General features: G+C 68.8%; 36 protein-coding genes. 25 read left to right on the top strand and 11 right to left on the bottom strand.

Features of this window, described 5'->3' with window-relative positions; genetic code table 11:
- Positions 1-373: 373 nt before the first annotated feature.
- Positions 374-1626, bottom strand: a protein-coding gene (locus ACIRVK_RS35250; protein WP_404254443.1) for an IS3 family transposase whose coding sequence is annotated in 2 segments (ribosomal slippage) — positions 374-1284 and positions 1284-1626 — 1254 coding nt in all. Because the reading frame shifts where the segments join, the coding sequence is not laid out codon by codon here.
- Between the two features lie 1876 nt (positions 1627-3502).
- On the opposite strand from ACIRVK_RS35250, the gene ACIRVK_RS35245 reads away from it, so the two are divergent.
- The 9 genes from ACIRVK_RS35245 (at position 3503) to ACIRVK_RS35205 (ending at position 14210) form a co-directional block, all read left to right on the top strand.
- The gene (locus tag ACIRVK_RS35245; protein ID WP_404254433.1) at positions 3503-3688 is read left to right on the top strand and encodes a hypothetical protein; all 186 of its coding nucleotides are present in this window, start codon (positions 3503-3505) and stop codon (positions 3686-3688) included.
- 28 nt (positions 3689-3716) lie between these two features.
- Positions 3717-6578 (top strand): HD domain-containing protein, encoded by a 2862-nt coding sequence (locus ACIRVK_RS35240; RefSeq protein WP_404254431.1) that lies wholly within the window; start codon positions 3717-3719, stop codon positions 6576-6578.
- Between the two features lie 407 nt (positions 6579-6985).
- Positions 6986-8578, top strand: a complete 1593-nt coding sequence (gene casA, locus ACIRVK_RS35235) for a type I-E CRISPR-associated protein Cse1/CasA (protein ID WP_404254429.1) — start codon at positions 6986-6988, stop codon at positions 8576-8578.
- Positions 8565-9152, top strand: coding sequence for a type I-E CRISPR-associated protein Cse2/CasB (casB, locus tag ACIRVK_RS35230; RefSeq protein ID WP_404254427.1), 588 nt, complete (start codon positions 8565-8567; stop codon positions 9150-9152). The genes casA and casB overlap by 14 nt, the downstream gene beginning before the upstream one ends.
- Complete coding sequence (cas7e, locus tag ACIRVK_RS35225) at positions 9149-10330, top strand: type I-E CRISPR-associated protein Cas7/Cse4/CasC (protein WP_404254425.1); 1182 nt, start codon at positions 9149-9151, stop codon at positions 10328-10330. Before casB ends, cas7e begins: the two co-directional genes overlap by 4 nt.
- A gap of 2 nt (positions 10331-10332) precedes the next feature.
- Complete coding sequence (gene cas5e, locus ACIRVK_RS35220; RefSeq protein ID WP_404254423.1) at positions 10333-11169, top strand: type I-E CRISPR-associated protein Cas5/CasD; 837 nt, start codon at positions 10333-10335, stop codon at positions 11167-11169.
- On the top strand, positions 11151-11798 hold the full coding sequence (locus ACIRVK_RS35215) for a type I-E CRISPR-associated protein Cas6/Cse3/CasE (RefSeq protein WP_404254421.1): 648 nt from the start codon (positions 11151-11153) through the stop codon (positions 11796-11798). Before cas5e ends, ACIRVK_RS35215 begins: the two co-directional genes overlap by 19 nt.
- A gap of 16 nt (positions 11799-11814) precedes the next feature.
- Positions 11815-13431 (top strand): hypothetical protein, encoded by a 1617-nt coding sequence (locus ACIRVK_RS35210; RefSeq protein WP_404254419.1) that lies wholly within the window; start codon positions 11815-11817, stop codon positions 13429-13431.
- Positions 13428-14210 (top strand): AAA family ATPase, encoded by a 783-nt coding sequence (locus ACIRVK_RS35205; RefSeq protein ID WP_404254417.1) that lies wholly within the window; start codon positions 13428-13430, stop codon positions 14208-14210. Before ACIRVK_RS35210 ends, ACIRVK_RS35205 begins: the two co-directional genes overlap by 4 nt.
- A 382-nt stretch (positions 14211-14592) precedes the next feature.
- Here ACIRVK_RS35205 and ACIRVK_RS35200 read toward each other — a convergent pair whose 3' ends face one another.
- The gene (locus ACIRVK_RS35200; RefSeq protein ID WP_404254415.1) at positions 14593-15030 is read right to left on the bottom strand and encodes a cold shock domain-containing protein; all 438 of its coding nucleotides are present in this window, start codon (positions 15028-15030) and stop codon (positions 14593-14595) included.
- Positions 15027-15569, bottom strand: coding sequence for an RNA polymerase sigma factor (locus ACIRVK_RS35195; protein WP_404254413.1), 543 nt, complete (start codon positions 15567-15569; stop codon positions 15027-15029). Before ACIRVK_RS35195 ends, ACIRVK_RS35200 begins: the two co-directional genes overlap by 4 nt.
- A gap of 975 nt (positions 15570-16544) precedes the next feature.
- On the opposite strand from ACIRVK_RS35195, the gene ACIRVK_RS35190 reads away from it, so the two are divergent.
- The 6 genes from ACIRVK_RS35190 to ACIRVK_RS35165 all read left to right on the top strand — a co-directional run bounded on the left by ACIRVK_RS35190 (position 16545) and on the right by ACIRVK_RS35165 (position 20955).
- On the top strand, positions 16545-16793 hold the full coding sequence (locus ACIRVK_RS35190; RefSeq protein WP_404254411.1) for a hypothetical protein: 249 nt from the start codon (positions 16545-16547) through the stop codon (positions 16791-16793).
- Positions 16794-16903: 110 nt separating this feature from the next.
- Complete coding sequence (locus ACIRVK_RS35185; RefSeq protein WP_404254409.1) at positions 16904-17392, top strand: RNA polymerase sigma factor; 489 nt, start codon at positions 16904-16906, stop codon at positions 17390-17392.
- Complete coding sequence (locus ACIRVK_RS35180; RefSeq protein WP_404254407.1) at positions 17392-18405, top strand: hypothetical protein; 1014 nt, start codon at positions 17392-17394, stop codon at positions 18403-18405. The genes ACIRVK_RS35185 and ACIRVK_RS35180 overlap by 1 nt, the downstream gene beginning before the upstream one ends.
- 451 nt (positions 18406-18856) lie before the next feature.
- Positions 18857-19135 carry a hypothetical protein gene (locus tag ACIRVK_RS35175; RefSeq protein WP_404254405.1) on the top strand — a complete coding sequence of 93 codons (279 nt, stop codon included), beginning with the start codon at positions 18857-18859 and terminating at the stop codon, positions 19133-19135.
- 183 nt (positions 19136-19318) lie between these two features.
- Positions 19319-20428, top strand: coding sequence for a helix-turn-helix domain-containing protein (locus ACIRVK_RS35170; RefSeq protein ID WP_404254403.1), 1110 nt, complete (start codon positions 19319-19321; stop codon positions 20426-20428).
- Complete coding sequence (locus ACIRVK_RS35165) at positions 20425-20955, top strand: hypothetical protein (protein ID WP_404254401.1); 531 nt, start codon at positions 20425-20427, stop codon at positions 20953-20955. The genes ACIRVK_RS35170 and ACIRVK_RS35165 overlap by 4 nt, the downstream gene beginning before the upstream one ends.
- Before the next feature lie 80 nt (positions 20956-21035).
- Here the strand turns inward: ACIRVK_RS35165 and ACIRVK_RS35160 are convergent, their stop codons facing one another.
- Both ACIRVK_RS35160 and ACIRVK_RS35155 read right to left on the bottom strand, forming a co-directional pair.
- On the bottom strand, positions 21036-21662 hold the full coding sequence (locus ACIRVK_RS35160; RefSeq protein WP_404254399.1) for a hypothetical protein: 627 nt from the start codon (positions 21660-21662) through the stop codon (positions 21036-21038).
- Positions 21663-21874: 212 nt separating this feature from the next.
- On the bottom strand, positions 21875-22909 hold the full coding sequence (locus tag ACIRVK_RS35155; RefSeq protein ID WP_404254397.1) for a hypothetical protein: 1035 nt from the start codon (positions 22907-22909) through the stop codon (positions 21875-21877).
- A 174-nt stretch (positions 22910-23083) separates the two neighbouring features.
- On the opposite strand from ACIRVK_RS35155, the gene ACIRVK_RS35150 reads away from it, so the two are divergent.
- From ACIRVK_RS35150 to ACIRVK_RS35135, 4 genes are all read left to right on the top strand, one after another.
- A complete protein-coding gene (locus tag ACIRVK_RS35150; protein WP_404254395.1) occupies positions 23084-23347 on the top strand; it encodes a helix-turn-helix transcriptional regulator in 264 nt (87 codons plus the stop codon).
- A 171-nt stretch (positions 23348-23518) separates the two neighbouring features.
- Entirely contained in the window at positions 23519-24382 is an 864-nt protein-coding gene (locus ACIRVK_RS35145; RefSeq protein WP_404254393.1) for a DUF6083 domain-containing protein, read from the top strand.
- Entirely contained in the window at positions 24379-24861 is a 483-nt protein-coding gene (locus ACIRVK_RS35140) for a hypothetical protein (protein ID WP_404254441.1), read from the top strand. The genes ACIRVK_RS35145 and ACIRVK_RS35140 overlap by 4 nt, the downstream gene beginning before the upstream one ends.
- On the top strand, positions 24858-26387 hold the full coding sequence (locus ACIRVK_RS35135; RefSeq protein ID WP_404254391.1) for a UvrD-helicase domain-containing protein: 1530 nt from the start codon (positions 24858-24860) through the stop codon (positions 26385-26387). The genes ACIRVK_RS35140 and ACIRVK_RS35135 overlap by 4 nt, the downstream gene beginning before the upstream one ends.
- A gap of 120 nt (positions 26388-26507) precedes the next feature.
- On the opposite strand, the gene ACIRVK_RS35130 is transcribed toward ACIRVK_RS35135, so the two are convergent.
- On the bottom strand, positions 26508-27053 hold the full coding sequence (locus ACIRVK_RS35130) for a hypothetical protein (protein ID WP_404254389.1): 546 nt from the start codon (positions 27051-27053) through the stop codon (positions 26508-26510).
- Positions 27054-28487: 1434 nt separating this feature from the next.
- Between ACIRVK_RS35130 and ACIRVK_RS35125 the strand changes: the two genes are divergently transcribed.
- Together ACIRVK_RS35125 and ACIRVK_RS35120 are read left to right on the top strand one after the other, a co-directional pair.
- Positions 28488-32555 (top strand): AAA domain-containing protein, encoded by a 4068-nt coding sequence (locus tag ACIRVK_RS35125; RefSeq protein ID WP_404254387.1) that lies wholly within the window; start codon positions 28488-28490, stop codon positions 32553-32555.
- Complete coding sequence (locus tag ACIRVK_RS35120; RefSeq protein WP_404254385.1) at positions 32552-33382, top strand: hypothetical protein; 831 nt, start codon at positions 32552-32554, stop codon at positions 33380-33382. Before ACIRVK_RS35125 ends, ACIRVK_RS35120 begins: the two co-directional genes overlap by 4 nt.
- A gap of 81 nt (positions 33383-33463) precedes the next feature.
- Here the strand turns inward: ACIRVK_RS35120 and ACIRVK_RS35115 are convergent, their stop codons facing one another.
- Positions 33464-34147: a hypothetical protein gene (locus ACIRVK_RS35115; RefSeq protein WP_404254383.1), complete on the bottom strand. Its 684-nt coding sequence runs from the start codon at positions 34145-34147 to the stop codon at positions 33464-33466.
- 265 nt (positions 34148-34412) lie between these two features.
- Between ACIRVK_RS35115 and ACIRVK_RS35110 the strand changes: the two genes are divergently transcribed.
- Positions 34413-34892 carry a hypothetical protein gene (locus ACIRVK_RS35110; RefSeq protein WP_404254381.1) on the top strand — a complete coding sequence of 160 codons (480 nt, stop codon included), beginning with the start codon at positions 34413-34415 and terminating at the stop codon, positions 34890-34892.
- A 523-nt stretch (positions 34893-35415) separates the two neighbouring features.
- Here the strand turns inward: ACIRVK_RS35110 and ACIRVK_RS35105 are convergent.
- Positions 35416-39810, bottom strand: coding sequence for an AAA family ATPase (locus ACIRVK_RS35105; protein WP_404254439.1), 4395 nt, complete (start codon positions 39808-39810; stop codon positions 35416-35418).
- Positions 39811-39966: 156 nt separating this feature from the next.
- Here ACIRVK_RS35105 and ACIRVK_RS35100 point away from each other — a divergent pair, with 156 nt between their 5' ends.
- Positions 39967-40824 carry a hypothetical protein gene (locus tag ACIRVK_RS35100; RefSeq protein WP_404254379.1) on the top strand — a complete coding sequence of 286 codons (858 nt, stop codon included), beginning with the start codon at positions 39967-39969 and terminating at the stop codon, positions 40822-40824.
- Between the two features lie 358 nt (positions 40825-41182).
- The gene (locus ACIRVK_RS35095; protein WP_384947781.1) at positions 41183-41335 is read left to right on the top strand and encodes a hypothetical protein; all 153 of its coding nucleotides are present in this window, start codon (positions 41183-41185) and stop codon (positions 41333-41335) included.
- 51 nt (positions 41336-41386) lie between these two features.
- Here the strand turns inward: ACIRVK_RS35095 and ACIRVK_RS35090 are convergent, their stop codons facing one another.
- The 3 genes from ACIRVK_RS35090 to ACIRVK_RS35080 all read right to left on the bottom strand — a co-directional run bounded on the left by ACIRVK_RS35090 (position 41387) and on the right by ACIRVK_RS35080 (position 44137).
- On the bottom strand, positions 41387-42583 hold the full coding sequence (locus tag ACIRVK_RS35090) for a sugar transferase (protein ID WP_404254377.1): 1197 nt from the start codon (positions 42581-42583) through the stop codon (positions 41387-41389).
- A gap of 2 nt (positions 42584-42585) precedes the next feature.
- Positions 42586-43074, bottom strand: a complete 489-nt coding sequence (locus tag ACIRVK_RS35085; RefSeq protein ID WP_404254375.1) for an RNA polymerase sigma factor — start codon at positions 43072-43074, stop codon at positions 42586-42588.
- An 850-nt stretch (positions 43075-43924) separates the two neighbouring features.
- Positions 43925-44137, bottom strand: coding sequence for a hypothetical protein (locus tag ACIRVK_RS35080; protein ID WP_404254373.1), 213 nt, complete (start codon positions 44135-44137; stop codon positions 43925-43927).
- A 680-nt stretch (positions 44138-44817) separates the two neighbouring features.
- On the opposite strand from ACIRVK_RS35080, the gene ACIRVK_RS35075 reads away from it, so the two are divergent.
- Complete coding sequence (locus ACIRVK_RS35075) at positions 44818-45195, top strand: hypothetical protein (protein WP_404254371.1); 378 nt, start codon at positions 44818-44820, stop codon at positions 45193-45195.
- Positions 45196-45298: the final 103 nt, after the last annotated feature.

Raw genomic sequence — 45298 nt, 5'->3', positions numbered from 1 at the left:
TGGTGACTTGCGTGAAAGTGTCCGAGGCATCTTGCGTGAAAGTGTCTGCTGAAAATGTACTTTGACCTGTGGTTATGGCGAACCAGATCTCTTTGCGAGCTGGACACTTTCGCGCAAAATCGCAGGACACTTTCCCGCAAGTCCCAATAGGCAGAAGTGCTGTTGAGCTGGGTTTTTGTTCTCTCGCGCGATGCGGCTGGGCGGGGTCAATGATGCGTGTGGGGATTGAAGCAGGCGGCGCGCCTCTGGTGCCGCCGCATCGAGCGGCTGCCCCCACGCGTAGGAACTTTGACGTCTTCCACCAGCAGCTGGGCCGACTACAGCCGGGTGACCCCGGGCCTTCCCCCGTGAAAGTGGACACGCGTTCGGGTGGTTATGCGGCCAGCGTGAGCTTATCGGACTCCTGCCGGTGCCGGTTTTCGTAGGCCATGGGGCTGAGGTGTCCGTTGGCGGAGTGCCTGCGGCGGGTGTTGTAGCGGGTGAGCCACCGGAAGACGGTGCGTCGGCAGAGTTCCGCTCCCGGGTAGCGGTGGGCGCCGCGCAGGGTCTCCCGCTTGAGGGTGGCGTGGAAGCTCTCGCAGGCGGCGTTGTCGGCGGAGGTGCCGACCGCGCCCATAGACTGGGTGACCCCCAACTCGCTGCACAAGTCGGCGAATTCACGCGATGTGTACTGGGCGCCGTGATCGGAGTGGAACACCGCGCCGTTCAGACCGCCGCGGGTTGCGGCTGCCATCCGCAGGGCGTCGGAGATGAGTTCGGTGCGCATGTGGGCGGCGATGGACCAGCCGACCACCCGGCGGCTGAAGCAGTCCAGGACAGTTGCCAGATAGAGGAACTGGCCGTCCCCGGTGGGGAGGTAGGTGATGTCGCCCATGTACTTGGCTCCGGGCGCGGGGGCGGTGAAGTCCCGCTGGAACAGGTCCGGGACCGGTGTCGCCGACGGCTCGGGGATCGTGGTGCGGACCCGTTTGCGCAGGCGTATGCCCTGGATGGAGAACTTGCGCATCACGCGGGCCACCCGTTTCTCGTTGATCTTCCGGCCGTCGGCGCGGAGTTCGGCGGTGATCCGCGGAGAGCCGTAGGCGCCGTCGGAGTCGGTATGGACGGCGCGGATCTGTTCGGCCAGGGCCTGGTCGGCGGCCTGCCGCGCGGTCCGTGCGTCGGCCCCGTCCCGCCACTTGTAGTAGCTGGAGCGGTTCACGCCCAGCACCTGGCACAACCGCTTCACGCCGAAGGCGTCCCGGTGGTCGTGGACGAACTGGAAGCGGTTCACCAGTTCGTCTCGCCGGCGAAATACTTGGCTGCCTTGCGCAGGATGTCCCGCTCGGTGGCCAGCTTTCGCTCGTTCGCCTCAAGCTCGGCCACCCGGGCCTCCAGCTGCCGGATCCGCTCGTCCGGGTCGGCGGACGGTGCCGGCTGTCCTGCCCGGGCCGGCGCAGCCCCACCTGACCGGGCGGCCGCGGGGGCGACGCCGCGACGCTCCCGGTCCCGCAGCACCCACTCACGCAGAGTCGCCCTGTTGATGCCCAGGTCAGCGGCGATGCTCTTGTAGGTCGCCCCGGGCGTGGACTCGTACAGGGCCACGGCATCGGCCTTGAACTCGTCCGAGTAGTCCTTCATCGCCATCGGCGGTGTTCTCGCTTCCTCCGGATCAAGCAGATCCAGTATCAGCGTGTCCACCACTCAGGGGGAGGCCCCCCCCACGCGTAGGGACTGAACGTGACCAGTTCCACCATGTGCTCGAAGTTGCCGGACTGACCCTCACACGTAGGGACTGATCAACCTCTCCCGCTGGCAGGGGGAGCAGCCGCTTGGGTGACCCCCAGGCGTAGGGACGGCACATCGTGCCGTCTGCGCGCTCGTCGAGGCCGTGGGGCTGACCCCTACGCGTAGGGACTGGACTTCGTCTCGGGCCCGAGCGGGTAGGTCGCCGCGGGGTGACCCTACGCGTAGGGACTGGGTCGGTTCGCGACCATCCAGACCGAGGACGAGCTGGGATGACCCCCACGCGTAGGGACTGGACGGGCTGTGGGCCGCACGGGGGCCGGTGTGGGTGGGATGACCCCCACGCGTAGGGACTGGACGGGCTGTGGGCCGCACGGGGGCCGGTGTGGGTGGGATGACCCCCACGCGTAGGGACTGGACTCTTGCTGACCTGCACGGCTGTTGCCGTGTGGAGGGGATTCACCAAGGCGTTGATCGTCGAGCCGTACATGGGTTGACCCCCACGCGGGTAGGAACTGGACCTCCTTGAGTAACTCCAGGCGGATGAGCGGTGGGGCGGACCCCAGGCGTAGGGCCTGGGCTCGGTGAGCTGGCCCGTTTGCAGAGCACGGTAGGGCGGACCCCCACGCGGAGGGACTGGACGCCCAGCCCGGCGAAGCCATGCTTAGCGAGGGCGGCTGACCCCCACACATAGGGACTGGATCAGGCCGAGGTGTCCATCGACCCCCTGCGGACGGGCTGACCCCCACGCGTAGAGACTGGACGTCGACCCCGCCGTCGGCCTCACGTTGGACGACGGCTGACCCCCACGCGTAGGGACGGGGCGATCGGCAGCATCCTGGTTCTGCTGCTCACCAGGGCGGACCCCACACGTACGGACGGCACCAGGTGCTGGTCTTCTTGACGTGGGCCCACTGAGGCTGACCCCCACGCGAAGGGACTGGACTTCCCGCATGGCGCTGATGAGGCTCGAGTTGCAGGCTGACCCCCACGCGTTGAGGACTGGACCCCCAACACAAAGGAGGCCACGATCCTCAGCCCGGCTGACCCCCACGCGTAGGGGCGGCACATGGCCTCCCCATGTCCCAGCGGAACTACAAGGAATGACCTCCACGCGTAGGGACGGGGCGACTCCATCACCAACGCCTTGATCGTCAAGCCGGGCTGACCCCCACGCGTAGAGATGGCACCCACATTGACCTGCATGGCTATTGCCATGTAGACGTGATTTTACTGGTATTAGTGCGGGTATGGGGAGTTTTTCTGCTGGAGCCCATATGCGCGGGCTGGCTGTCGGTGGCAGTGTCATGAGCGTCGGGGTTCGGGTCGGGACGGGGTGGATTTGGCTGTGACGGCAACTCCTGCCGGGCGGGGAGGGCAGGTGCCAGGGGCCGGTGTGCGCACAAAGAGACGGGAAGCGTGCCTCCCGTCTCCAGTACGGCTGGTGGGGAAAGGTAGTACCCGGACGACGGGTGCGGTGGAGAAGACCGCACGACCCCCACGAGCTGGAACTGGCCAACGGCTGGCGGTTCCCCGGTGCGAGAGACCGCAGGAGTGGCCTGGTTGCTTGGACTCTATCCCCTTCAGGGAATGTCTGCGGAGGTATCGGCGGATTCAGAGACAGCCTGCGTCTATACGGTCGAGGCTTGTGCGCGACCACCAGCCAGGGCACTGGCACGGCACGTTCGTAAGAAGCAGGGGCGGGCCTGCCACCGGAGCCCCAAGGAGCCCATGCCGCCAGCGGGGTGGAGGAATCGGTGGTCGTCCGGAAGGAGGGATGAGCCGATTGTCGCCGCCCCTGGCGTTCGAGCGCCGGCTCCAACTCTCGCAGGCCGGCCAGCTGTCGGCCAGCGGTGTGCCGACTGGGGATGACGGGATCTGTGGCCATGCGGTTGAGCACCGCCGGGGCCAACGGTTCACCGATGCGGGTGATGGCGAAAGCATTGCTGTGCTGATGTCCTGAGCCGGAACGTCGGGGGAGGGGCGGCTGTATGGGGGTTGCCGAAGACAGCAGGCCCGGCGGTCTGGATCTGACACCGTGGGGCAAGTACAGCCTGCTCTACAACCTGGTCTATCCGCTGCTGTTCCATCAGCTGGATACGGCCGCTGTGATGGGGGAGTTGTGGGACCGGTACCTGACGCCGGCGCAGCGCCGGGTGATCTGCCGAGGGCTGGGTCTAGGGCCGGCCGAGGCGCGCTGCGAGGTTATGTTCCTGGCGGGCGCCCACGACATTGGTAAGGCGAGCCGGTTTCAGATGTGCGAGCGGGGCGCCTGGGCGCAGGTGAGCGATGCCCTGCAGGCGGAGGCAGGGCCGTGGCGGCTGATCCGTCACGAACGCGCCTCCATGCACGCGGCCATCGAGCTGCTGGCCGATCTCGGCTACCGGCTTATGGGCAACGCCAGTCCGGCGGTTCGCGCGGCCCAGATCCTCGGCGCCCATCACGGCCGCTATCTGCAGTGCGATGTACACGGCGCGGCCAGCCCTCAGCGAGTGCGGCTGGATCTGGGCGGCCCGTTGTGGCAGGACTTGCGCCGCCGCTACCTCGCCCAGATCCGCTATCTCACGGGCGCCACGACACCGCCGGCGAGGATCTCCGCGGAGGCGGCGGTCCTGCTGTCGGGGCTGGTCATGGTCGCGGACCGGCTGGTGAGCCAGCCGCACGTGTGGATGCGCCGTGCCATGGCCCAGACCGAGGGAGCGCTGGTGCACTGGATCAGCACGCGCCACCCCGCGAGGGCGGACGCCGAGGAGGGGTGGGCGGCGGAGGTGGTGACCGAGTCCGGGCTTGAGCGGGTCTACCTGCCCCACGTGCCCTTCACCCAGGCCCATCCGCACACCGGCGGCCCGAACCGGCTGCAGGCCTCGGTCCTCAGCCAACTCGACCCGGTGGTCAAGGAGCAGGGGGCGGGCATCCTGGTGGTCACCGACTCCACCGGCACCGGCAAGACGATCACGGGTCAGGAGGCCGCCCGGATCTTCAACCGTCACTGCGGCACCTCGGGGATGGCGGTGCTGCAGCCCACTACGGCCATCGCGGATGCCGCCTACGAGAACCTCGTCGACTACGTGAGCGCGCACCGCCCGGAGCGGGCGCCGGTCTCGTTGGTGCACAGCCATTCCTGGAGCAGCGCCGCCTACCACGACAAACGCCTGCTGGAAGCGGCCGGCCAGCTGACGCTGGACGAGTACTTCGACGAGCACCACGACAGGTCCGGCCGCCCCGAACACCTGGTCACCGTTCCCGACCCCTTTCTGCGCGGCTGGGACCGGGCCTTGTTGGCCCAGTTCACCGTCGCCACCATCGACCAGGCACTGATGGCCGTTCTGCCCGTGCGCTACAGCGCGCTGCGCATGCTGGCCCTGTCGGGGCGCACCGTCATCCTGGACGAGATCCATGTCGCCACCCCCTACATGCGGCGCCTCACAGCCCGGCTCGTGCACTGGCTTGCAGCCCTGGGCACACCGGTCGTGCTGCTGTCCGCGACGCTGGAACCGGCCGCGGCCCGGGAGTTGGTGCACGCCTATCTGACGGGCGCGGGATTGCGGGCCGGCCGGCTCGACGGCCTGGATACGGGCGTGCCCTACCCGGGCTGGCTGTTCGCCGCCGCCCGCGACGGCGCTGTCACCCGCATCGATCCCGGCCATGCGGCCGCCCACGCTACTGCCACCCGCCGTACCCTGACCCTGTGTCACCAGCCCGTGATCGCGATGCGGCTCGGCACCATCGAACGCTCTGCCGCCGCCGACGAGCGGCTCCATCACATCGCCGAGGAGATCCGCCTCGTACCGGCGGACGGCGGCTGCGTGATCATCGTCTGCGCCACCGTCGCCGACGCCCAGGACACCTACCGCTACCTCGCCCGCCTGCCCTGGCCGCGCCCCCGCGAAGACTTGGTCCTGCTGCACGCCCGCTTTCCCGGCCACCAGCGCGAGGCCATCACCCGGCGCGTGCGCACCGAGCTCGGCCCGGCCGGAAGGCGCCCCGAACGGCTGGTCGTGGTCACCACCAGCCTCCTCGACATGAGCTTAGATCTCGACTGCGACCTCATGATCAGCGATCTGGCCTCGCTGGCCCGGACGCTGCAACGGGCCGGCCGGCTGTGGCGCTTCGAGCGACTGTGGCAGGAAGAAACCGGTACGGGCCGCTCCCGCAGGCCCGCCTGGATCCTGGAGCGTGGGCCACGGCTGACAGTCCTGGAACCGGTCGCCGACGGCCGTACTCACCTCCCGTCGTGGTGGGGCCAGGGCGAGCCGGCCTTCGAACTCCACGCTGCCGCACACTTGCTTAAGTCCTCGTCCGCGCTCATTCTCGACCTGCCCGCCCAGCTTCCCCATCTGCTGGAGACAGCCGCTACCCGCATCCCCGGCACGCTGACCGCCCTGCACGCCGCCTACCAGGCCGACCTGCGGGCCCACGAACACCTCGGCCACGAACAAGCCGTGCCGCCGCCCGCCCGCACAGGCTCCCTGGCCGACCTCTACCGCCGCCCCACCACCGCCGGCACGGCCCCGACCCGGGAAGGCGCCCGCCCACGCCGCCTGCTGGCCTGCTACCGCCAGCCGGACGGCTCGCTGCACCTGGACCGGGCCGGTGCCCACCCCCTGCCCGACAGTCCCCGGCTGCCGGCCCCCGCCATCCGCTCCATCCTCGACCGCACCGTGAACGTCCCAGAGGACTGGCTCGCCGAGGCCCCCGCCCACCTGCCCGAATCCTGGCGCCAGCACGCGCTGTTGGCGGACCTGACCCTCCTGATCCACGACGCCACTGCTGTCGGCCCCATCCGCTTCGCCAGCCACCTCCTGCACCTCGACCCCGTCCTCGGCCTCGTCCACGACGAAGCCCCGCACTGACGGACGGCCGTACCCCCCCCAAGCCACACCTGTGCGCGGCCCGGCCGACGCCAGGCCGCACCAGCCCGGACTCAGCGTTCCGTGGGACTGCGGACGCGGTACGAACCGGGAGGCGCGTACGCCGGAGCGTGCGCCCGGAGCGGGCTCCAGGACACGCAAGGAGCCGCCGCACCGCTGTGACCAGGCACCTCTTCGCGCACGGGCTTATACACCCAGCGACGGCACCACGTGCCGAAATGCTCCATAACGGGCCCGCTGTTCGGTGGGAGTGCTTCATTGAAAAGACACCTCAGGGCAGGCACGCCTCGCATCCACCGCACTGCACTCCGTCTGCTCTGTGCACTGCCTGAACGTCTTGTCCACACCCGATCCGCCCGGCCCGCGCCGCCACAGAAGGCCACCGCCCCATGCCCAGCGCACCCTCCTACCCCGTCGACCAACGCCCCTGCATCCCCGTCCTCCTGAACCAACGCCACCACACGCTCGGCATGCGCGAGGTACTTCTCGAGGCACACCGCATCGAGGACCTGGCACTGCCCCATCCGCCCGCCTTCTCCGGCCTGCTGCGGATGCTGACCGCCATCACCGCCGATCTCACCGGCCTCGACGACCCGGACCTGTCCCTGGACGAATGGCACGAGAAACGCACCACCCTGCTCACCAGCGGCCACGGACTGAACGCCACCGACGTCCACGACTACTTCGACCGCTACGTCTGGGACCTCTACGATCAACACCGCCCCCTGCTCCAGGACCCGCGCCTGGCCGAGCAGTGCACCAAGACCTCCGGCATCAACCGGCTCGTCTTCGGCCGGCCCTCCGGCAACAACCTCGCCTGGCTCAGCGTCCACACCGACACCGCCCCCCGACCGCTGCCCAGCGACGAAGCCTTCTGGCACCTGCTGATCCAGCACTACTACGGTGACGCAGGCCGCTGCACCACCCGCAGCGCCGGCCCCCACACCAGCGGCCAGGCCACCGCCGGACCCCTGCGCTCCACCCTCTCCTTCCACCCCCGCGGCGCCACCCTCCTCGAAACACTCCTGCTGCACCAGTTCCCCTACACCGGCAGCCCCCTGCACCACCCGGACGCCTGCCCCTGGGAGGAACCCGACCCGCCCGACCCGGTCAACCCACCGCCCCCGGTGACCTGGCTCAAACGCCTGCTGACCGGCCGCTCCCGCCACGCCGTATTGCTGGTTTCCAACCAGGACGGCAGCGCCGCCACCGACTGCTACCTCACCTGGGCCACCCAGCACCCCGCCTACCCCGCCACCGACCCCTACCTCATCATCGACACCCGAACCCGCGACCAGGCCAAGGACCGGGACCAGCCCCGCCGCGCCGATGCCGACCGCGGCGAGTGGTGGCGCGACATCGACGCCCTGCTGCTGTCCGGCGACGAAACCGCAACCCAGCGCCGCCCCACCGTCTTCGGCACCCTCAACGACCTGCCCCAGACGGTACGGGCCCGGCTGCGGGTACGGGTGTGCGGCTTCGACCAGGACGGCCGCTGCACCAGCCGCATCTGGTACACCGCCCTGACCCCACCCATCTGGAACCGCGCCGAGGAACACGACCCGCACGCCGCCCGCCGGATCGCCGCCTGCCGACAGGCCGCCGAACACCTCGCCGCCCTCCTGCGCACCCAGGCCAACACCGCCTGGAACCAGACCCGCACTCCCACCGCCGACGGCGCACCGCCCGCCGCCCGCCGCCGCTTGCCCACCAGCCGGTGGGCGCGCGAGGCCCTGGCCCTGTACTGGCCGCGCGCCGAAAAGACGTTCTGGACCCTCGTCAACGAGAACCCGGACACGCAGCGCGACCCCTATCCGGTCTTCGCGTACGCCGCCGTGGACGTCCTGCGCCAGGTGACCCTCCCGGACCTGGCCCGTCACCGGACGGCCGGCCCCGCACTGGCCCGCGCGGTGCGCGCCCTCCGCGCGGCCGCGGCTCCCGACTCCCGCCGCACGAAAGCAGCCCGCCGTGCCCAGCCGTGACGACTACCGCGCCCACTGCGACGCCTACGTCAGCACCGTCCGCACCCTGTGCACCACCCCGGAGATCCGCTCCGCACTCCAAAAGGGCCAGGGCAAACCCGTCGACCAATGCCAGCCGCTGCACCGCTTCCTCAGCAGCCCCACCCGCACTCACCCCGACCGGCGCGCCCACTACACCCTTGCCTGCCTCATCGCCCACGAACGCCCCGAGCGCCACCCCGTCATCGCCACCCCGGACCCCGAGCAGCCCATCGCCTGGCCAGCACGCCCCAACCTCGGCGCCACCCTGGCCCGCGCCGCACACGGCCGCACCGACGGCCCCCACGAAAAACAACTCCAGGTGCTCATCCGCCTGTCCGAGGACCTCCTCCACCGGCGCCTGCCCGGTCTGACCCGCCAACTCCTCGGCGTCGACTGCCCACCCGACTTCGCCGTCCTGCTCGCCGACCTCACCTACTGGAACAGTAACCGCCTCAGCGTCGCCACCCGCTGGCAGGACGCCTTCTACCTCACCGCCCCCACCCCGCCCACGGCTCCACACCCCAACCCACCGGAAGAGAGCAGCACACCGTGACCACCCCCCAACTCGCCCGCTACATCGACCTCCACATCCTCCAGGACCTGCCCGCGTCCTGCCTCAACCGAGGCGAATACAACGAACCCAAGACCCTCATGATCGGCAACGCCCAGCGCGCCGCCATCTCCAGCCAGTGCCTCAAACGCGCCGACCGGGACGACCTGGAGAGCCTTCTGGCCGAGCCCGCCGCCCGCACCCGCCAGCTGCCGCCCCGCCTGGCCCAGGCACTGCGCGAGGCCGGCTTTCCCGAAGACCTCGCCCGCTTCGCCGCCACCCAGATCCCCCGCAGCGCCACCAGCGAAGGCCTCGCCACCGACCCGGACGCCGACGACCGCACCCTGGCCATGCTCTACGTGCCCGCCGACACCATCATCGACGACCTCGCCGCCCTGTGCGCCCGCCACCGCACCGCCCTGGAAAAGGGCATGGCCAAGGAAGCCACGTCCACCGCGAAAACCCCCGCCGCCCACCTGCCCACCGACGAGGTCGTGAACCTGCTGTGCCAGCGCACCGCCAGCATCAGCCTCTTCGGCCGCTTCCTCGCCGGACTCGCCGACGCCCACGTCGACGGCGCCGTCCAGATGGCCTGGGCGTTCACCACCCACACCAGCGATCCGCAGCCCGACTTCTTCGTAGCCCGCGAGGACTGGGCCGAGCCCGGCGAAGCCGCCAGCGCCCACCTGGACACCGCCTACCTCAGCGCCGGCGTCTTCTACCGCTACGCCAGCGTCAACCTCACCGAGCTGACCCGCAACCTCGACGGAGACAACCGCCGCGCCCTCGGCCTGCTCGCCGCGTTCACCGACGTGTTCATCACCGCACTGCCGCAGGCCAAGAAGAACTCCACCGCCCCCCACACCCTGCCCGACACCGTCCACTACGTCGTCCGTGACCGCCGCCCCGTCTCCTACGCCTCCGCCTTCCATCAGCCCGTCAAAGCCGAACGCCACGGCGGCTACCTCGCCCCCTCCCGCAGCGCCCTGTCCCGGCACGCCGGAATCATCACCCAGATGATCGGCGCCCGGCACCGCATCGCCCACGGCCACGTCACCCACGCCCCCGACCCCCTCCAACACCTCGGCGACCACCACACCAGCTACGACACCCTCATCGACGCCCTCACCACCGCGGCCGCCGCCCCCGCCACCACACCCCGCACCTACACCGCGGCATGACCATGCCCGACACCCCTACCGACACCGCCCCCCGCACCCCAACGGCCGGGCTGCTCCTGCGCCTGGCCGGTGTCCTGAGCGCCTACGGCACCGACACCGCCTTCACCCGTCGCGGCACCCAGCCCCACCCCACCCGATCCGCCCTGATCGGCATGTTCGCCGCCGCAGCCGGCCGCCCCCGCGACCAGGCCCTCGACCCCCTCGACCTGCCCGGCCGCCCCTCCTACACCGACCTGGCCTTCACCATCCGCATCGACACACCCGGCACCCCCTACACCGACTTCCACACCACCGGCAGCGCCCGCCCCCGCCACGAACAACTGCGCACCAGCAAGGGTGGCCGCCGCGCGGAAGGCAAAAACACCCACGTCACCCGCCGCCACTACCTCACCGACGCCTGCTTCACCGTCGCCGTCCACGGAAGCCCCGCCCTCATCACCTACCTCGCCCACACCCTCGAACACCCCCACTTCGCCCCCTACCTCGGCCGCCGCGCCTGCGTCCCGGACGAACCCCTCGTCCTCACCCCGCCCCTGACCGACCCGCTCACCCACCTCCTTAAGCACGCCCCCCTCACCCTCCCCGCCCCTCCCGGCCCCGACGACGACCGCATACCGGTCACCGTCTGGTGGGACACCCCGCCCTCCCACCCCACCTCCCACCGCGAACTCGCCGACGAACCCGCCGACTTCACCCCCCACCGCCGCCGCCACACCGTCCGCCCGCACTGGAGCACCACCGAATACCTGCCCGCCACCCTCTACACCGGCACCGACCCCCTGCCCGCCCTGGCCGACTACCGCCACCGCCTGGAGCAGCCATGCCCACCGCCACCCTGACCTGCATCCACCTCAACCTCGCCCACCCCGCCGTCCGCCGCGACCTCGCCGACTACACCTGCCTGCACCGCACCGTCATGCAGCTGCTGCCCGACGACCTGGGCCCCCACCCCCGCCAGACGGCCGGAGCACTCTTCCGCCTCGAACGCGTCACCCCCCAGCCCCTCCTGTACATCCAAACTCTCATCCCACCCGACCTCACCCGCCTGCCCAAGCACTACGGAACGGCCCAGACCTGCGACCTCACCCCCATGTTCGAAGCCCTCACCGCCGGCCGCGCCGTCCGCTACCGCATCACCGCCAACCCCTCCACGCGCAGCCGCCGGACACCCGGCCCCGGCGCACCACCTCTGCCCAAACACGGCCGCATCCTCGCCCTCGACGACATCCCCGCCCACGCCTGGTGGCAGCACCGCGCCAGCCAGGCCGGCCTCCACCTCAACACCACCGTCAGCGAACGCCACCCCTTCCGCCGCCGCCGCGACCGACCCGGCCCCGTCCACCGCCTCCTCCAGTTCGACGGCACCGCCCTCATCACCAACCCGGCCGCCCTCACCAACGCCCTGCTGACCGGAATCGGCCGGGCCAAGTCCTACGGCGGCGGCCTGCTCACCCTCCGCCCCGCCTGACACCGACGGAACACCCATGCCCGCACACCGCACGAGTGACGAGGAACGCGCCGCCTCCGTCACCCACCTCCTCGCCCTCGAAGCCGCCGGCACCCCCCTCACCTCCCCCCGTCTGAAAACCGTCGCGGCCGCCCACGGCTGCAGTTCAAAGAGCGTGGAGCGCTGGCTCAAACGCGCCCGTGACAACGACGGCCACTACCAGCGCAAACAGCGTGAAGCCACCGAAGTGACCGAACGGATGGAAGACGAACTGATCCGCTGGTGCGGCAACATCTCCTCCGCCCACCAGGCCCTCACCGACGACGGCATCCTGACGCTGAGCTACTCCGCCTTCTACCGCGCCGTCATACGCACATATCCGCGCAGCTACCTCGATGGCCTGCGCGGCGGTGAAAAGGCCCGCCGACGCCACGACCTGCACGGCTCAAACCGTCACCGCGGCCGCCGCAACGACGCCTGGGAAGCAGACCACAAGGAAGCCGACGTCTGGGTCAACGTCAACGGGACCGCCCGCAAACCCTGGCTCACCCTCTTCGTCAACTGCTCCAACGACGGCATCTGCGGCTGGGCCGTCACCCCCCACACCCCCAACAGCCAGGCGATCATCGTCGCCCTCCACCATGCCGTGCAACGCGGCGGACCCCACGGGCCTTTCGGCGGCGTCCCCACACTCATCCGCGTTGACCGCGGTACCGACTTCCTCAGCGACGCCGTCCACCAGGCCATGGGCATTCTCGACATCGACCGCGTGGACCTCCCGCCGCGGCGCCCCGATCTCAAGCCCTACGTCGAATCCCTCAACAAGTCCTTCAAGAACATGCTCTTTCGCGGCATGCCCGGCTACACCGAATGCCCCAGCCCCGACACTACGGCCGAATCCAAGCCTGCACCCATTGAAGACCTGCTGACCTTCGAGCGATTCACCGCAGAGGTCCGCCAGTTCGTCCACCGCTGGAACCACAAGCACCGCGTCCGCAACCTCGGCAAACGCACACCTCTCGAAGTCTGGAAGGCCGACCAGACCGTCATCCACGACCCTCCGCCCGCAGCCCTCAGGCGCTTCCTCCCCTTCGTCCGCCGCACCTTCACCATCACCGGCACCGGAATCGAGTGGGCGGGCCGCCACTACCTCGAAACCTGGATGCGCAATCTGGGTGGCGTCCGCGTCCGCCTGCGCCACCTGCCCGGCTACTTCGACACCGTCGAGGTCTACGACGCCACCAGCGACAAGTACTACGGCACCGCCCGCTGGACCAACGCGGCCAGCACGCACCTGATGCGGCGAGTTCGGGAAACCAACGCAGCCGACGCCGCCCGCCTGAGGAAGGCCGCGAAGAGGCGCCCCAAGATCGTCGCCGAACGCTTCGCTGCCACCGCGGAATCCGCCCCGCCCCGGCTGCTCACCACCCTCACCACCGAACAAGCCCGCCAACACCTGCACGACACGCGTGACACCGACCCCCTCGCAACCCCAAGGCCCGCGGACGAGAACCTCCCCGAACCCACCGGTTCCTGGACCAACACCCGACCCCCGCAGCCCCCCGCAGACACCGACGACAACCTCCCCGCCCCAACCCCCTCCTGGATCACCCCCTCCACCCCACCGGCGAACGAACCGGAAGACACCCCATGAACCCCAGTAGCGCCGGCCACTACCTCGACCTGCCCAACGCCAACCTCGTGGTCACCCGCACCGTGCTGCGCACCCAGAAGCAACTCCAGTTCGCCATCGACCACAGCGCCATGCTCTGCATCCACGGCGGCGTCGGCCTGGGGAAAACCCTCACCGTCCGCACCTGCCTGCGCGACCTCGCCCCCGACACCACCCGGCTCTTCCAGTTCCACCGCAACTGCGCCCTCAGCGACGTCCAGAAGAAAGTGGCCAGCGCACTCGACGTCCCCACCAGCAGCCCGGGCCTGACCACCCGGATCGGCGAAGCGCTGGCCGAACGCCCCTACGTCCTCGTCTTCGACGAAGCCCAAGGACTGACCATCGACGCCCTCGAATGGATACGCATCAACCTGTGGGACACCGACCACAACCGCCCCACCATCGTCTTCGTCGGGGCCGAAGAAACACGCAGGAACCTCCGACGCCGCTCCGCCCTTGCCTCACGTATCACCCTGTGGCCCCGTTTCACCCCCCTGCACCCCACCGAAGTCACCGAACACCTGCCCCGCTACCACGTGACATGGAGCAAGGTCTCCGAGAAAGACCTGCTCTGGCTCGACGACGCGGCCTGCCGCGGCAACTTCCGCGACTGGGCCAAACTCACCCTCACCGTCCAAGAACTCCTCACCGAAAAGGGCCTGCCCCCCGACGGGTTCACCCGCGACATCGGCCGCGAAGCCCTGTACACGTTCGACCCGTCCGATCTTCACCTGCCGTCCGCCGACGCTGACGGGCTGTGAGGCGTACAGCGTTTGTCCGCCTTATCGCCTGCCGCCGCGGCACCTCGCCTCGTGGCTATCCCGTGGCGTAAAGCCGCCTACCAGAAACTGAACGGTTCACGCAGCTGCCCACCGCGCCAGATCCGTAGCACTGGACGGCCGAACGTGGGGGAGGGCCGACGGCTCTTGCGTGCCGATCGGCCGCCAACTTGTCGGCGATCCAGCCCGAGGGTAGGGACGAGGACGCCCTCGAGCGTTGGCAGGTCCCCATCCGCGCCTACCAAGAGCGCGCGTGATGAGCCATGTTGCTCGGTCGGTGATCAGGGCCGGATGGGTGATCACTCGGCGATAGCCAGCCCAGGAACCCGCCTCCGGGTTCCTGGACCGACTGATGGTCCTGCGGTCAGGCGTCCGACGTCGGCTTGAGCAGGCGCACATCGCCAGCCCTGCCGTTCTTGATCACGAACTCGACCTGCTCCCCGGGTTTCGGTGCACGCGAAAAGACCTTGAAATCCTGGCAATGAACCGGGACTTCGCGGCCTCGGGCCACGGCGATATAGCCCATGCCCTCGCGCGCGTCGAACCACTTGATGCGGCCCTTCAGCACTGCATCACCCGGTGGACGGGCCTGGGCCCGCTCGGGGACCAGTTGCTCATTGTCCCACTGCTGCTCGCGGCGGGGCATCACCCGTGCCCTCTGAATCACCTGGTTGAGGCCATCGCCCAGGCTGATCACGTTATGCAGGGAGTCCACTGCGGAGTCGGACACGGCCGCGACGTACTTGTCGAATGCCTGGTCCTGCAGCTCATCCTTGTCGAGGTCGTCCCATGGAGTGCTCATTCGTCACCCCCCATGAACCAGTCGCGATTGTCGTTGAGAGCTTCCTTGAGCCTTTTGCGTGCCAGATGAAGGTTCGAGCGGACACGGCGGGGATCGACGTGGAGCAGATCCGAGATCTCCGGAATGCTGAACCCGTCGTAGTTCCAGGCCATGACTTCACGCTGCCGTTCAGGCAACTTTGCGATGGCATCGATGACGTCCTTCTCCTCGTCGAGGAGCTTGAGCTGGTCGAATGACGGGAAGTAGAACCATTCCGCTTCAGTAGCCCGCCGGACGTCCTCGCTCGAACGCTGTTTCTGCGCCCGGTAATTGCGCAGTGCGGTGGCCCGCACGTACTTCGCCGGGTAGTCGATGCTGTCCCACCGCTGAAACGCCTCCGCGAATGCGTTCTGGGTCGCGTCCCATGCGTCATCCCACGTCGCACCGTTCTTGTACACGAACAGGACGATGAGCCTGACCTCTGAGGCGTAGAAGTCGGTGAAGCTCGACTGGCCGGCCCATTGGTCTGCGGAAGAGTCCGGGTCGTCGGGCTTTTTCATGTCCAAGGCGTGCTCCTTGCGGATTCCAGTCCTTGGGCTTGATGGTGCCACTGGGTAGCAGGCCAGGAGCACACCATGGAGTGTTCCTCTCCGGAACTGGACCAGGCGATCACGCCACCACCGGGAAGCAGGGGAATAACCGCCTCAAGGAGGTCCTGGCGTGATCGTGCTTCCTGCCTGCTGATCCAGGCCCTGAGGAGCACGCCTGGGTACGGGTAGAGATATCGCAGAGCCAAGAGCATTGCGCTCAGCCCCACCACGGCCGGTTCGGCCATCTGAACCTCCTCGCTACGAGACCGGGTTGTCAGGCGCAGTCACTAAGTAAGAGCGAGACGATCACCGATTTATCAAGTAGCTGTCGAGTGAAGCCATTTCATGGGGGCTGCGGCGCAGAGCGGTCGGCCAGCCCGGCCCCGCCGCCGATCAGCCGATCAGCTTGTGCAGCACGGGCACGCTGAGCCGAAGGGCCCCAAGGCCGCGACGACGGTGGCGGACTTCTCGGAGAGGAAACGGGCCCGAGTCCAGGGCGCGACTGACGTCGCTGGGTGCCGTTGGCGACCCGTCCCAGGAGGCCAACCCCCTGCGTCTGGTGCAGGCGTTGGGCGGGACCTCGGCTGTCAGCGCATGCTTGCGGGCTCGGGCCGCGTGCTGATTGGCGGGCACCCCGTGGAGTCGACACTCAGGTGCGGGGTCACCAGGGTCGTGTGGGACGTCGTCACCCATCGCCTCTGCGCGATCATCACGCTCCGGCCAAAGCTCGCAGATGCTTTCGGGCTCACCAGGTTCGCCTTGGACGTCCATGCCCACACCCTGCTGGCCTCGTTGAAGTCTCGCCGACAGCGGGTGAGGCGCTGCCCCGGACCACGCCCCCGATTTTTCCTCGCCAGTTCACATCCGGGCCTCGGCGCGCCTCTAAGCGAAGTAGAACCGTTGGCGATCGCGGTGGCCCGAAGCCGCCAGCAGGAAGGAGAACGCATGGACTCGGTGACGGCATCGGTGCTGATGGTCCTGGCTGGCTTGGGCGTGCGTGTCGTCGCCTTGGCGTTCGAGGAGACTCGGGCCCGCTGGCAGGACCGCCAGGAGCAGGTGCGGCGGCGGGAACTCGCCTTGCTAGCACGCTCGTTGCCGCGAGGCAGCCGACTGGACGAGGTGCGTGAGGATGGAAGTGAAGTCCATCTCGTGATCTCGCGGTACGGCGGATCGAAGGAAGGTGGATCGGCGTGAAGAGTCAGGAACACAGGCCCAGGAGCGAGCGCGACCCCCTGGCGGTCGCCATGACCGTAGAAGCCTCCAGCGCGGGACGGCGGGAATCGTCCCGGAGCATTGATGAGCCGATGACCGAGTACGAGCAGGCATTCAGCCGGTTCTACCGGGAGCTGGTTGTCCCGCTGACCGCCTACCTGGTATCCCAGGGCGCCTCGGCGCACCTCGCCGCCGAGATCGCCCAGGACACGATGCTCAAGGCGTACCGGAAGTGGCACGAGATCCACTGGCACAAGAGCTGGGTGTACAAGGTGGCGTACCAGGCCTACGTCCGGCACGTCACGCGCGTCGACGCGGAGCCTTTCGAGGAGGTACCCGAACCGACTCCGCTGCTACCCCGCCCCGACCAGGCGGAGGCTTGGGCACAGCAGCGAGAAATCATCCATCTACTGCGGGAACTGCCGCCACGCCAACAACAGGTGCTGGCCCTTCATCACGACGGCTGGACCACCGGGGAGATTGCCGAACTCCTCGGCATCGGCAACGCGACGGTGCGCCAGAACCTGCACAAGGCCCGGCTGGCCGCAGCCCGTTACATCACGGGTCGGAGGGAGGAGTGATGTCCAACAACACGGCGACCGGCGCGGCCCAAGCCGTCGACCGATGGCTCAAGGACCAGTACCTGCAGCTGCGTTCAGGACTGTCCCTTCAACTCGACGTCGACAGCGGCCTTGGTGAAGCACGCAGCCATGCGCGCCAGGCAGAGCTGGTACACGGGCTCGACCGCATCCTGGCTCCTGAGGCAGGGCTCGCGGCGATCTTGCGGCCCCGGCTCCGGCGGATGCCCGGACTACCTGCAGCCGTGCAGGACCAGTTGGCGGAGCACTCGCCGATGATCCGTTCCCTCCGTGCTGTCTGCCCTGCGACCCGGTTGTCCGTCCGTGCGAACCCGGACACGACTCCCACAATCCTCGGCATCCTGCTGGTGCGGGTCCTCGACCTTGCCGTCGCGCTCTCCCTCGATCACGACCGCAGCCACGCTCGCGCCCGCGACCTGGCGCACGCCCTCGCTCTTGATCTCGCCCGAGTCCGTGACCGTGCCGTTGACCCCGGCGTGGCCGGAGCCCATTCCCGCGCACTCGAACTCGCCCACGCCATCGACGTCGACATCAACTTCGACCTCGACCACCTCGCCCGCGACATTGCCGGCGACCAGGCCCTGACGCTCGCCCACAGCCTCGCGTCGGGCGTCGAAGCCACCCTGGCCGACGACCTCGACCAGCTTCGCACCCGTGATCGTGATCGGCTCCGCGACCTTCTGCGTGCACGCACCCGCAGCCGGGCTCTCGCCGCCACTCACACCCGCGCCATCGCGGCCCTGCTTGACCTCACTACCACCACCGGCCTTGCTGACGCACTCCTCTCCGGCGCGCTGGACGATTTCACCAATGATGACCTGAGCGAGATTGAGCTCACGGGAACTGACCTGGTCGGCATCCTCTGGTCGGCGGACGGCACCCGCTGGCCACGCGGCACAGACATGGACGAACTACGGGCAAGGTCCCTGGAGACGCCCCCCGACTCCGGTGTCTATGTCGTGACTGAGCCCCCAAGGGTTGGTGCCCGGCAGTGAAGGCGCGGCCCAGGCGGCCGATTCGCCCTGGAGGACAATCTCGTCCTCCAGACCCCCAGTCCGCAGCCCATCTCCTCGAAGAGCTCGTACCTGCCCGGGACATGAGCGGGAACAAGGACTTCCCTGATCTGTGAGGCGGTCGGATGGCTGCCGGTTACTACGCGTGAGACAGGCGGGATCACCGTGTCATTCGGTCGTTGTGTTGTACCGGATGTGAGGTTGAGTGTTCTGGGGATACTGGGGACCGATTCTGACCGTGTTGTGTCCGATGGTGGCCGTTATGCACGTGCAGAGCGGTCGGATACCGCAGCGATGTCATTTACGTACCGTAGTGGTAGGCATTCGTTTGAGTGAGCATGTAGCGTCCCCCCAAACACGCGAGTGAGCCCCGGCACGGCGGGATACCAGACCGGGGCCCAACTCAACTCTCTGCTTCGACCAAGGAGTTGGAATGCCCCCTGACCGAATCTCCGCCTTGGGCCAGTCACTGGATCTGAACTGGCCCAAGCGGTTCGACCGTAACATCCCGCAGTGGGCCGCGGTTGAAACCCGCGATCTGCGTGACAGGGAAGTCAACATGCAGGTAGGGGCATTCATCGCAGCCCCTGTCCTGGGCGTTGTGCTGGTCTTGCGGCCCGAGATGTACGAGCCCGCCGCGGCGGCGGTCTGCATGCTGCTGGCCGCCACACGCCGCTCGCACGTGCGCTACCGGCGCCTTCGCACCGCCTGACGAACAGGTGTCCGCGGCCTGGGCAGCCGCAGTTGCCCGGGCCGCGGACACCCGACCTGCGGCGCACACGCCCGCCCGGGTACGGATCGGGGAGAAACAGGACCTGACGGCTTCTGCTGAATCTCCCTATTTCCGCACCTCCGCCTGCTCCGGCAGCACGCCCGCGGAAGGGATGCCCCTGTCATGACGCCGAAAGACCCCGGCCCTGCCCACTGCCTCAACCCCGGCTGCGGCAACCTGATCGACCGCAGCGCCGGTTCGGGACGGCCACGCCACTACTGCAGCGACGCCTGCGGCCGCGCATACCGCAGGGCACGCGAGAAGTCACCGACTCCCGACGCCCTCGCTCACAACGACTTCGCCCACCAGGTCGCCGACGACCTGGCCCGTGTGATCACCCACATGCTGCACCTGACCCGCGCCCAGCAGCCGCTGGCCGCGCTGACCCTGCTGCGCACCGTGGAGGCAGACCTCGAGGACCTCAAGGCCGGCCTGGTACAACAGGCCCGCGATCAGCGGCAGAAGAACGCCGACATCGCCCAGTGCCTGGGCCTGCTGCCCGAGCAGCTCAGCCGCAAGCTCTCCGCCGACACCGTGCGCCGCCGCATGGACAGCCGCCCGCTCCGCACCCGGACACGGGTACGTCTGCCGCGCCAGGCCGCCCTACCGCCTGCGACCGCACCACGGGCCGTGTCGGCTCCCCGCATCCCGGGAGCGCGCCGTCTGGCGGCCGGCGGGGGAGAGGCGACCGTGTCCCGGGCCAGAGACCCCGACCGCCATCCGGCCGGCCCGGCATCCGTGCTCACACGGGCGCTGTCCCACCTGCAGCGCCTGAGCGGCAAGACACTGCGTGAGCTCGCCGATGACACCGAGGTGTCCGCCTCGTACGTCTCACGCGTCCTGTCCGGCGAACGGTGCCCGTCCTGGAAAGTCGCCCGACTGCTCACGCTCGCCTGCGGGGGAGACCCGGCCGAGATACAGCCGCTGTGGGCGGCGGCCCGCGGGCAGGCCCCCACCCAGCGTCAGAGCCTGCCGGCCGCCCTGCGCGGCCTGCACCTGGCCGCCGCCCGGCCCCGCGCCGACCAACTCGGCGAACACACCCGCCTGACACCGCATGCCATCACCGGCATGTTCAACGGCACCGCACTGCCCTCCTGGGAAGACGTGGAGGAACTGGCTCACGCCCTCAACGCCGAGGCGCAGCCGCTCCGCCCGCTCTGGAACGCCGCATGCGCCGCTCTGGCCGGCCCGTCAGCATCCACGGCCGGCCCCGTCACCGAGGTGATCGGATGACCACACGCGCCCCACACCCACCAACCCGGCCCCCTTCCGCGCAGGCCCGCATCCCGCAGTCCCGCACCAGTAGCAGCCTGCCACGCGAGCCGGTCAGCCTTGTTCCGGCACTGCCGCCCGCCTTCGAGGCGTTCTGCGCCCTCCACCGCGACAGCTACCTCGACTATGCCGGTGCCCACCTACCGCGGCCACAGGCCCGCCGCCTGGTCTGCAGCCTGCTCGGCGAACTCGCCGTCGGCTGGCTGGACATCGTCAGCAACCCCAACCCGCCGGCTCGGGCCTGGACGCTGCTCCACGCCCGCGTTCAATGCGCTGCCTCCCCTCCGGCCGTGCTGGAGAGCTGTCCCGCACAGCAGTACGACGCGCTGGTGCTGCACTGCCGGCTCGGCTACAGCAGCGCACGGGCCGCCGCCGTGATGGGCGTGGACCCCAGTAAGATCCGCTACTTGGTCTTGTCGGCGTCAGCGGACCGTCGCCAGGCCGTACGGCATCTGCATCCCGAGTCTCCAGCATCCCGTGCAGCCTGACGCCCGAGCACATCGGCATCAGGCAGTTGAGCACCTCGGACCTGCGTGTGTTCAACGCAGCTCTCGCTTGCGAGTGGTTGTCAGGCGGAGGGAAGTGGCTCCGACTCGTCCTGCGGGGCGGCCTCAGCGATCTCCGGGGTGGTGTAGAAGACGGAGCGGCCTTGCTTGGTGCGCTGCGCCTGGTTCTTGGCCACGAGTCCTTCGAGCGTGAGGCGCACGATCTTGGCCTTGATCTCCCGCTCGGGATGCTGCTGTTCCAGTGCGGTGCTGATTTCGGCGGCGGAGCGAGGCTCGTGCTGGCCGTTCAGATAGTCGCGGACGAGCTCGACGAGCTTGGGCGCGGCCGACTGCGCGTCCTGCGATGCTTCGGTGTTCTTCTTGCCAGTGCGCTTTGAGGTCGGGGTGGCGGACTTGCCGGCCCGCGCCCGGCGGCTCGTGCTCGGTGCGGCCGCGGTCTTCCGCTTGCGGGGAGCGGGCACTGGCGCGGCCTCAGGGGCAGGCTGGGCGGGCGCTGTGGGGACGCCGAGGGCCTGCTGGATGTTCACCAGGGTGGTCTGGTCCTGCTGCAGGGCAGCCAACTGAGCTTGCAGCGCTTCGATTTCACCGCCGATACGCTCCTGTTCCTTGAGGTTGCGTTCAAGGTCGCCGGCGACCTGCGCGCCGTACTGCGAGGTCAACTGGGTCGTACTGGCGGTGGTTTCGGACATGATGCTCACATTCCTTCGCGAGGGCTACCGGCCGGCAGACGCCGGACCATGCCGTGTACGGAATCGCATTGCGTGTGCTGTTCATCCTGGTGCCGTGCGAGCAGCAGTGGTTACAGCCGCACAGCTGTGTCGTAGCGATAGTACGGAAAGACATGTGCGTTGTTCTCTCCTGCAGGTGGCTGAAATCTGGCAGGTGCGGAGTTCGGCCGTGGTCAGCGAGCCGACCTGTGTGCAGCGGCAGGTGTGCGGCGTAGAGGGGAAGCCGGCTGCCAGTGCACCTCGTCGGTGTCCTGGTGATGGCTCCAGGCGGCGAGGGTGCGCCTGGCCACCAGCCGGTCGAGGAGCTCTCCGGTCTGCTGGGGCGAGTGCCCGCACAAGCGGGCAAGAGTAGCCATGTCCGGTGCGGGATGGGCCGGTGCGGTGTAGGCCGCCAACGCCAGGGCGGCCAGCCGTTGCGCTGGGGCTTCTGCAGCGGTGGCGGCAAAGGGGCTGGGCTGCAGCGCCCAGTGGGCGGCGCGCCTGCGCGCGCTGAGACTTGGGGCCTGGTCCAGTAGGGCGTCGTCGAGCAGCCGCACCTGCAGGCCGCCTGCCCGGGGATCGGGAATGCCGAGCCAGCCGCAGTGTGTGAGTTCCTGCCACACCTCCGGGCGCCGGTGCAGGCGCATGCCGCGCAGCAGGCCGGCCGACAGCCGGACGCGGCCGTGCCGGTCGGCGCGCAGGGCGCACTGCAGGGCGAGCAGCCGGGCGGCGGGGGAGGTAACACTGGGGAGGGCGGAGGCGAGGTAGGTGAGCATCTCCCGGACGCGTTGCCTGTGTTCGTCGTCTGTCTGCGGCCGGCGGGTGCGGGCGGGGGCGCTGTCCGGGTGGGGGCTGCACAGGGTGTCCGGCACGATGGCGGTGTGGCTGGTGGCCGCCGTGCAGGCGGCGCAGGTGTCGGCGAGCCGCCAGGTGCGGCCGCTGCGGTCGCGGGTGAGGGCGAGCAGGACGGGCCCTGCGCAGCCGCGGTGGCGTGGGTGCCAGCAGCAGCCGCGTTCCCGGCACTGGCAGGTACGCAGGTGCGGCGCCAGTGTGTTGGCGCGGGCGTGGTGGGCGAGATGGGCCAGGGCGGCCGAGCGCGCGGAGGAAGCCTGCAGGGCAGGCGTCTGGGCGGTGCAGTGGGGACACCGGAGGGACGGCCCGCCAGCCTGCGGCCGCAGTTCCACTGTCCAGATGCGCCGCACGTGGGTGTGCGTGCCGGCAAGCCTCATCGGCTGGTCGTCCTCCCGTCACTCCGTGCGGCGATGGCCAGTGCCCGGCAACCGGGCGCCAGAACCCCTGCAACCGTAGTGCGGCCCCCTGCACCGTGAACGTCACTCCCACTCCGACGGAAAGTGCAGGAACTCGCACTGACGGGGCAGGGTACTGCACCGTCGGATGGTGGGGTGACGATCTTGCCGCCCGACCCCGACCTCACCGGGCTGCGCGTCGTGCTCGCGCGCCTGCGGGCCGAACGCGGCTGGACCTTCGACGAACTCGCCGACCGCAGCGGCCTCGCCCGGCGCACCCTCATCGACCTCGAACACGGCCGCACCAGCGGCAGTGTCACCACCTGGCACGCCCTCGCCCACACCTTCGACGTGCCCATCGAGCACCTGCTGGGCGCCCTCTGCGACAACCACACCCCGCCCGGCACACCCGGCTCCTGACCCCCTTCGCACCCGAGGGGCGCGCCCGGTTCCAAATCACCCGAACCGACGAACACGCACCAAACACATGCGCGAAGCATGGCCTCCTTGTTCGAGACCATTGGGCCGACCGCGGGACAAGCTCCTCGACATGCAGCCCGCCCCGGCATGTCGTCTGGCACGGTCCCCGCCATGTACCCCACGCCCCTGCCGGGCCGCCACCGGGACGGCAGCCCACGCCTCGCCCACCACCCACGTCCCGTGCGCGTCGCCGCCACCAGCCCCAGCCGGCTCCTGCGCGCCGGCCACAGCACCCGCTGCCGGCACTGCGGCCACCGCATCGACCTCTACCAGCGCACCGACCGAGGGCCCATCGCCCTGCACCCCGCCGAACTCGCTGTCGCCCACGTCCCCGAAGCCTGCCGCTGGCACCTCAGCGGCGGCCTCGTTCACCCCCACAGCGACGGCAGCAACTGGTGCCGCATCCCGCATGCCCTCCTGTGTCCCGCCCGCACCCCCACCTGCCCAATGAGCCCTTTCCTCGAGAGCGCCCGCCGCGACCTCGCCGTACGCACCCGCCGCCTCATCGACACCGGTGCACTCACCCCCGCCCCGCCACCCGCCCACACCGCCTCACCCGACGATCCGGCTCACCCCGGCAGGCCCGTCGTACAGCTCCTGCTCGTGCGCTACCTCGCCCCCGCCCCGCTCGAAGCCGTCCGCTGCGTGGCCCAGACCCGCCACCGCCACCGCTGCACCCACGCCGTCCAGACCCAGGACCGGCCTGCCGGCCGCTGGAGACTGCTGCCCACCGGCCCTTCCTGCCGCAGCCAACGCGCCCTGTCCGACGCGCTGATGGCCGTCTACGACCTGGGCCACCTGCCCCACACCGAGCAACTGCGCTGGCGCGCCCAGCACTGCCCCACACACGCCGCCACCCCGGGCACCGCCGACATCGCCCTGGCCGCCTGGCAGGTCTTCGACCCCCTGCTGCACGCCGCCCACATCCGCAGCAACCTTCCGCACCCCGAGCCCTCCCCGAGGAGCGAGAGCTGACCGTGCCGCACCACGCCCTGGAAATCACCCTGACCCGCCCCCTCTCGGCCAACACCCTGCGCCGCGCCGCACGCGAACTGCCGCTCGCCGCCAACCACAACGCCACTCGGCTCATGACCCTCGTACCGGCCAAAACCCCACACCTTGCGGCCCGCCGACTGCGCCACCGGCTCGACGCGCGGCTGCCCATCGCCGTCCTCACCACGCACTACCCGGACACGGACGACCAGATCCTGCTCAACATCGCCTTCCCACCCGCCCTCCACGCCGCCATCCGGCACTCCGCCCGCCAGGCAAGGCAGTCTCCGGAACTCTTCCTGAAGCTGGCCCTGGACGATGCCCTGGCCCGACACTCCAGCGACGAGGCCGACCGCCTCGACCGGGCCGTGGGCAAACTCCTGGCCCACACCACCTCCGCTCACCTGCTCGCGGCCGTCGGGCGTGCCCTCAGCCGCCACCCCGGAGTGCCACGACCGTGAAAGCGACCGACGAACAGACCGCCGCAGCTGACGCCTTCCACGCCGGCGACCATGTGTCCCTGCAGGCCGGCGCCGGGACCGGCAAGACCACCACCCTGGCCCTGCTCGCCCGCAGCACCACACGCCGGGGCCGCTACCTTGCCTACAACCGGGCAATCGCCCAGGACGCGGCAACCCGTTTCCCGAAGAACGTGTGGTGCAAGACCGCCCACGCCCTGGCCTACGCCGCGGTCGGCCACCGCTACACGGCCCGCCTGAATGCACCCCGCCGCCCGGCCTGGCAGACCGGACAGGCCCTCGGCATCACCAAAGCCATCCGCATCGGCGAACGCGACCTCTCCCCGAAGACCCTCTCCTACGCGACCCTGCGCACCGTAACCCGCTTCTGCCACACCGCCGACGACGCCATCACCCGCCACCACGTCCCCCACCTGCGCGGCCTGGAAGACCGCGGCCTGCACAACGAACTCGCCGTTTACATCGTGCCGTTCGCCCAAAAGGCCTGGGCCGACCTGCAGCACCCGGACGACGGCGCGGTCCGCTTCGACCACGACCACTACCTGAAGATCTGGGCCCTCACCCGGCCGACGATCGACACCGACTTCCTCCTGCTGGACGAGGCCCAGGACACCAATCCAGTCGTCGAACAGGTCTTCCTCGCCCAGCGCCGTCACGCCCAGCTCGTGATGGTCGGCGACTCCGCACAGGCCATCTACCACTGGCGCGGCGCCAAAGACGTCATGACGGGCTTCGACGGCACCCGGCTGGCCCTGTCACGGTCCTTCCGCTTCGGCCCGCTCCTCGCCGACGAAGCCAACCGCTGGCTGGCCATCGCCGATGCCCCGATCCGGCTGACCGGCACCCCCGCGGTACCCACCGAACTCGGCCCCGTCATCCAGCCCGACGCAGTGCTGTGCCGCACCAACGTCGGCGCCATGGCCCAGGCCATGGACCTGATGGCCGCCGGACACCGCGTCGGTCTGGCCGGGGGAGGAGACAGCCTGCGCGCCCTGGCCCTTGCCGCCCAGGACCTGAAAGAAGGACGCCGCACCACCCACCCCGAACTGGTGCTGTTCCCCTCCTGGGGCGAACTTCAGGACTACGCCGCACACGACCCGGCCGGGCGCGACCTGCGGCCCTTCGTCGACCTCGTCGACACCCACGGCACGGACGCCATCCTGGCCGCCGTCGCCCAACTCGCCCCCGAAGAGCAGGCCGAGGTGACCGTCTCGACCGCCCACAAGGCCAAAGGCCGCGAATGGGCTTATGTAAAGATCGCCGACGACTTCACCCCGCCCAAGGACACCGATCAGCACGACGACACCGGCCGTGCTGTCCCCGGCCCGATCGACAACAGCGAGGCCCGCCTCGCCTACGTCGCCGTCACCCGGACCCGCTGCCGGCTCGACATCGGCGGCCTGTCCTGGATCCACGACCATCCCGATGGATCTCCCGGCACACATCTACCGATCAATCCGTGTGCCCACCCCGCTCCTGCTGAGGAGCGGCTGCCGCATCCCGGGTAAAACGGTTGCCCACGGGTTGGCAGAACCAGTCGAGGGGGCGCAAATAGGCTGTCAGTCCGCTTTGTCGGCGGCCAGTTGGGTTTCCCCGCTGGGCGGCCACTTGGTGTACACAGCGTGAGGTCACCCTCGGCGGCGCTCGCCCCACCACGGCAGGATCGGGGGCAGGTCGCTGAGCTCGCAGGCGGGGCGCTTCGGCATCGGTGACTCGCCGTCGTCCCCGTCCCAGCGGCGTGCGTATTGGTCCGGGAGGTTGCCCCAGCCCCAGTAGGGCATTGGGCGGTCGGGGGCCACGCCGAGTTCGTCGATGGGATCGATGGGCTTTTCCGCCACCGTGCACAGGTGGGCCCACACGTCGCCCATGTCGAAGACATAGGCGAACTGTTCGCCGGGCTGCAGCCTGTTCAGCTTGGTGGCGTGGCCGTCCACGGTGCCGTCCGGTGCCTCGTCGTCCCACCAGTCCAGGGGGCTGACCCGGGTGCCGTCGGACAGCGTGAACAGGTGTAGGTGGGCCAGGTCCCAGCGGCCGAACGCGAGATCGATGGTGGTGGCGAACTGGGCGAAGGAGTGCGAGCGCGCGGCGGCGAAGACCCGGCCGGGGCGAGGCCACAGGTCTGCTCCGTGCCCGGAGACCAATTCCACCCGGATGGACAGCCAGGTACGTGCCACGACCTCAATCCCTTCAACCGCCAGGCCCGGGAACCAACACCGAGGCTACTGAGTGTGACTGCCCCTTGGGGAATCGAGCTGCCGTACATGGGGGAATTTCTGCTGGTCGCCGACACCGCTTCACCCGGTTGGGCAACCATTCTCGGTACGGGACGATGCTCACGGACGCTGGGTGTCCCTTGCCTGCCACTGCTGTGCCTGATCTTGCAGGGCCTCCAGTTCCGCACGCAGTGCCTCGTTCTCAGCTATCAGGTCGGCCTTGCTGCACCTGTCTGCGGGTGGCCTCGGGGCGGATCCTGTCCTTTGAGAGCGGCTTTTTGGTGGAGGTGCGGCGACTGGTCCCAGGGGTTCGAAGGCGACGATCACGGCTGGGTCCAGCCCACACTCAGGACAGCGCTCTTTGTCGCAGACCCCGCCATCGGGTCGTGGGCTCGTCTGGATACGGTTCGCCTCGATGATGTGCCCGCAGTACAAGCGCAACCGCCACCTCTGCAGCTCCCACCGAGGAGTCGGAGGCCCCAGGAGCTGACACATACGCTTCCAATGCTCCTCTGACCAGGCAGGAGCCTTGTCGAGCTGACGCTGGACCCACTCATGGATCCGTACAGCCTCTTGCTGGCGACGATGATCGGCCTTGGTCAGCTGGTAGTCCGCCAAGGGCACGCCGCAGCGCAGATATTCGACTTCCATCGCAAGGAGAGTAGAAAGAGCAGGCCCCTTTTCCGGAAGGAGTCCCCAGAAAGACACCCCTTCGGATGACTTGTGCCAGGGAGTTATGCAGGAGCCAGGAGCACAGTGATGTGAGCTGCGGGCCGTGGACAGCACCGAGTCCGCCCGTCTCCCTCTCTCGACAACGTCTTTCACACCGCATGGATATCCCTTCCCAGGCGTGGCCGGCCGTGAGTTCCGATGACCACGAATGGCAGCAACCGGTCGTCATCTGGCTCGATTTGCCCGAGAGAGGGCCGCTCGGCTGGCCTCCCAGCAGCGGCTGACGGACGTGCACCAGCAACACCGTGGGAGCAAGGCCGGTGAGGCGCGCCGCAGCAGCGCGTCGTGACCGAGTCGGTGAACAGACGTGCTGTGGAAGGCCCATGACAGCCGTAGGTACGGTCGGCGCGGTGGGCCAGGTCCTGTGAAGCGCGACTGCGCCGCGTACCACGCTGGCGTGTGGATGGAGGTGCCTGCTCCTGGACCCGCGGCTTCTAGCCGCTTGTCTGCCACGGACTGATCGGTGACGGAGGCTGAGACGCGGAGCCTCGTCTTCCGGGCGCTCCCAGCGCGCCGTGTGTGCTTCTTTCACGCCCTTCGTGCGCTCTAACTCGCCCTGCCTGAAGGTGGCTTGAGCTTCGTACGTTGACCTGTTCGCCTCACGCGGGGCGGCTCCGGCGCGGAATGGGGCCGGGTTCGGCAGCCGGTTGGTAAGGGGGACACGTGGAAGCCATCGCGCGGCAGGCCCGTCGGGAGATAGTGGCCGCTGAAGCACAGCAGTGGGCTGATGCTTTGGTCGACTTCGGCCCCTACAACACGTTGTTGCACTTCAAGGACACCAAAACGGCGTCGCTGGATGTGACCGACGCGAACGGGCAGGCCCTGACTTCGCTCCTGGCCGGACGCAAAACCCGCCTGGCTGCCTTGTTCCCCGCTGCCGCCGACCACGGTCCTGCCTGCACTCGGGCACGGAGCCTGCGCCGCAGGATGGTGGAACTGGACGAGGAGCAGGGCATCGAGGCCGGGCGCCTGGCTCTTGGCCTGCTGCGCGTCGACCCGCCGCCCACGCGCGGCAGCACCCCTGTGTCGGCGCTGCGCGCCCCGCTGCTGCTGCAGCCTCTGGCCATCCAGCCGCGTACCGCGTCCGAGAACGACTTCGTCCTCGAGACGGCCGGCGAGGCGGAGATCAACCCGGTGCTGCTGTACGCGCTCAGCCGCCACTACGGCATGGACGGCGACACGGAAGCTCTCGCCGACAAGGTCTCCACCGCACTGGAGGAATGCGCGGACCCGGCCGACCGCATCCCCCTCGCCTACGAGATCCTCGAGGCCGTTCTCGTCCGCAGCAACCTGACGGCCGAACTGGAAGAACGCATCGTGGCGGGCGTCTTCAGCTTCGACCGGCTGCCCATGGTCCAGGACCTGCGTGGTGCCACCGACCTGCTGGCCGACCACCCGGTCATCGCCGCGCTGGCCGGCGACCGGGAAGCAAACCGTGCCCTGGCCGAGGCCACCGGCCCACGCACGCCTGCCGGCGCCGACGACATCCCGCCCCGCTCGGACTACCTCGTTCTCGACGCGGACGCCTCCCAGCAAAGGGCCATCAGCGCCGCGCTGGCCGGCTCCCACCTGGTGATCGAAGGACCGCCGGGAACGGGCAAGAGCCAGACCATCGCCAACCTGATCGCCACCTTCTCAGCCCAGGGCAAACGCGTCCTGTTCGTCGCCGAGAAACGCGCCGCGATCGAAGCCGTCACCGACAACCTCGCCACCGTGGACCTGGACGGACTGGTCTTCGACCTGCACGGCAACAAACTCAGCCGCCGCCAGATCGCCCAGCAACTCCACGACGCCCTGGAGCGCGCAGGCCAGCAGGCTCCGCCCCGCCCGGCCGACCTGCACACCGGCCTGGCCCACTACCGCGAGGAAACCCTCCGGCACATACAGGAGTTCCACCAGCCGCTCGATCCTTGGCAGGTGAGCCCGCACCAGGCGATCACCCACCTGATGGGCTGCTCGCCCGCCCACCACACCCGCCTGCGGCTGCGCGGCTCCGCACTGCGCCACCTCCACGGCGAGCACCACCGCCAGACAGAGCAGGACCTGCGGACCTTCGTCGCCAGGAAAGGACTGACCATCCGCCGCGGCGAATCCCCCTGGTCCCACACCCAGGCCCGCACCGAGGACGAACTGCGCGCCGTGGTGGCCGGCCTCGACCAGCTCACTGGCACAGCCCTGAGCGACACCCGCCGCACCCTTGCCCACCTGGTGGACACCGCAGGCCTGCGCCCGGCCGACGACCTCCAGGGATGGCAGGCCCTGCTCACCCTGCTGCAGGACGTCACCGCGACACTGGCCCGCTTCGAAGCAGCCGTCTTCGCCCCCGGCCTGGACGATCTCATCGCCGCCACCGCGAGCCGCGCCTGGCGCAAGGAGCACGACCGGACCATCAGCTGGTTCAACCGCCGGAAACTGATCAAGAAGGCGCGTGGCTTGACCAAGGACGGTCTGCGCGAACGCCCCGCGCTGCACGCCGCCCTCCTCCAGGCGACCGACCAGCACACCCGCTGGCAGGCACTGTCCGTGACCGGAAACGCGACCCCCTGGACCGTCCCCGGACTCACCGGCGCCCTGGCCGCGTTCACGGATCTGCAGAGCCGTCTGGCCGCGATAGCCCTTTGCGTGCGCTGGGACGGCTGGCAGACCGCTCCCGTCGACGATGTAGACAAAACCATTCAGCGCCTCGACGGCGACCGCGACACCCTGCTGCGCATGCCCGAACTCAACCAGCTCACCGACCGTCTCGAAGCGGCCCAACTCGGCGGCCTCCTCGACGAGCTGGCACACACGGACGCCGACCCCGACACGGCGGTAGCCACCTTCGACTACCTGTGGTGGTCATCGGTGCTGGAGGAGGCGCACATGCGCTCCGCCTACCTGCGCTCCTTCACCCGCCTCGAACACGACCACGTCGTCGAGCAGTTCCGCCGCAACGACCTCATCCACCGCGACAGCAACCCCACCCGTGTCCGCTACGAGGTCGCCGTCCGGCTCCGCAAAGTCCGCGACGCCCACCCCGACCAGAACACCCTGGTGCGCACCCAAGCTCGCCGCAAGTCCCGGCACCTCCCGCTGCGCAGGCTCGTCGAGAAGGCCCCTGACGTGCTGCTGGCCGCCAAGCCGTGCTGGGCCATGTCGCCCCTCGTCGTCAGCCGTGTCCTGCCCGCCACCCGCCTGTTCGACGTCGTCATCTTCGATGAAGCCAGCCAGGTCCTGCCGCACGACGCAATGACCTCCATCATGCGCGCCCGGCAGGTCATCGTCGCCGGAGACCCCCACCAACTCCCGCCCACCACCTTCTTCCAGCGCGTCCTCAGCGGCACCCAAGAGGACACCGACGACGACCTCGACGACGCTGCGCCCCCGGCCGCCTACGAATCCCTGCTGGACCTGCTCTGCAGCCGCCTGCCCCACGTCCACACCCTGAAATGGCACTACCGCAGCCGCGACGAACGCCTGATCGCCTTCTCCAACCACACCATCTACGACGACCGGCTCGTCACCTTCCCCGGCACCACCCTCACCAGCCCCATCCGCCTCGAGACCGTCGACGGCCACGCCCAGCCCGGCCAGAGCGGCTCCGTGCCCGAGGAAGTCGAACGCGTCGTCGAACTGGCCCTCGACCACGCCACCCACACCCCCCACCTCAGCCTCGGCGTCATCACCATGGGCCAACGCCACGCCGACCGCATCAACCTCGCACTGCGCCACGCCCTCCAAGACCACCCCGAACTCCAGGACTTCTTCAGCCCCGACGCCGGAGCCCGGCGCCGCTTCTTCACCAAGAACCTCGAACAGGTCCAAGGCGACGAACGCGACGCCATCATCCTTAGCATCGGCTACGGCAAAGCCGCCAACGGCCGGCTCTCCATGTCCTTCGGCCCGCTCAACAACGACGGCGGAGAACGCCGCCTGAACGTCGCCATCACCCGCGCCCGCCAGTCGATGACCGTCGTCAGCTCCTTCACCCACCACGACTTCGACCCCGGCAAACTCAAAAACACCCGCAACCGCGGCCCCGAACTGCTGCGCGCCTTCCTCGAGTACTGCTCCCACGGAGGAGACCTCCAACGCACCGGAACCGCACGCACCGACTGGAACCTCAACGGCTTCGAACAGCAAGTCCTCGCCACCCTCGAAGCCGCCAACGTCCCCGTCACACCGCAGTGGGGCGTGTCCGGCTACCGCATCGACTTCGCCCTCGGCCACCCCGACCACCCCGGCCAGATGATCCTCGCCGTCGAAACCGACGGCGAGCGCTACCACAGCGCTCCCAGCGCCCGAGACCGCGACCGCCTGCGCCAGGCACACCTGGAACGACTCGGCTGGCGCTTCCACCGCATCTGGGCCGCCGACTGGTTCACCAACCCGAACACCGAAATCGACCGCCTCCTCGCCGTCTGGCATGACGCCGTACGACAGGTCGACGCAACACCCGCCGATCCCGCCCCTACGCCCGCTCCGGCAGCACCCCCGCCTCCAGCGCCGGCCACACGCCGTCCTCGCCCCGCCCTGCCCGCGGCGGACCGCATCGGCGACTATTCCGACGCCGACCTGCTGGCCCTGGCGTCCTGGCTGTTGAGCGACGGATTCCAACTCGACCGCGACACCCGCATCAACCAGGCCATCACCGAACTGGGCTTCAAAAAACGCGGCCGCGTCATCGTCGAACGCCTCACCCACGCCTTCGAACAGGCCCAGCGCACGGCAGACAGGGAGACCTCGCAGTGAAACCTCTCGATCCCCTCACCCTCGAACGGATCGCCCGCCTCATCGTCGACATCGACGGCCCCTTCGAACGGCGGGGCTATCAGCTCACACAGCTCCTGCAACGCGCCGCCTGGCCCCAGCCCGCCGAGTACGACGGCTCACCCCGCATCCCCTGGCTCTCGGACATCCTCACCAGCACCGACGACCCGGCCGCCGTCAGTCGGCTCCTGTGCCGTATCTGCGACCCGCTCGAATACGACGACGGCCTCGCCTCCGCCGACCTCGTCCGCCAGACACTCAACACCCATCTCGCCGCCGAACAGCTCACCGTCACCTACGTCTCCCACCGCCCCGTTCTGGGTGAACTCGGCACTGACGGCCACACCACCGTTTTCATCGTCCCAGACGATCTCGAAGGGCGCATCCGTCCCCTCGTCAGCAGCGAAGATTTCCTCCAACAACTCATGGCGCGTGTCGTCGAGACCCAGATCTGCGAACAGCACGGCGCCTACGGCATGGCCCTCATCGGCATCGGCAGCTTCACCGAAGCCCTTCTCCTCGACGTCCTCACCCACCGCGACCCCACCCTGAAGCAGGGCTTCCCCCAGGGCAGCGGGAAACGCATCGCACCGGAGCGCGCCAGCTTCGCCCTGCTCTTGGACACCGCCCGCACCCGCGGCTGGATCCAGATGGACGCCCACGACTTCATGGCGATCGTCCGCGAGTACCGAAACTTCGTCCACCTGCGCAAACAACGAGAACGCGGCGTCATACCAGACAGCTACACCGTTGGTATGTGCTGGGGACCTGTTCTCGCTGTTCTCAACGACCTCGAGACCAGCGGATAGGGCGGTGCTTGCATGACACCGCCGACAGCACCGCCGGGTGCGGGAATACGACATCACGGCACCTCTCGTCGGGTTCACCGTTCAGTGGCTGCTGTCCTGCTGCTTGCGGCGTCGGCGGTGTTCGCGTTGGGCCTGGGCACGGGCGCATTCGCGGGTGCAGTACTTGATGCCGCTGGTGCGGTTCTGTCCGTACTCGGCCCGGCCGCGCTGGCGTACGAAGTTCCGGCGGCAGGTCTCGTTGGCGCATTCGCGGATCGTGGCGTCTTCGGCGAGATGGTTGTACAGCTGCAGGAAGACCACCGACAGGATGGTGGGGTAGCGGTCGGTCAGGCTGCCGATGCCGATGCTGAACGGTTTGAGTGCGGCGTTCAGCTCGCTCACCAGATCGCCGATCTTCATGTCCAGAACGAGTTTGCGCAAGTGGTTCAGGTCACGCGGCCATGCTTGCTCCCGATCCGAGTTGTCGGAACGCCACCGGGCCAGCCGTTCCTCACAGACGTCAGGCTCGATGAGCGTGTCGAGTCCGCCCTCGCGCCGCAGGGCCAGCCAGGTGGTGATGGCCGCCTGTGCCTGTGTGACGTAGAGCGTGGCCAGTTCGCCATGCAGGCAGAATGCCCCGTGGCGCGGGTGTTCGCGCTCGGTGAGTTCCTTGAGGCGTTCGTACTCGTCCTCGTCCCAGCCACCGGTGTTAATGCTGCCGCCCAGGTCTCCGTAAGTACGCATCATGGTGGCCACGGCGTCGAGATCGGCGGGGTCGAGTTCCATGAACTCACGCAAGTAGAAGTCCTCTGGCAGCGGAACGGTCTCGCCCTCGGAACGCAGATGAGGCTCCCAGACGATCCATCCGCCGTCGGCTCGGGCTCCGGGCACGGGCCGCAACTCCGGTGCGGGCACTGGGATTCCCGGCCAGAGCGTGGGACGAAAACGTGGGTCTACGTATGCCGCCATGCGGGGCATCATAGCGGTAGAGGAGTAGCACGAAAAGGGAGTTGTTCGTATCACGCAATCCGAAGCTGTGGGAGGGGCAGGCGTGGTGACGCACTGGCAGGACCGCAAGAAGGTCGGCGATGCACACGAGCGACGCGTCGCAGTTGAACTGCAAGCACGCGGCTGGACGGTCCAGCGCTGCGGGCAGGGCACATACGCCCCCGCGATCCAGCAGGCCCTGGCACGCACCGACTCAACACTGCGCTACTTCCCCGACTTGATAGCCGCCCGCGACAACGAACTGATCACCATCGACGCCAAGGACCGTATGCCGAGCACACACACCAACCGTTACGCGATCAACACCGCCACCCTGAACGCCGGCCTGCTCTTCACGGCCACCCACGCCCCAACGCCGCTCTACTACGTCTTCGGTGATCTGAAAGTCTTGACCCCTTCTGAAGTCCAGCACTACCGCACGCACGCTCGACACCACCCCAGCGGAGTCTGGGTCATGGTCGAAACGCGCCAGGCCCACCCTTTCGAGGAAGTCTTCGGTACGAACGCCGCGCTTGCTGCCTGACGGCAGGCAGACACTTCCACCTAGGCTCCCGCGCCGTGCGTGTCGATGGTCGGCAGCCTCGCCTCGCGAGCACGCCACTTGGCAGCTGGCCCGGGGACGGCAAACTTCCTACTCACAGGGGCGGCAGCGGGAGCAGGATGGTGGATGCGGCATCGAGGGAAGGAAAGCTCGTCTGCAGCAGCCGGGAACAGGCTCAGCCAAGAACCAACACAAGACGTTCACGGTGCCGCTGGCCACACCGGAATCGGTCCGACCTGGACCCACGTCGGTCTTCGGTTCCGGTTTGAATCGGCCCCAGGGGAAGCAGTTCGCCCTGTTCAGCGGAGGGGCCAGTTCTAGCCGGAAGTGGCTGCGTCCGGTTTGTCCTGGAGCCACGTCGGGCCGGAGAAGTGGGGCCAACTGCGCCGATAAAGCCACTCAGTCATCCCGACGGAGGGGGCGGCCCGCCCCAGCGTGCGCAGCAGCCTGCGGTCAACACCCCAGTCTGTCGACGACACGCCAGTGGCCCATTGGATGCCCGCCCTCACGGCGACTCCGTCTCGAGCGGCCAGCTCAGGGTGGCCAGCCCCGTCGGACCGCCGATGTGTACATGCTGCCTGCGGCCGGGGGTGTAGACGATGTTGGTGACTGGTGCCGCGGTGAGCAGGGAATGCACGAGGCGGCCGGTGAGGGGGTTCCACAGCCGCATGCCGGTGCCGTTGCCAGCTGCCAGCAGCCAGGTTCCCAGGACGTGGGGGAGCGGGGTCATGACAGCGGTGTACGGGGTGTCCATCCGGCTGATCGGACTCCGGTCTTGAGGGTCCCAGATCACGATCTCGTGGGGCGTGGCGATGGCCACCGCGGCACGGCCCTCGGGCAGAGGGATGAGAGACAGCGACGTGACTGCGGGGCGGTGGGGCAGCGTGCTGTCCTCGACGAGTTCGCCATTGGCCACGTCCCACACCAGCAGCCGGGAGCGCGCGGCCCCCATCACCAGGCAGCGGCCGGTGGGGGAGGGCAGCGCCAGCAGCGCGGTGATGCGCTGCCCGCTGTCGGGTAGTCCTGCCACCTCGCCGGTGGTGGCATCGACGACGACCGCTCCGGTGTTGCCGGCCACCACGACGGCGATCCGGTCGTCCGGAAGCCGCACGGCGCAGCAGCGGTTCTCCTTGAACGAGCCGCTTGCGATCGGGTTGGCGGCATCACGCCCGACGTGCCACAGATGAATGGCTTTTTCGTCGCCCACGACTAAGGCGGTCTCGTCGCCCGCGCCGGGTACTGCCTCCAGGAACGTTACGGGCTCGGGGTGCTCGTAGTGCTCTAGGCGTTGGCCTGTCGCAGCGTCGAGGATGTCCACGATGTAGGCAGTGGGGACGGCGAACCGCTGTGCGCCGTCGGCCGGTGGCAGTGCGGTCATCATGCGTGCTGTGGCCAAGGCGCGCGGCGGCTGGTTCACCGCAGTTCGGTGGATGGGAAACGTGCTCCGTCCGGCCCGGTGCAGCAGGATGCCCTCGTCGCCGCTCACCGCGAGCTTCCAGTTTCCGTTCGGGGCTGAGACAGCGGCGAACATTGCTCGTGGCTGTGCCGGATACGTTCCCACCCGTCGTGCCTCGGGCCGAGACACATCCCATACTTCGATGGACTCGTCCGTGACAACGCCCGCCAGGCGGGCACCGTCTGCAGCGGTCACGCTCACCATGCGCTGGCTTGCGTTGGTCGGTCGGCCCGCCTCGTCGCTCCAGAAAACGGTGGGGACGATGCCGTCCTGGAAGGGGTCGAACAGCATCACCGGCTGGTTCTGGCCGAGTACCGCGAGCAGATCGCCGCCGGACAGACCCCGTACGGCCGCGATGGACAAGTCTGCGAAGAGCGGCACATCCAAGGGGAGCACGTCCTGCATCAGGGGATCGAAAAGCACCCACCCGGCGCGATACAGCTTGAGGAGGTGATAGCCCCGGCCTTCCGGGTCACGGACCCAGGTCAGCCGTTCCGGGAGCCGGGCACCGTCGGGCAGGCGTACCGGGTGGACCGCGTCTTCCGAGGGCTGCCACACGAGCAGTTCGTTCTGCCTGCTGGCCACCACCATCGTCCACCGGGCGTCACCATCGCGTGCCACAGTCACCATGCGCACGCTGTTCCGCTCCAAGCCCGCCAACTGGCGGCCCGAGAGCGGGTCGAACACCGCTGCGCTGCGAGGACCGGCCGCCACCAGGAAGGGACGCCCGCTGGTGCCCCTGGCGAGGGTCAGGGCGTGTGCCGCACCCGTATTGATGTGGGTGAGCTGCTGGCCCGTCGCGCTGTCCCAGACGCCGATGCCGCTGCGGGCGCTGGCGGCGAGCAGCTGCCGACCGTCCAGCGTCCTGAACGCGCACAGGGCGTGTACCCGGCCGGAGGGGGAGGCCACCACGTTGGCACGCCCCTGCCAGCGCCCCCACTGAGTCTCCAGGGCCGCACCGGCGGTGCGGGCGAAAGAAGAAGGCGACGGCACCATGTTGTTGTCCCAGTCCGGCGCATCGTTCGCCGCCAGATGGAAGGCGATGCTGCTCAGGCGGGACAGGACATCGACAGATGCATCCAGGTAGGGCTCGATGAGCCCGGCCGCCGTGAGAACCCTGCGCTGGGTGTGGCCCACCGGCAGCGGCAGGCCCAGCCGTCCACGCAAAGACCCCGAGCTCTCCCAGACCGCCAGCTCCACCGGCATGATCGAATCGTCAAGTACATGACCCAACTCTGCGTGGGCCACCGTGTGGCGGCGCACATAAGGATGCGGTGCCAGGCGTCCGCCCTGCTCAGCCAGGCGGGCGCAGGCCTCGGCGATGGCACGGTGGACCTGCGGCACGGGCCGCAGGCCTTCCATCTCAGCAGCCCATTTCGCAGGAAGGCCTGCAAGAGGCTCCCCGATCAGCAGGTCCGGCTCGGTCAACAGCACCTCGGCCACCCGCTGGTGGACGGGCCGGTAGGTGACCCGGCCGTCCTCCTCACCGGCGGCGAGGTAGCCGACCAGGCGGCTGTGGCGGACCGTGCGGATCACCGCATCGATCTCGTCGGCTGGCGGTGCAGCCGGGCCGATGACCGCGGCGGCCACCGCCGGCCACACTTCCGCCCACGGCAGCCCCGCGCCTTGGGCGAAGGCGGTGGCCCGCAGCACCGCCAGCAGCAGCGGCAGGCTGATGTCCTGGTCCCTGGCTACCTGCCGCACATCGCTGGCCAACAGCGCCGTCGTCCCGGCCAGCAGCCGGCCACGCCAAAGGGGATCGTGCACGTCCTGCCGGCCGATCGCGGACCTCAGCTGGGCGGCGGCCAGCCTGGCATCGAGGAACGACGGCTTCACGGCCTGCGCGATCACCGAGGCCACCTCGGCAGCCGCCGCGCCGTGACCGGCATACGGGCTGTCCGCAGCCGCCTGCAGCACCATCTCTACATAGGCGGTGATGTCGGCGACGGTCTGGGCCCCGTCTGTGCGCAGCAGGTCCAGCGGCACGCTGCTCTCGCCCATCCCCGCCTGCAGCACGGTGTACAGGAAACCCAGCAACTGGTCGGCCGCCGCATCCTGCAGCTTGCCGCCCTCGACGTCCTGGGCCGAACTACGCATTCCCAGTACCAACCGCACCGCCGGTTCCCCGTCCGCACCCCGCAGCCGGGCCAGCGGGGCGATCACGTCGGACAGGCAGGCAGTCGGTTCCTGCGCCTCATCCAGACCGTCGACCACGAGTGTCACCGGCTCCCGCACCTCCGCGCAGACTGCGGCCACCCGGTCCAGCAGTGCCTGCAAGTGTGGCTCGCCCCCGACTCTCTCGGTGCCGAGGGCGGCCAGCAAATCCTCGATCAACGCCAGCGACGACTTTCCCCGCGCCAGCACGGCCGCGTCCACCGCACGCGGCCGCGGCCGCAGCGGTGCGGGAACCGCCTCCACCATGCCCGCGAACCGGGTAACGAACAGCGGATCGCTCAGCGTGACCAGTCGGGCCAGCAGCGCCGACTTGCCCGAGCCTGCCGCCCCGGTCACCACCAGCACCCCAGCCCCGGCATGAACGAACTCCAACAGCGCCTGCATCAGCGTCTGGCGACCGCTGAAATACCAGCCCGGATCATCGTCATCGGTACGGCCCGAGGCGCGGGCCAGCCAGTACTGCGCCAGGGTGGATGCCGACAGCGACACCGGCTGCCGGGACGCCTCCACGACCTGTTCCCGCGGCTGATAGCGCGGGTTGGGCAGGCACAGGCTCGGCTCGTCGCGGCGCGAGTCCGGCCACACCCACAGCGCCCGCAGCAGGTCGGGGTTCTCATCCTCGACCGTGTTGAGGAGCTTCTCCCATTCCTCGAACGACAAATGGGACGCGGTGAAGCCGGCCGACTCATCCCTGGCCTTGTCCAGCGCCAGCTTCAGCAGCCGCGTGAACTCGCCCCGGTACGGCTCCTGTTCGAAATCACCGCTGGTGATCACAGCGAGAGTCTTCAAATCGCGCCGCTGCGCGCACAACTCCTCAAACAGCACGCCCAGTTCGCTCTTGAGGCTGCCGGCGAAGCACGAGTCGACGAGCACCAGTACGTGCTCCGCCTCGCTGTCCATGACCTGCGTGATCAGCTCGCTGGTGGGAAACGCGGTACCCAGCAGCCGACCGGGAGAGGTGTGGCCAAAGGTCAGGTAATGGCGCCGGGACTGGCCGCGCAGGCCGTGCCCGGTGATGTAGACGACCAGCGCCTGGTCCCACTGCGCCTGCGCGAGTTCCTGCTCGGTCAAAAACAGCCGCAAGTCCTCCGGCTGCGTCAGCTCCTTGGGCTGTGCGACCTCGAACCGCCGCTCTGCGTCCATCGCGGGATCGGCCAGCCAGCCGGTGATCGTTTCCACCTGCTTCTGGATCCCCGCGGTGAAGGCCTCATCCTCGGTGAAGTACTCGTCGACCGCAACGACCACCAGCCGCCGAGGCCACGGCGCCACCCCGTTCAACTACGCCCCCTCACGCACACGTTGCTCAGCACTCTAACCACCCCGGCCAGACCGGGGCCGCGACACGGCTGCGGCCTCGGCCGGATAGGATCCCGGCAGCCACCACTCCCACATCTGCGGGACAGTAGGCTCAGGGGGAAGATCAGCGTGCACATCGTCGGTATCCACGGCATCTGGCAAGGCAACACCAACGCCGTGAGACTCTCGGCCGACTGGGCCGGCGCCCTGACCAAGGGCCTGCGCACCTACCATGGGCCCGCCTGCCCCATCCCCCCGCTGACAGCGGCCTACTACGGCAACCTCTTCCGCACCCCGAGCAACCGCCTGGGCGCACAGGACGCCACTCCGCTCGTCGATGACGCCGACCCCTTCACCGACCAGGAAGAGGCGTTCGTCCTCGACACCCTCGCCCTGTACGCCCCACCCGGCCTCGATCCCGAACAGCTCCAGACCGAAACCCTCGGTCTGGGCATCCCCTACATACCCCGCCCCGTCGCCCAGGCCGTGGTCGCCGTCGACCACAAGATCGGCCGTGACATGGGGCGGCGCCTGCTGGTCTTCGTCCGTCAGGTCTACCGATACCTGCACCACGACATCGGTGAGCGCATCCGCGCCGAGGTCCGCACCGAACTGCACCGCCCCGGGCCCCGCTTGGTCATCGCGCACTCCCTGGGCAGCGTCATCGCCTTCGACATGCTCACCCGCGACGACACCGGCCCAGGCCCCGACGGCCTGACCACCCTCGTCACCTGCGGATCCCCCCTGGCCTGGCCCACCATCCGTCGTTCGCTGGGCCAGGACGGCGCCCTCGAACTGCCCGACGGCATCGACTGGCTGAACCTCCACGCCGCCGGTGACCTGGTCGCCCAGAGCGGACTGGCGGCCGTCGCTCCGGCCGTCCGTGACGAACTCGTCCGCAACGGCATCACCGATCCGCATACTGCCGTGCGCTACCTCGAGAAGCAGCCGCTCGCCGACCTCATCGTGCGCACCACCACCGCGTAAGGCCACCAGGGCAGGTGCAGACGGGTGCGCCTTGAGGGCCGGACCGCACGGAGACGGTCGCCGGGGCGAACATTGCTGCACGCGGTGGCAGTTGAGCCTCACAGAGGGTGCCGCAAGGCCCCCCTGACCTGTTCTGGCGCCTTTGCAGTGCAGTTGATCGCTCTCTGCACCATGTTGATCAGTTGGCCTGGGGTTGACGGAGCGTGTTGCACGCCGGGGGCGGCAAGATGCCCTACATGACGCGGGCCGCGCCGGGCGGCTGTGAGCCCGTGTTCGATCTACTCCTGGACAGTCAGAAGGGGCCGCCTTGCAGAGGGAGAGTGAAGATCAGGAGGTTCCCTCCGGCTCACCGGTGAAGATGAGTACGTCGCAGAAGTTCGCAGCGTTCAACTCTGCTGCGGTGACCGGGCTGGGCTCCTATGTGACCAGCGGGTCGTACCTCGTGATGTGCACGGCCGGTGTGCTGACCCTGATCCTGCTAGCCGTGGTGTTCGTCGTAGCGGGGAGGTGACAAGGGGGGTGGTGCCTGTGCAGGCACCACCCCCCTTCACTACGTCCGCTCTCAGGCCGTTGCGGTCTCGTGCAGCGACCAGCGTTCCAGGCGAATCCGCTCGGTGGTCACCTGCGGCGATCCTTCGCCGTGCCCCTCGTCCCTTAACGCCGGATTGGCCTCCGCCCGGGACGGGACGCCCAGCTGGGGGCCGGAGCCCGGCCGGAAGAAGAGCATGGCGAAGGCCGCGTTGCCCAGCAGGCGCAGAGCAAGCCGCTTGTTGAACAGCACGCTCTCGCACAGGACTTTCACCTGCGCGGGAACCACCTCAGCCAGGTAGCGGTCGGTGTCGGCCTCCAGGTCCCGGGCGTCCTCGTAGACGGCCCCGATGAGCCCCGGCCGGTGCTGGAAGACCCAGCGGCAGTCGTGCGGATAGCGCGCTGCCACCTCCGGTGGTTCCGGCTTGGGGCCGACCAGCGTGAGATCACCCCGAAGCAGATTCCACAGACGCGGAAAGTGCTCGACGGCCTCCAGCCACCTGCTCGTCCGCGACGGTGACTGCGCACTGTGGTACTTCAGCAGGCGAATCGGGTAACCGCCCTGTCCGACCCTGATGCTGCGGTCGATCACCGGGCGACCGCTTCGTGCCACGATCGAAGCCGTGACCGCCATCAGCGGCGCGGTCACCAGCATCGCCACCACGGCCACGGCCACGTCCACCATTCTGCGGCTGAGGGACAACGGCACGGGCTCACACACCAGCCCGGTGATCGCACGGCGTTTCTCCGGCCGCCGCAGCAGCATCACTGCGGTCAGGACGAAGGAGGCGACCATGGCCGCGATGGTGACCGCATCCGATGTCCCGCCCCTGATACCGGCGCCGGCAAGAAGCTGCCGCAGCGCCAGAACTGTCGCCGTCATCTGTGCGGCCAGCACCCACCGCAGACCCAGGCGCGCCGACTTGCGGCGTGGCGGCGGGCAGGCGCCGTCCGCGAGATCCAGCAGATCACGCTGGATCACCAGATTGGTCAGCGTGTCGTCCCCCGACTCGTGGCTTTCCACGGCGGCCTGGGTGAACGCGCTGACCTTGATCTTCAGCAGCAGCTCGTCCGTCTTCTGCGGCGTGATGACCTGGTCGGCGGCCGCATCCACCTCGGCCATGTATCCGCAGATGAGCGCCTCACCCACCGGATCGTTCTCCTCGGAGAGAATGACCCGGTAACTCTGCCGCGGGATCCTCATGACGTCCCAGTTGCCGAAATCCTCCACTATCACTTACCCCCCAAGTCACGCTTCGTCTCCAACTGAGCGCCGGCCTCACTCAGTTCGAGTGCCTGTTCATCGGCGATGGCCCTCTTCAGCCGTTTGCGTGCATGCCGGATGTTCGAACGGACCGTGGCGGCTTTCTTGTCCAGCAACTGGGCGATCTCGTCGGGCGAGTAGCCGTCATACAAAAACGCCATCACACGGCGCTGCTCCTGGTCCAACAGGCGCAGATGACGCAGCGCGTCATCGTGCTCGAGCCCTTCGTATGCATCCGCCGCACCCTGTGGGGCGGGCCCCCAAAACCCTCGCACGGCGGCCTCGGGCGCCCTGCGCAGCCGGACCTCACTGTTGACGTAGGCACGCTCGGCGGCCAGACGGCAGTAGGCGCGCGGACTGCGGATCTCGTGCCAGCGGGGCAGGAGATCGATCAGCACGTCGGAGACGGCGTCTTCCGCTTCCTCCCAGGAGGCTCCGAGAGTGGCGACGAACCGCACGAGTCGTTTGTGCTCTGCCCGTACGAAGTTGGCGAACTCGTCATACCCCTCTCGTCCCTGGTCGTGCCTGGATGATGCTGGTTCACCGGCGCGCCTTACCATCGGGCCGCCCTGGCCGCGTTGCTCATGACCGTGAGGGGAGCGAGAGAGCCGGGACGTGCAATCTCCCGTGCGGCTTTTTCTTCTCCTGCCGTGGCGTGCCGCGTTGATAAGGGCGGGTCACCGGCGGAAGCCGTCACGAAAACCCTTTCAGCTCGGCGGGAGCGGCACGCAGTGTCGCCCGGGCACCGACGGCCGTCTGCGACGGGGTGTCAGTGCGGCACTGCATCAGGCATAGCGCACCGGCGCCCCACTGGTGGGCGGACCGGCCGTCACCGCTGGCCGGCCGGGCACAGACGACGCGGCCGTGATGCCCGGCGGGCACGCGGGCGCCTTATACCAGGGGGCTCCGACAAACGCCGCTGCGCAAGGCCGGCCAGGCCCGGATCTGCGCGAGTAGAACGGCGGTTCAGGCGGCAGTTGGCGTCTGACTGTGGCGCAACACACACCACTGGGCGCCGGTAGGGAAAGTCCTGGTGAGGCTTGCCTTTTCAGGGGAGCGGAGCGGACATTTAGGTCAAACGCCAGGTCAATCAGCAAGCCGTGTAGAAATCGGCCCGAGTAAAAGGCATGATGGGACGTGCAAACCCGGAGTGCGTGACATGTATCACACTTTGTGAGCCGTGTGACCGTTCCGGGTTGCGGGAGCAAATAAAAGAGGGCCTCACCCACCGCCCTACCACAGACCGTGGGTGAGACCCTGGCGAACCCCGCAGGTGGCCTCGACTCTCTTGGGTCGAGGCCGTCGCCGTTAGACGGGCCAGTTGCCCAGCATCGCCACGGTGAAGTGGACGACCGAGTAGAACTCGGCGATCCACACCAGGATCCTCCAGAACCTGGCGGCCGCACGGTACGTGACGGTCCGCCGGATCTCTCGGATCCCCGCGGTGACCCTGGAACAGCTGTGCCCGACCGACCGAAGCGTCCGTCGCGCCCACCTGCGCAGGTTCCGAATCCTCGTCAACAGACAACGGCTCATCGGAACCGCCTTTCCCTTGGGTTCGGGGCCCTGTTGCCCCTAGGGAACCGCAGGGACCATGGGAAAGGTGAGACGACGATATCCGGCACAGGGGCGGACGAACGACTACGCAGGGCAATACGTGGCGCACGCCACATGGAGGAAGCGTTGACTCCGGACAGCCCCCTGCGAAACATGCAGGTCAACCCGGAACCAGCCAGTATGTTCTGACGTCCGGTCATGTGTCTTGTGTCGAGTCGCGACGCGCCCGGACTGCACGGAAGACATAACTGCCTGAATGTGGGCGGCTACTGACAGTTTCGTCAATTACGGAGTGTCATGTTCCCCGGAGCAGTGGCGAGTTGAAGCACGGCCTTGCCGTCGGTGCGCCGGAGCGCGACGAGCGGCAAGGAGGGCTCCAGCCGCATCTGCGACGACGCGCTCGACGCCGGCGACCGCCGGTGTAGCAGCGGCTGGGCCTGCCGAACGCGGCCGACCTCAACCGCGCGATCCTCGGCTACGACGACGTCCCAGGTTTCCTGAACACCGTCCTTACCCGGCAGGGCTACCGCAAGGGCGTGTACGAGATCCCCAGACGTTACCGGCGGCATCCCCTCCATCCGCAGCGACGACAGCGCCGGACACGCATGAGCCCTGGCGCCCCCGCCGCTGAAGCGGACGCCCGTATGCCCAAGCCCCGGCGGGAACTCCCCGGACCGTCGATCGACGCCGAGCACGCCCAGCGCCCCGTCCATCCCGAGCACGCCGCCCGCCCCACCGACACGGTCGACCATCCCCAGGACACGGGCACGGCGGAGCTCACCGCGACGGCGGGCGACGCCTCCGCCGAGAAGATCAGCACCAAGGCCGAGACCAAGGCGGAGAAGGCCATGGCCGAGGTCCGCGGTCCGCTCCACCACCGATGCCACCTTCACTGGCGGCGAGAAGGTTGCCCCGATCCCGAGCAACACCACGGCGTGACCGTCGCCGGAGCGCTGCGGGCGGGGCGTGTCCGTCCCCGCCCGGCCGACGGCGAAGCCCCTGAACCTTGCAGCTGCGAATGAAGTGAAACGGGCTGAGGCGGACCTGGCACCCGGTGCCGCAGGGTGTAGCCGGACTCACCGCCTTCTGCCACTTCGAAGCGACGCCAACAGCTCACCCCCCCCC

This window comes from Streptomyces sp. NPDC101152 (assembly GCF_044768275.1).
Classification (GTDB): Bacteria; Actinomycetota; Actinomycetes; order Streptomycetales; family Streptomycetaceae; genus Streptomyces.
The sequence above is the reverse complement of the archived record's forward strand: the minus strand, read 5'-3'. Positions and strand labels throughout refer to the sequence as shown.

What these genes read in the sequence shown, in the direction of transcription:
- ACIRVK_RS35245 (WP_404254433.1), top strand. Translation starts at nt 3,503, where the DNA reads ATGAGCCGATTGTCGCCGCCCCTGGCGTTCGAGCGCCGGCTCCAACTC.
- ACIRVK_RS35240 (WP_404254431.1), top strand. Translation starts at nt 3,717, where the DNA reads ATGGGGGTTGCCGAAGACAGCAGGCCCGGCGGTCTGGATCTGACACCG.
- casA (WP_404254429.1), top strand. Translation starts at nt 6,986, where the DNA reads ATGCCCAGCGCACCCTCCTACCCCGTCGACCAACGCCCCTGCATCCCC.
- cas5e (WP_404254423.1), top strand. Translation starts at nt 10,333, where the DNA reads ATGCCCGACACCCCTACCGACACCGCCCCCCGCACCCCAACGGCCGGG.
- ACIRVK_RS35215 (WP_404254421.1), top strand. Translation starts at nt 11,151, where the DNA reads ATGCCCACCGCCACCCTGACCTGCATCCACCTCAACCTCGCCCACCCC.
- ACIRVK_RS35210 (WP_404254419.1), top strand. Translation starts at nt 11,815, where the DNA reads ATGCCCGCACACCGCACGAGTGACGAGGAACGCGCCGCCTCCGTCACC.
- ACIRVK_RS35205 (WP_404254417.1), top strand. Translation starts at nt 13,428, where the DNA reads ATGAACCCCAGTAGCGCCGGCCACTACCTCGACCTGCCCAACGCCAAC.
- ACIRVK_RS35200 (WP_404254415.1), bottom strand. Translation starts at nt 15,030, where the DNA reads ATGAGCACTCCATGGGACGACCTCGACAAGGATGAGCTGCAGGACCAG.
- ACIRVK_RS35195 (WP_404254413.1), bottom strand. Translation starts at nt 15,569, where the DNA reads ATGAAAAAGCCCGACGACCCGGACTCTTCCGCAGACCAATGGGCCGGC.
- ACIRVK_RS35190 (WP_404254411.1), top strand. Translation starts at nt 16,545, where the DNA reads ATGGACTCGGTGACGGCATCGGTGCTGATGGTCCTGGCTGGCTTGGGC.
- ACIRVK_RS35185 (WP_404254409.1), top strand. Translation starts at nt 16,904, where the DNA reads ATGACCGAGTACGAGCAGGCATTCAGCCGGTTCTACCGGGAGCTGGTT.
- ACIRVK_RS35180 (WP_404254407.1), top strand. Translation starts at nt 17,392, where the DNA reads ATGTCCAACAACACGGCGACCGGCGCGGCCCAAGCCGTCGACCGATGG.
- ACIRVK_RS35175 (WP_404254405.1), top strand. Translation starts at nt 18,857, where the DNA reads ATGCCCCCTGACCGAATCTCCGCCTTGGGCCAGTCACTGGATCTGAAC.
- ACIRVK_RS35170 (WP_404254403.1), top strand. Translation starts at nt 19,319, where the DNA reads ATGACGCCGAAAGACCCCGGCCCTGCCCACTGCCTCAACCCCGGCTGC.
- ACIRVK_RS35165 (WP_404254401.1), top strand. Translation starts at nt 20,425, where the DNA reads ATGACCACACGCGCCCCACACCCACCAACCCGGCCCCCTTCCGCGCAG.
- ACIRVK_RS35160 (WP_404254399.1), bottom strand. Translation starts at nt 21,662, where the DNA reads ATGTCCGAAACCACCGCCAGTACGACCCAGTTGACCTCGCAGTACGGC.
- ACIRVK_RS35155 (WP_404254397.1), bottom strand. Translation starts at nt 22,909, where the DNA reads ATGAGGCTTGCCGGCACGCACACCCACGTGCGGCGCATCTGGACAGTG.
- ACIRVK_RS35145 (WP_404254393.1), top strand. Translation starts at nt 23,519, where the DNA reads ATGTACCCCACGCCCCTGCCGGGCCGCCACCGGGACGGCAGCCCACGC.
- ACIRVK_RS35115 (WP_404254383.1), bottom strand. Translation starts at nt 34,147, where the DNA reads ATGGAACTCGACCCCGCCGATCTCGACGCCGTGGCCACCATGATGCGT.
- ACIRVK_RS35095 (WP_384947781.1), top strand. Translation starts at nt 41,183, where the DNA reads ATGAGTACGTCGCAGAAGTTCGCAGCGTTCAACTCTGCTGCGGTGACC.
- ACIRVK_RS35075 (WP_404254371.1), top strand. Translation starts at nt 44,818, where the DNA reads ATGCCCAAGCCCCGGCGGGAACTCCCCGGACCGTCGATCGACGCCGAG.